The following is a 49,813-nucleotide window of genomic DNA, read 5'->3' as shown; positions in this document are numbered from 1 at the left end:
CAAGACTATTATAGTAGCGATAGATATTCCAAGAAAGTGAATGAAGTCCCCCCCCCATGAAATATCGGGTGAGCCATGAAACCGACTTGGAAATGCTTCGGTGTGCCGTCTTTGGCGATGACCATATAAGAAGGAACACCCTGGACGCCGAATTTGTTACAGATGTATGTCCATTGGGCATCCGTCATCCGGTAATGTTCGCCCTTGATGTCCGGGATCATTTGCTCCCAAGTCCCTTTCGGAGAGTTTTCACCGGCCAGGTAAAGGAATACGACATCTTTGCCAACGAAGTCTTTCTTCACCGGCTCGGATTGTTTCATCGCAGCTTTGCACGGACCGCACCAAGTTGCCCAGAAGTCGATGAAAACCACCTTTCCGCGATAAGGTGTCGTGATGGCATTGAACAACTCTTCTGCCGGGATCTCGGCGATATTCACACGGTTGACGGTGTAGCCGGATTTCTTTTTATTCTCCTCGATAAGCTGTTTTGACCTTGTTGTTCATCTGTGCGAAAGCTTCCCGGAAGACCGGAGATATTTTACCGGCCTCAGCAATCTCTTCGTCGCTTAGCGGCTGGAACTCTTTTATCGGCTTGGCCAGGCGTTGTGCGGCAAGCAGGTCGAAGAGCGTTCCTTTGTCTGTTCCCATGACTTTGACCAGGTCGGCCGTATTGTCCGGGACTTCGCCCTTAACTGTCCTTTCTTCTCCCGTGAAGTTCGCATATTGGATATACGAGATCAGATAAATAGAAGTGCCGTCATACAACATGAACGGATTGTTGCATACGAGCTCCGGTATGAAGTTGTAATATTCTATCGTTGGCACCACTTTCTTATAATCCGTCATAACCGAGTCGCGCGGGATCTTGTTGACCGTCCGGTAAGCATATTCCGTCATATTGGTGATACCGAACAACTGTTCCGCCAAGTCTTTATTCAGACTGTTTAGCAGAAGCGTGCGGTAAGCGTCGCTCAATTCCGTGTGGCTGTCCAATGTCGCTTTCTCCTTTTGGTAGCGGTCCATCCAGTATGCCTTGAACTGATCTGCGTTCATGGCGCTGATGTCGACAAACATTTGCATGTATTCGTCCTGCGTTCTGGGACTGACCGATACAAAACTGAGGGACGAATTGCAAGCCTCGTTGTTGAGGGCGGCAAAGGCTCCTGTAAAGTAATATTTCTCACCTAAAGACGGTTTGTCCTGTTGTTTCTTCGACTTCGCCCGGCATAGTTCAGGGAAGTTGACTTCAACCGTTGTCGTCTCTCCCGGTTTCAGATATATCTGCCCGTTCATAAAGTCGCCGACAATATTCAGGTTCGTCGGATGGTACAGCGGAACTTCCAGTTTGAAATTACCGTCCGGTTGCACAGCGATGTTATATTCGTCCGTACCGCCTGTCAGCATATTGAACGCCCACGCACGTCCTTTCAGTTCCATTTCCGGTTTATAGCCTGCGATATGCCCGTTCAGCACGGCTGTCCCGATTTTGAACTCCGGCTTTTCCAGTACGGGAGTTTCCTTCGGGTTCTTTTTCCCCGCTAAAGGTGAACTGGCAGGAGAGCTGTCCAGGTGTATGTTCCAGATTTTGAAGGCGCCTTCATCATTGCCTTCAATAAAATCGACCGTCTTCGTTCCCTTTGGCAGAGGAGGAAAGACCAGTTGGAACGAACTTGTCCCCGATTCCGGCATCCAGTGTTCCGCACTAAGTTCGATGCCGACGCCGTTCTTGATCGGATATTGCTTGCCGTCGGCTTGCAGGTAGGTTTCTTTGGCAACCCGTATCCAGTATTTCGGATGGAAGTAAGCGTCGATATAAAAGACTGTAGCCGTGTCGCTCAAGGCTATTTTGTCTATTTCCAGCGTTGTCGAGCTCCATGCGTCAAAAGCGGGCTGTTCGACTACGCGTTCCTGTGCCTGCAATCCTGTACAGCAGAGGAGTAATAAAAGTAGAGAGAGAATCTGTTTCATAAGTAATTCGATTTACGATTGATGCCGGTAATATACGAGTTTAAAAGCTTAAATAACCGTCTCTGTCACGACCTGTCCGTCGAAAAGGTTTATGATGCGGGAAGCAAAGCCGGCGTCGTGCTGGCTGTGCGTAACCATGACGATCGTTGTTCCTTCCTTATTCAGCTCGTTGAGGAGGTTCATTACTTCCTGTCCGTTTTTACTGTCCAGGTTACCGGTCGGTTCATCGGCGAGGATCAACTTCGGATTCGCAACTACGGCGCGGGCGATTGCGACACGCTGTTGCTGACCGCCGGAAAGTTGCTGCGGGAAGTGTTTTTCGCGGTGCGCGATTGCCATCCGTTCCATCGCTTCCTGTACTTTCTTCTTCCGTTCGCCGGCCGAAACACCCATATAGAGCAAAGGCAGCTCGATGTTCTCGTAAACATTCAACTCGTCTATCAGGTTAAAACTCTGGAAGACGAAACCGATAATTCCTTTACGCAGTTTTGTACGTTGAGCTTCCGTGTATCGGGAAACCTCGATCCCGTTCAGGAAATATTCCCCGGACGTCGGGTTGTCCAGCAATCCTAAGATGTTCAGCAACGTAGATTTACCGCAACCGGAAGGCCCCATTATGGCCACAAACTCCCCTTCTTTTACTTCTATGTTAACTTGGTTCAACGCTAACGTCTCCACCTCTTCCGTACGGAAGATCTTTTCTAATGCAACAGTTTTAATCATGGTGTGCTAAATTTGTTTACAAGATCTATGGCAAAAGTCGTGCCATAGATATAAATGTCTTGTATATAGAAAGTTGCCGATTGAAGATACTTCCTGTATTGTGCGTATCCGAACTGCCGCCGTGCGGATAAGCACACTTTAGCTTACATCTCGGTATGGATTAACCTTTTCTTGCCTGTTCATTAGCCCGTTCTAAGCGTTCTATTAGTCGTCCGCTTGGCGCCGAACGATCGTCCGCCGCCCAGTGAACGATCGTCCGCCACCAAGCGAACGATCGTTCGGCGCCCGGCGGACAACTAATGAATGCAATGAAACGGACTAAGGGGCAGGGATGTTTGACTTAGTTCTTCCTTATGTTTCGGATAAAAGGTCTATTTACACCGGAAATGTAACGATAGTTGTAATTTTTCCGTATGTTTGCGAAATCAAAAGAAATAGATATATGGAAACGACAAATAACGCATCCCGATATTGGTATGTCTTCTATAACGACCAACTCTTATTGCAAAAGAAAGCCGAAGGCTATACAATCCCTTTTACCGATAAAGCGCCTGTCGCAGTCGATCGTTCACTTCCCATAGAGATGCAGGACGGGACAGAGGCGATGGTTGCTTTTACCGATGCGCCGTTGGAGGAAACGGACGCTTTCCTGCCGATGGGACTCCGGGCTTCTTACGACTATATCGACCGGTCTTTATATGACCAGGCGGGAAAGGCTTACGAGATTGTCTATTGGGATAAGCATAGCCGTTTCTGTCCGGTGTGCGGTACGCCGACTGTGCAGGAAGGGCCGATCATGAAGAAGTGCCCCGCATGCGGGAATGAGATGTTTCCGGCGGTGTCACCCGCAATCCTTGTTTTAATAAGGAAAGGGGAAGAGATTCTGCTGGTGCATGCACGGAACTTCCGGGGATCGTTTCACGGGCTTGTCGCTGGTTTCCTGGAAACAGGCGAGACGTTGGAACAATGTGTGGAGCGCGAAGTGCGTGAAGAAACGGGGCTGTCGATCCGGAATATCACTTATTTCGGCAATCAACCCTGGCCGTATCCGAGTAATCTGATGATTGGTTTTATTGCCGATTATGCAGGTGGGGAGATCCGGCTTCAGGACGAGGAACTGAGCTCCGGTTCTTTCTTCTCGAAAGACAACCTGCCGGAGATACCGCGCAAGCTCAGCCTGGCGCGTAAGATGATTGACTGGTGGTTGGGAAATTAATAATTAAGAATTAATAATTAATCGTTATGAACTGGGGTGTAACTTGTAAATCGATCGTTATGAGAACTAAGGCTTTATGTTATCTTTTGTGTCTGTTGGGTATGGCTTTCGGGACGGAGAGCGCGTCTGCGCAGGTCACGCGTGCCGATTACCAGCGTGCCGACACGATTCTGAAATGCTCCGAACTTGTCTATTCTCCTGCCGTTCATCCCGAATGGATAGACAGTTCACACTATTTCTGGTATAAGAATCACGAGAAGGAGGGAGACTTCTTCTACCTTGTCAATGCCGAGAACGGGAAGAAGCAGCGTGCAGCCGACAAGAAAGGACTGGCGGCATTCTTCTCTAAAAAGCAAAAACAACTGGCGGAATCCCTCTTGAAAGAAGAAGAACGGAAGCCGGACCGTTGGCGTCGCCGTGATGAGGCACCGGAGCCTGTTGTCTCGCCGGATAAGAAGTGGGAGGCTTATGTGAAGGATAATAACCTTTATCTCTCGCCCGTTCAGGATGAGAAAGATAAAGGGAAACAGAAGGAGGAGATCGCCTTGACGATGGACGGGACGACGAACCTGCGCTATGATGGCGGGGCTGTCATCTGGTCGCCCGACTCGCGTAAGTTAGCAACGGTGAAGGTGCGTGACGTGAAGGAACGCCGCATACCGTTGATCGAGTCCAGTCCGTCCAGCCAGAAACAGCCGATCCTGCAATGGCGCGATTACGCCAAGCCGGGAGATGTATTGCCTGTTTACCTGCCTGTTCTCTTTGATGTGGAGGCGCGCAAACAGATTGTGCTGGATGTCGCTCCTTACGAAAACCAGTTCTATCTGAATCTGACCGGCTGGCGCGAAGACAGCCGTGCGTTCACGTTCGAGTTCAACCAGCGCGGACATCAACGCTATGTCATCGGCGAAGTGAATGTGGCTGACGGCTCTATCCGTCATTTGGTGGACGAGCAGACGAAGACATTTATCTACTATTACAATAACTATCGCTACGACCTGAATGACGGGAAGGAACTGCTTTGGATATCCGAGCGCGACGGATGGCGTCATCTTTACCTTATCGACGGCACGAACGGACAGGTCAAACAACAGGTGACAAAAGGCGAATGGGTTGTTCGCCATGTCGATCATGTGGATGAGGCCGGCCGCGTAGTCTACTTCACCGCCTCCGGTTTCAACAAAGGGGAAGATCCGTACAACCTGCATTACTGCCGTATCAATCTGGACGGGACAGGCTTTACGGATATGACGCCTGAAGACGGGAATCACCATGTGACATTCTCTGCCGACCGGAACTATTTTACCGATGTCTATTCACGTCCCGACCTGCCTCCGGTAAGCCTGTTGAAACGGACGGCTGATGCCTCTCCGGTCGCTGAACTTCAGAAATGCGATGTCAGCGGCTTGCAGGCGAAAGGCTGGCAGATACCGGAAGTATTCTCGGCAAAAGGACGTGACGGCAAGACGGACATCTGGGGAAATATCTATCGCCCGATGAACTTCGATGCTTCCCGTTCGTATCCGGTTGTGGAGATGATTTATGCAGGTCCGCACGACTCGCATGTCGACAAGGACTTTAAACCGGTTCATCATCTGATATCCAAGCTGGTGGAACTCGGCTTCATCGTTGTCTCCATTGACGGGATGGGAACGTCCAATCGTTCGAAGGCTTTCCACGATGTATGTTGGAAGAATCTGAAGGATGCTGGTTTTCCGGACCGTATTGCCTGGATGAAGGCGGCAGGGGCGAAGTATAAATATATGGATCTGGAGCGTGTCGGCATTTACGGCTGGTCGGCCGGCGGACAGAATGCGATGGCGGCTTTGCTGTTCCATAACGACTTCTATAAAGTGGCGGTTGCCCTTTGCGGTTGCCATGATAACCGGATGGATAAGATTTGGTGGAACGAGCAGTGGATGGGCTATCCGATCGACGCTTCATACAGCGCCTCTTCGAATGTGGACAATGCTTACCTGTTGAAAGGCAAGCTGCTCCTGATCAACGGCGAGCTGGACGACAACGTGGACCCGGCTTCCACTCTTCAGGTGGTCAGCGCCCTGATGAAAGCCGGCAAGAACTTCGAACAGCTCTATCTGCCGGGCAAGACGCACAGCTTGGGCGGCCCGTTCGAGATGCATAAGATGCACGATTTCTTTGTCAAGAACCTCTTGAACCAGGAACCGCCGGCGTGGGAATAGATTAGCGGTTCTCGATCGTGTCGAGCCAGATTTCCAGACAAACCTGCGGATAGAGTTCCATTGTCTCCTGTACGGTTGTCGAGGCCTTCATCCGGTTGGCAATCTCGTCGGCCGTATCGGGATAGGCAGTTTCGATCAGGTCGTTCAGAATAAAAGAGAAGAAATGCGGCTTCCGTTTCAGGTAGCGGTCCATTAATAGATAACAGGTGGCGGGAGAGGATGTCAGTATCTGGTTTTTCAGGTCTGCGTACTCTTCCGTTTCCATGTATTGGTAAGGCGTGTTCTCGACTCCCATTTCATCGCATTTGCTGAGGAAGGCGTTGAACTTCTCGTTGAATAGCTTCTTTTCCGTGCGCGATGCCATCTTCACCCCGCTATTGATGCGGTCACGGAGGTCAGGTGTAACCTTGAACACATCCGGTTCCGAATAGTCCTCGCTGCTGCAAGCGCCCAGCAAAGCGATTATGATGAATGCCAACAAGGTGGCTAATAGTTGTATCTTTGTCATACTGATTCTCCGATTAATGTTTCTTACATACTTATAAGACGTTAAATAACACGGAATTGTTGCAAAGGAGTACGACTTTTTTTGTAGAAAGTGATTATTCGGGGTGCTTAGTCGACTGGGACCGGAGTTATCATGCGTGTTGTATCTTTCATCTGTAACGAGTCTTTGTGCAGAAGAAGCGTGTCTTGTCCGGCTATCTGCGGATTGTCTTCTGCAAATTTCTTCTTTTTCTTGATGATATCGGGTGTAGGCAGGTTGTTGTAGTTCTTCCATGTCCCGTCGCGTTTCGCGTTACGTCTATGTATATATGATTTCCGGCTGGTCAGTTCCGCTATATCTAAAGTAGCGAATCCCGTATTGTAGGAATGGTTCGCAGGATCATTCTTCCAGGCTTTCAGCATATTCTCATAAACCGGTATTATTTGCCCCGGTTTCGGTCCGTATAGCCAAAAGACGGAAGGCGGTAAATCTTTCAATGCTATTTTGCGCCGGGTAGAGTCTGTCTGTATATATTCGGAAAAATCTTTGATGATCGGCAACGGGGTTACGGGAGACAGCTTCATGTTCGACGCCGGCTCGTCCAAGTTGATAAACGAACCTGATTGGATCGCTTTCATCGTCTCAGGATTCAGTTCCAGCTTTTCTTTGCCGGATAAAACGTTCTGAAGCCAGACTGAATCCTTTTTTGTCCATTGTTGTGCCGAGAGATAATCAGCTCCCTTCAGACAAATCAACATCACTATAAGTAGCTGTTTGCGCATGAAACCTATGAATTTGCAACGAAAGTAAATTAAGTTAGTGTTTGTTTATACTATAATTAGTGTAATTAGTCTTATCAATTTAAAATGTTAATTGTTTTTGGGATGTATTGACTTAATTAGTCTTTGGTTCTCTTTTTTACTGTTCTTTTTACCTTCAGGATCGCAAGGTTCAGCTCGACGGTCGATTCGCTTTCTGTGAAGTCGCCATCCGTTTCCTCTACCGCTTTGGGGCTTTTCAGAATGGTGGCGAGCATGTAGAGGCCTTTTTCGGTAAAGGCTTTTGCTTTAACGCGTACTTTGAAGGATATATTTGCGGTCGAAATTTTCGACTGCAAGGGGTACATCTCTTTGTTTGTCAACTCGATAATGTATCCTGAAAGAAACTCACTCGATAATCATTTGGGATAAATAAACTCATTATTTGCCAGAACTGAAGCAATAAATTATCATTTACAGGTTCACTTTTTCTTATATTTAGACTTTCTGCAAATTGAAAACTTACAATAACCCCCTTCCAAATATCTACAAGTAATCCTATTAAAGGGACTCATATCTCAAGTCCACAGAGGAAGAGGCTTTGCCTCTAAACTCTAAAATCGTTCGTTGAAACGAAACGGCAAAAGAGAGCCTACGGCAGAGGGGCTTATTGTATAAAACGCATTTTACAGCCTCGAAAGATGACCGAAAGCAAACAAATGTTAATCCGCTTTTCAGCCGTCAAAAAGGGGCTTTTTCCTCTGATCCGGCACCTTATCGCCATGAAAAGGGACTTTATTGCTCTGATCCGGCACTTTGTTGCTCTGAAGTCGGACTTCATATAGCACAAAGTCAACCTTCAAAGCGATGAAGCGTTACTTCAAAGCAGTTTTCTGCGCACCTCACGGCAACAAGTCTCCAAAATTTCCTTGGGATATTTGGAGCGCCGTCCGCCTTCGTTCGCAAATAATCGATTCTCCGGGAGTTAAGGTTTATCACTTTGACAGTGTTTCCGGTTTTCGATAATCAAATTGTACGCTTTTCGGAATGGGCCCGGCACCTCATTTCAGCTGTTGTCAGCCGAGCCGGTTAAAACCGTGAAAAGAGTCAATCCAAAATCGATCAAGATTTCGGATGAAATAGAAAAATGGCTGAAATAGGGGTTATTGTAAATTCATCAGGTTTGCATTTATCCGTTATTGATTCATTATTTGCAGGTTTAAACTGATCCGTATAGCCGGCCTCATCCTTGTGTTTATCCCCGATGATACGTTTTTCTACTTCCTGTTTAGCAATAATCTTTACTCAGTTTTGATTGTTTCTGCCGGATTCAATCGTGAAATCAGCCAGATGCGATAGGCGACGGTTACGCATACGATTGTTGTTGTCAGAAAGATAATCTCTAACCATATAAGAGGATTATTCAGCCATCCCGGAGAAATGACTGCCTCGGAGTCGGTTAATGCATGCAGGAATAAATAGACAATCGCTAAAGAAGGAATAGCCGCAATAATCAACAGGCGGATGTACAACTTCCCGAATAAGAGTGCTATTACGCGGGGACCTGCCCCATTGATTTTCCGGATGGCAACTTCCTTTTGACGGCTGTGCGTATCAAGCGTAATGGCGGAATAGATTCCCAGGATAGTTATGATTAAACTGATGACAGAGAGCAAAGTGAACATATTGCTCATCAGTTCCGAGCCTCCGTTATACCGGAAACGTTCTTCCTGCTTGGTCGTCAATTCGAAAGGAATGGATTCCGGCAGGCGGTTGTGAACAATACGGAGTATCTCTTTCCGGACGTTTTGTTCTTGGCCGGGTACACATTTGACGTAGACAGTGCTGTAGTTCGGCTTGTCAGGTACAGAAAGGAATGTGAAGCGGTGATATTGGTTGGCCTTTACGATCTGTTCTTTAGTGTAGAGCGGTTCGAATGGCATTTGTTCGTATATGCCTGTGATCTGGTAAGTCTTGTCTCCCAGTTGTACGGATGAAGGATTCTTCTCTCCGTCTTTTTCCAGTTCCCAGATCAGTGAGCGTGAAACGGCTATCTCATTGGGCGCTTGTGGCATTCTTCCTTCTATCTTCAGGTTCATAAAGTCTGGATAGTTGCTACTGACAACATGTTGTATGCCGTGTACGGCCTCTTCCTTTTTCGTTATGTAATCCGGGTAGCCCCCTATATTCTCCGATAAAATATCTTTTACACCCGCAAGTGCATGGATGTGGGAAACTATTTCTTCTTCATGGCCTTGCAATTGCGGTTCCCAAAGTTCTATTTTCCAGATACGGGTGCATTCTTCTTCGGTCAATGTGTTATTTCTTTTCTCGTCTACAAGGTTATGGATACTCCCAAGTCCGATTGCACCGGCAACAAAGAGGAAACAAATGAACAGTTGCACGCCCAGCATAAAGTTGCGTACGCCATGCTTCTCTCGTCTGGTCCCTTTTATCCCTTCTGTCAGCGAAAGCCGCCTGATACGGAAAATAGCCCAGGTAGCAATCAGCAGGCAGATGATAAGTAGAATGCATAAGTATTCCATCTCCTGCCAAATCAGGGTAGGTGTGTGGATAAATACATCCTCGTCGATCAGTTCTTGGCTTGCCAGATATTGATAATAAACGGGAATGACCCATTCGATCAAAGCAAGGCTTACTAAAGCCGATAGAATAAAGAGAATAGCGATTTCACTAAAAAGCAGACAGAACAGTCCTGTCGAATCGGACCCCAAGCATTTCCGCAGGCTGAGTTCACGTGTCCGGTTATAGAACGATTGGATACAGAACTTGAGGAAATTGATCATGGCTGCAACCAGTATCAAGGCTCCGATCACCGGAATAAGAAGTGTTGCGCTGAGATTGTCCGGTTTGTGCATTTCCTCTTTTAAGGTTCGTACTGCAAGGTAATTGTCGTTTTCGTTTCCGAAAGCCGGTATTTGTTTTTGCAGCCGTTGGTTTATTTCTGCACTCGAAACATCCTTATCCAGCAAGACAACCGGATTCTCATATCTCCTTTCCGGGTTTATTGTCGAGGTTTCCAGGAAGTAGAGGTCTTTCTTTTCCTGTACTCCATCCGGTAAATCCCGGATGACTGCGCTGATCGTGGAGTATCGGATTGCGGATGTATCGTTGTCTGCCTGGCTGAAATAGAGTGTTTTACCAAGAGGCGTTTCATCGCCGAACATTTTCTTTGCAGATGATTCGCTTATCCATGCCTCTCCCGGTTTTAATATAGGTGTCTGTCCTTCCGGAGTTCTCATGCTGAAGATCGCAGGAAAGTCTGCAGTGATGTTCAGAAAACTACACTGGAACGGAACCTCTTTTTGTCCGGCTTTACAAAGAGTAATATTAGCCTTTGTAAAGCCATATGAGTAGGCAATCTTTTCTATTCCGGTTACAGGATTACTGATCAATGCTTGTAGCTCCTTGCCCGGTATGTAAGGTTGTTCATAACTGTTCTTTGTCGACTTGATATAAATATTGGCTATCCTGTCACTATTTTCCCAAGCAGTGAACTGATTGTTGAATCTCCTGATGTAATAGGAGGTCATACTGAAACAGAGCAACCCGATAGCGATTCCAATGATGGAAAGCAAGTATTGGACTTTGTTTTTGAGTATTTGCCGTATGGCTATTTTTAAGTAGTGCTTTAACATGATGTTATGTTATTTGTTTTTATTCAGTTTTAATAACTTCTGCCGGATTGGTTGCGGCGGCCCTTTTAACCTGTTGGAAAATAGAGAGAAGGACGATTCCGCTGGTGATAATGAAGACCAGGAGGAACAGCCATGCCGGCAGAGTCGTGTGGTTGGCATATGTTTCCAGCCATCGTTTAGCCAACAGGTAACCGACCGGGAGGGCAAAAGCATTTCCCAGCGTGACCAACAGGAAATATTCCCGGAAGAACAGTTGCAGGATGTGATAGAAGGTTGCCCCGTTCACCTTGCGGATCGCAATCTCTTTCCTCCGTTGTTCGGTGGAAAGGCTGACCAACGAATAAATGCCGAAGGTTGAGATCAGGATGCAGACCAGTGAGAGAATGCTGAAAATGGTAAAGATCACTTTCTCCGGTCGGTTGAACGTATCTACCAAGTCGGACAGTTCCGTGAACATTTTATTGCGGTTTATATTGTCATTCTGAATATGCGAGGTCACTTCGCGGAGATGTTCCAAGACCTCTTTCTTATGTCCCGGCGCATAACGGATATAGAACAGATAAGCCGGTTCAAACCCTTTTACCATTGGATTGTCGAAAGTCGTGAAGAACAGAGGTAATACCGGATACTGCATGGGTGCATACATATAATCGTGTATGACGCCGCAGACTTTGAGCGGACTTGCCTGCTTGTTTTCCGGATTGTAGACCGAACGTTCAAACAGGTCGGCATATCCTAACGTCTGCAAACAAGTTTCATTCACCAGAAAACCATAAGCATTTGCATCGGTAAGCCAACTCCCGGATTGCAGTTGTAAACCGAAGAAAGAAAAGAAGTCTTTGTCGGCAACGAGTACCGGATCACTGCGGTTCGGGTCCGGTTCGGCCGGGTCAAAACAGAAGTGGGTATAAAAAGAGCCGTACCAGTCTCCCTGCTCCGTAAAGACCGGAGCGTTTCCACAGGTAAATGTAACTCCTTTCACGTACGGATGATTCGCCATTTCCGGCTTTAGGACGCTCAGGTCTGTCTGGTAGGCAGTGCTGAATCCCAAATCTACCTGGATGACTTGGCTGTAGTCGATTCCCTTATCTTTCGACAGGATGAAATGTAACTGCCGGAATAATCCTAAAGAGGTGATGAAAAAGAGTGAACCGATAAATATCTGTACGACAATCAAGCTCCGTTTAAAGAGTACGGGCTTTTGTATCTTGTGTTCCAATAGACTCCGTATCGGATAATAGCAAACAAGAAGGAATGCCAATATGCTGGTGCCTGCTATTGATATCATATTACCGAAAAGCGAGACGCGCGAAAGATGGCGGCTGACATCTTCGTAGATGCCGTACCGGTTCCAGGTCGTATAACTTTCGTAGTAAGGGTAAATACTCTCGATCAGGCAGAAAGCAATTAGGAAAGCGATCAGCAACGGTAATACCAACTCCGTGCATCCTTTTAGCATCATGCTTTTTGTTGAAGCTCCGACACAAAGGTATGTGCGGTTCTTCTGCTGTTTCCGTTGCTGCTGTCCGATGAAGAGGACCAGCAGGTTGATAAGGGCGCTCAGGAAAGCCATTGCGCCAGCCAATGCCAGGATGTGAATGTTCCGGATGCGATCCGTCAGTTCGGGATGGCAACGGAGATGGACTTCCGGAGCGGTCAACAGATGTATTTTCCATTTCTTGTCGGCGCGGCTTTTGTAACGCGCCAGTTTGGTGTGTACCTGTATGATGCTTGCATTTTTTTGGAGGCGTACGTAGGTCGTCATCCGTTTTACGTGATTGGGTCTTGGCGATCTGATCAACAGGAAGTCGAACAGCAGGTCGGTATTATCCGGATAGTTCCGGATGACGCCTGCGACAACGGGACGGAGGTCTTCGTCCAGCGCCACTTCTTTCCCCACGCAATCTGTTGTCCCGAACAGCTTGCGGGCAGTCCGTTCCGTCAGTATGACGTTACTGCCATCAGGCGATTTACCTTTGTAAGTCCCTGCTATGAAGTCCGCCCAAAAGAGATCGAAGAAAGAATGGTCGCTTTCCATGCCGTGCAAAGAGATTGTCTCATCCTTTTGTTTGAGTGTGAAGCTGAGATGATTGAAGGAACAGGATGCTTCGATTTCGGGAAGCAACTGAAACAACTCCTTCCGGTCGTCGACGTGCAGTTGGTCCAGATCCGAGTTTGTTCCATTGGCCCGTTTGACAAGTCCTTCCGTCGTCAGGCAGTAGAGCCGGTCGGCTTCCGGGTGGAAATTATCGAAATGTGTTTCCCACCACAGCCAATAACCTCCTAATATGAAAGCAGTGAATCCGATTGCCAGCCCAATGATGCTGACAACGGATTGTGTCCGGTATTTCAGGAGTTCCCGGAAGGAAACTTTGATGTAGTGTGATAGCATGATACTTCTGTTTGTTGGCAGTTGATCCGATTGTTATTAAATTTCAGAGGGCGAAATTATAACATCCCCCGGATATAAAGATACAAAAGACGTGCCATTCTTGTATGGTTCTGTTATATAGTTGTTTATATGGTTTTTCGCTTCGCCCTGCATGTGTGTTTCCGCACGAAAGGCGTTCTTATCCGCACGATGCGAACAAACTATTTCGAAGCTCCTTATGCACTAATCCGAAGATAAGCAGGAAGTAATTCACGGATAGGCAGAAAGTTGTGATACGGTGTAGAGGGTATCGTGAATACCATGTACATTGTATAGACGATACCCTGTACATCCTATTTGCGATACGGTGTAGACCTAATTCTTACTCCCTGCCTATCCGTGAATTAATGCCTGCCTGTCAATGGAATAGTTGTTCCTTGTGTATGAGATAGCTTATAGCAGGTTGCCGGGTGGGAAATGCCGGGTTGTGCCGGAAAAATGCCGAGTCAGTGCCGGGTTGGCGAATCTGCCGGCATCGATACTTGGCTGATAAACAGTTGGGTATGCAGGTCAGTGCCGGGATGCCGGTAGATTCGCGTTTTTTCCTTATGTAAAAATATTTTTACTCTGTCTTGATCACCTCCGCCGGGTTCTGGTTGGCTGCCCTGTGGATGCGCCAGCCGGTGCAGAGCGTCAGGAGCAGGACGAGGACAAGCCATATTGCCGGATAGAGCCACCAACTGATCGTTGTCTGCAAGACGTAGTTCTCGATCCACGACTTCATGATCAGATAACCGGCGGGGAAGGCGATGAGCGAAGCGATACATAACAGGCGCAGGTTTGTGGCGAAGAACAGGCGCAGGATGTCCGATGCTGTCGCCCCGTTTACCTTGCGGACGGCAATCTCTTTTCTGCGTTGTTCACAGTCCAGCGTCACTTGCGAGAAGACGCCGAACAGTGAGATCAGGATGCAGACGAGCGTTACGAAGTCGAGCATCTTGAGCAACGCCTGTTCCGATTTCAGGAACTTTTCGTATTCCTCTTCCATAAAAGAGATGTATGTGTCGACCGCATTGGGTTGCATCTTCTTTACCAATTGCTCGATCTGCTGTTTGCATAGTTTGCTGCTGCCGGGCTGATGGCGGAAGATGACGGTGGTCGAATAGTCGTCTTGGGGGTTTTTCCCCATCGGGCTGAAGTCGAGCATGATCGGTTTGACCGGAATGGTCGGCGGAGCGATGTAGAAGTCTTTGATGACACCGTCGATCGTATGGCCGGAGTAGTCTTTGAGGCTGAGCGTTTTGCCGATCGGGTCGCCGATGCCCAATGCTTTTACTGCCGCCTCATTGATCAGTATATGGTCTTGTGTGTTCCCTTCCGGCAGCTTGCCTTTCACGAGTTGCAGGCCGTAGAACTTGAAATAGCGGTTGCTGCACGGGATCGACTGGATCGTGATGCCTTCCGTAGAAGCCGGCTTGCCTTCCCACTCCGTAAAGTAGCGATAAAAACGGGAATGGCTGGGGAATAGTGCATCGTGTTTGTCCGGATAGACCTCTGCGATGGAAGGGAGCTTGGTGATCTCTTCTTTCAGTCCGTCCGTCACGGGATATATGCGTACGCAGCCCCGGTCTGCCCGCGCCAGTCCGAGGTCGGTTGTGTGCAGGTGATAAATCTGCTTGATAAATACAGATGAGCAAAAGATGAATCCGATACTGATGATCAGTTGCAGCGTCAGGCTGACTTTCGGGAAGATGTTTTTCCCTTTTCCGTCTGTAGAACCTCTGAGCGCTTTTTGCAACGAGCGTTTCCGGAAATAGTAGATGGGAAACTGAGAGAACAGAAAAGCCAATAGGCTGATGATCCCGAAATAAATGAATGTTTCCAGATAGAGGCCGGATGCGTCTGTCTTTACATTTGACAGCTCCTGAAACGTTGGTAATATGAGCTCGATCAAGACTAATCCTGTCAGGAGTGCAATGAAAAGTGTCAACAGGTATTCAGAGGCAAAAAGCGCGAATAAATTCCCGTTGGACGATCCGCACACTTTCCTGAGGCCGATCTCTTTGCTCCGTATCCGTATGCGGTTGGCAAACAATGTCAGGTAGTTGAACAGCGCACACAAAATCACCAGTCCGCCGGCAAGGGCGAAAAGGAGGATATGATCGAACTTAACAGTCGGTTCTTCTATCGGGCGGTCATAACGCATGGCTGTGACAGGCGTCAGGACAAGATGAGTCAGTTTATCTCTTCCCTTTTCTATTTCGTGTTGGTAGAGCTTCTGGCTGAATGCTTTCATATCTGTGCCGGGACGAACCTTTATATATGTTTGGCAGTTAGCAACGCCCCATTCATTTATGATAACGGACGGCTTTAGTATTTCAAACGGGAAGTTGGAGTGCCGGTTCTGGCCGGCAACAATGGCGCATATCTCTACTTCGTCGGACCATATTTTCAGTTTCTCTCCCAACGGGTCCGCATTCCCGAAGACTTTTCTGGCAAGCCTGTCTGTAATTGCGATCTTATTACTTTTCGGGATCATGAAATCCCGGTTGCCGGAAATAATCTTGATTTCGAACATACGTTCGACTGCAGAGTCTGTCGACATTTCAAACGCTTCCTGCTTTTTCCCTTTATAAGTAAACTCGGAATTCCATGCACCGGTATTGCATGATTCCTCCACCTCCGGAAAAGTTTCCTTCAAATAGCTGGAAAGCGGATAAGGCGTAACACTGGAAACACCCTGGTCGTCGGTTTCCGATTCTGCCCGTACATAATACATCCGGTCTACTCCTTCCCGGAACGTGTCGTACGTAAGTTCATACCGTATCCAAAGCGAAGACAAGGCAAAGCAGGTAAACCCGATCGCCAGCCCGAGGATGCTGATGACAGACTGAAGCCTGTACTTCCGGAGGTTGCGGAACGCTATTTTGATGTAGTGGTATAACATGGTGTTTGTTGTTTATTAATTACTTTCTGTTATTCTGTCTTGATCACCTCCGCCGGGTTCTGGTTGGCCGCTTTCCGGATGCGGAAGATGACGGTACAGGTTGTCAGTAGCAGGATCGTGAAGAAGATGCTGCCCCAGTAGAAGAATCCTTGCTCGAAGAACACAATGTACATCTGTTTCCAGAAATGCAGGATCAGGATGACTAAAGCAAGTGCCGGGAGTGCAGAGAACAGCAATAGCTTGATATAGAAGAGGGCGAACAGGCGGATGATGGCCATCGAGCTGGCTCCGTTCACTTTCCGTACTGCCACCTCCTTTTGCCTGTGTTCGGTGTCGAGGGTGATGGCGGAATATACGCCTAACAGGGTGATAATTAGGCAGACGATCGTGAAGAACAGGATGATGCCTTTCAACTTGCTTTCGAGTGCTTGCTTTTCGTTTATATCCTCTTTAAAAGTCCGGACATAAGGTTGAACGCTGGATGGCAACACCTCTCGCAATACGGTATAGATATGTTCCCTGATCTGTTTCTCCTGTCCGGGATATGTCTTGATATAGCAATGCCCGATTTCTTTATCCAAGTCGGCGGGCAGGAAAACAGTCCCTATATTCCCGTTGTAAATATCTGGGAAGAAGGAAGACGCGACGCCGCACAGGGAATAGGCATCCGCATAGTTATATAATGACGTGCCGAATTGTATGTCCGGATGTTTCTGCATGAATGTCTCGTCTGCCAGTATCTCTCCCTTATTACTGAAAGTCCGTCCGGACTGTAGAGGAATCTGCATGAATGTGAAGAAGTTGGGTGAGATGCGGAGCAACTGCACTTCCATGCCGCTATCTTTATTGTCTATGTCTTTATAAAAACCTGTATGGCTTGGTTCTTCGGTGTAAGGCTCATCGGCCAGTAGTACATCTTTTACGCCGGCTTGCTGCCTGATACGGTTTACAATGTCCAGTTTCTCTTCTGTTTTCATAAACGAATAATCGAGGGAGAAGCTGAAGATGGATTCTTTCTCCTGCATACTGAGCGTGTTGAAGATGGCTTTTGTCGTTGTTTGTGTTTGCAGATAGAGGGCAAATGTCAAAGACACAAATAGCCAGCAGATAAAAAACTGTATACCTAACATGGTGTTTCGCAGATAATGTTTTCCTGCCCGCAGTTCTCCGCCACGGATACCCTTCTGAATTGATATCCGCCGGATGCGCAGAACTGTCAGCAGGCAAACAGCCATGCAAGCCAACAGAATCAGAAGGATATATTCTCCGGTTTGTAACAATAACAGGCTCGAATCGAATGTCAAATGGATTTTGAACAGGTCGATTTGTAATCCGGAACCGATTTGCTCCAGCAGGCATCCTGTCAGGACCGCTGTTAAGGCGATTAACAGGAAGGATTGGGTAAAAAGTTGGACGAACAATTGGAAACTGCTACTGCCGTTTACTTTCCGGATACTATATTCGTGGGTACGGCTCATAAACTGCCCGATCATGAAATAAAAGAAGTCCAGTAATCCGGTCAGCAGGATTAACAGACCGATAGTCCCGGTAAGCCAGGAGATACCATTAGCTGCTTTCCGGATTGTTTCGTCATGTCCGATTTGCAGGCTTCTGACGTTTGCATTTTCTTTAAAGAGAGGAAATGTTTGTTTCTTCTCGATAAAGTGCCGGTCCAGTTCGGCAGGGCTTTTTCCTTGTTGTAACAAGGCATATGTACAGCACCCGGTCATATTCTCATCTCCTTTAAAGGTGAATAATCCTTCGCTGTCGTTAAGAGTCAGCAGGTCGATGTTTCTCATCAGATGCATACTGGTGTTGGTGGGCAGGTCTTTGATGACGGCCCGTATAGTGTAATAGATGCCGCCTGTTTCAGGAGTGGATTCGGGAGACGTGAATAGGCGTTTGCTTAGTTCCAGCTGTTTGCCGATTGCTTCGGATGCGTTTTTAAACACCTTTCGGGCTGTCGTTTCCGTTATGACAGCCGAATTGGCGGAATTGGCTGCTTGCTGCCAGCTTCCGAAAAGAATATCAGGCGTAAAAATATGATAATAAGAAGTGTCGACCTCCATTGTCTGGAATGTATAAGGAAGACTTTTCTCTTCTTGCAGCCATACGTTGAACGGACGTTCACTTGCGTACACCGTGCGGCAAAGATCTTCTATTTCCGGATATTGCATGGATTTCAGAACTTCGGCAAAAGAGGCTGGTGTACCGGAAAAAGGTTTGTTGTCGAGATATAACTGAATGTCGGCAATCCGTTTGTGATGCCGGAAACAAGAGTCGATACTCAGCATAAAGCGACTGCAGTACAAACAGAGGCTGAAACAAAGCAGTCCGACGGACAATCCCGCAACAGAGATCGCGTTTTGTAATTTATATCGGAGTATGGTACAGTATGCAATTTTAATATAATGTAGTATCATGTTGTTTGTTTCTTTTATTCCGATTTAATCGTTTCCGCCGGATTGGTCCGTGCCGCCCGGATTGTCTGATACAATACCGTACATATAATAATGATAGTTGTAAACAGGATGATTGCTATATACATCCAGGGCTGCACACTGCTCCGGTAAGCATACTGCTGTAACCAGTTTTGCATGAACAGCCAGGCGAGCGGTAGGGCGAGCAGGTTGGCTATCAGTACAATGGCCAGATATTCCCGGAAGAACATCTCGACGATCGTCCGGGCCGAAGCTCCCATTACTTTCCGGACGGCAATCTCTTTTCGCCGCTGTTCCATATTACTGGACGAAATAGAGTAAAGTCCGAAAATGGAGATCAGTGTACAGAACACGGCCAGCAACGTGAACAGTTGCAGACTGGCATTCTCGGAGGTGCTGAGCTGATCGAGTATCTGGTTTATGGACTGCACTTCGCAAGTAGATGGGTCGCCTTGCTTGGCGTGCTTCTTAAAGACATTCCGAATCGCCTTGATCGCCGCTTTTTCTTTTCCGGATTCGGTACGGGCATAATAAGCATAACTGGTCCATTTGCTACCATCAATCACGATGACTTGTGGCAGGATCGGGTTTCGCAGGCTGGCTGACTGAAAGTCTTTGATAACACCGACGATTTCCATTTCTGCACGCCCTCTTGTCCCGTCGCTATAGGTGGAGTAGTCCCATACGCTGATTTTTTTCCCGATCGGATCGCCCACATTCATGATGCGGGCGGCTTCTTCATTGATAACTGCTTTCGTACAGGGGAATCTTGGGTTGTGTCCCGATATCATGTCAGCTTCATCGACAAACCGGCCTTTTACTATCGGTATGTCGAATACTTCGGGGAAGTTACTGCCGACTTGGAGCACCTGGAAGTTCGGAGCGAAATCCAATGATTTGCCATCCCATTCAACCTCGTTCTGAGTCTGTGGTTCATGCGTGATAGAGAATATCCCGGCCTGCGTGAATCCTTTTAAAATGGCGAGCGTCGATATCTCCCGACTTATGCCTTCCCGGTCGTTGAATGTCATTGCAAGTTGAATCAAACCATCCTTTTTGAACCCCAAGTCTTTATGCTTCATAAAGGAGATTTGCCGGGACATGATAAACGTGCTCATCAGGAAGAAAATACAGATGCCCAACTGGAGTGTCATGCTTGTTTTACGGAAAGTACTTTTCCGGGTAGGTGCAATACCCCCTGAAACCAGTAGGGAAGGAGTCCGGACGAAGCGCAGGAAAAGTGGCAGGCAGATTCCTGTCAGCAAGAGCCAGCTAAGACCGGTGATGATACATAAATGGCTGAGCAGTACATCCTGCTGCAATGTCGTCTCGAAGATACGGGAGAACCCTCCGGCTGTTATTTCCAACAGGCAGCAGGCAAGCAGAAAACTGATCCAGACGAGTAGTGTCAGTTCCAATAACAATTGGAAGATCATATTCTTTTTGTCCGCCCCGATTGCGTTTCTCAGTTTCATTTCTTTGTTTCGTAAATAGATACGGTTGAGAAGCAGGTTTGTGAAGTTAAAGAATACGCAGAGCAGCAAGAGTAGCCCGGTAATCGTGAAAGTCCGGATATAGGAGAGGTTGAAAGTCAATTCGCTTCCGAACGTATGGCGGACCTCCGTCAGGCGTGCCAGCTTCAGCCGTAAAGAGCGGTTGTAATCGTGTTCGCTTATATAAGCGTTGATCTTTTTCTCGAATGCCTGGATGTTGGTCGTGGGTTCCAGCATCAGATATATTATTGTGCTTTGTTGCTTCCATTGCATCTCTTCTGTGATACGGTTTTCCCGTTCGTGGTCGAATTTGTCGAGCTCGTACACATCGGTTTGCATCATTGAGTTTTTAGGGGCATCTTCGAGGACGGATACGATCGTAATATGTTCACGGTATCCGTTCCGTAGTGTTTTACCTAAAGCCTCTTCCGGTGTTTTGAAATACTTCACTGCAAAAGAGCGGGTCAAAGCTATTTCATCCAGTGTTTTCAGGATATCGTCTTTCTTGCCGCAAATCACCGGGCGCGGAAAGAAATGAAAATACTGTTCATCTATAAACTCTTCGTCCGGGTCTTCGAGCCTTGTCTTTCCGTAGTGGAAAGTCGAGCCGAATTTGGAATAGATCTGTGTCGTCTCTTTCACTTCCGGAAAATCCTTTTTCAGTTTCCGTGCCAGTATAAGTGGCAACTGTTCTACCTTCTTCCCGGTTTGTTTATCTATCCCGTACACTCTGTAAATATTGGAAGCCTGTGGATAGAATCCGTCATAAGAGGTCTCATACCGATACCAGTTCCAGCCATAAGTAAAACAGATCAGCCCGATAGCTAACCCGACGATACTGATGATTGACTGAACCTTATATTTTAACAGATTACGAAATGCAATTTTAATGTAGTGTTGTAATAGCATGGTCTAATAATTTATTCGTTCTTAATCGCTATCGCCGGATTCATCCGTGCGGCTCTCCGGGTTTGCCATATCAATGTAAGCAGGGAAATACTACCTGTAATCAGTATGGCGACGGCAAACAACCACCAGGATATACTGGCTTTGTGTGCAAAGTTTTCCAGGTATTTGTGGATGGCGAGCCAGGAGACAGGAGTTGCTATGACAAATGCGATAGCGAGCAGCTTATAGTATTTTCGGAGCAGCATTTGCATGATGATGGCTGTAGTTGCCCCGTTGACTTTGCGGATGGCTATTTCCCGGTAGCGTTGCTGTACATCGAACAGCGATAGTCCGAACAGCCCCAATGAGGAGATTAGGATTGCAATCAATGCAAATGCCGTATAGATACTGGTTACTTTCTTGTCTTCTTTATAAATGGCTTTTATCTCATCCTCTGCAAAAGAATAGATAAATTCGCCTCCGACAGTTTCTTCATGCAGTTTTTGCAGGAAAAGGATTGCTTCCTGCCGCTTGCCCGGAACGATATGTGCCGTCAAACGGCTATAAGGATATCCTATGTCGTAAGCGAAAACGAGCGGAAGTGTGGCCTGAGACAGATGTCCGATTTGAAAATCTTTAACTACACCGACAATGTTATAAGCGGGATTCTTATCCATATCCGGCATATCGGAGCTCCACCATAATCTGTTTTCAGGTTGTAATTTGGCTGTAGCAATATCGGTAATGCCAAAAGTCTTTTTTGCTGTTTCGTTAATAATCAGGTCATATGTGCCGAAATGGTCGATAGAGTCGTTCCAGTTGCGTCCTTCAACTGTTTGAAGATCGTATATCTTCATGTATCTTTCGTCTACGGTGTTATAAACAACCATTTGCTTTTTCCCCTGAAATTCGAATTGTATATTTGGTTCTCCATATTCGTAAGGACTTTCTCCGTAGGCCCAAGCTGTAAACAAAGGAGATTCATTCATCTTTGTCGTGATGATATTGTCGAGTTGTTTTTGTTTCTCATTCTTTGCAGTTGCTTGTTCGTAGGTGTCATCCAGGGCATAATTACTACGGAGGAATTGAGTTTTGATGATATCTTTCGTTTGGTATCCATTGTCGTAGTTCAACATGAAATGCAATTGTTTGATGAAAAACAACGATACGATAATGAGCGAGATCGATATGCCGTATTGGATAATCAGGAAAAGGCTTCTTGAAAGGACCGAGTTACCTTTTTTGCTGACGGATTGTAATGACCGGATAGGAGTGCTGTACCCATATTTGAAGAAAGGATAAGAGGCTGTCACTATCGGAAGAAGCACGATTAAGATAAGCATCAGTGAAAGATTCAGCCGCCAATCGTTTGATTGGGATATTCCCCATTGATTACTCAAATAATTTTGTGTCAACTCGATAAATACCCATCCGACGAAAAGGGCGCAAGCTATGATAAATATATTTTCTATGTAAATCTGTCCGAACAGATGGAAACGTTTAGCTCCGAATACCTTTTTCATTCCGAATTCACGTGACCGTTTTTGTATGAGTACCGTGTAAATATTCGTGAAGTTGACGAATCCTATGATCAGGATTAAAAGAGTGACGATCGATAGTATTTGGATATTTGTCTTATTCCCTTTGTTGAATAAATTGAGATCATGTATGGTGTGGTCGAAGTATATTTTCTTCATGGGGAAGAACTGGTACTGTTGGTAGCGGTCTCCAGCTTTCATATACATATAATAATCCAGTCGTTTGTTTATCTGTTTCAGGTCACTTCCCGGATAAAGCAGAGCGATACTTTGAGGCATTCTTGACCACTTTTTCTGCATCGATTCAGATATGAGTATGTCGAAATGCAGCGTGCTTTTTCCTGCAGGAGTCCCGATGATCCCTTCGATTGTAACAGGATTCCCGAATGTGAAAGATATCGTTTTGCCGATCGGGTTCTCATTCCCGAATAGTTTTTGTGCCATTTCCCGGGTGATTACGGCACTTTCCGGTTTAAGCATCAACGTTTTTCTGTTTCCGGCGAGAACAGGAAAATCCAGTATTTGCAGAAAGCTGGTGTCTACAGCGAATAGGTCTGCTGTGAACTTCCTGTTTTCAGAGTAGATATCATATTGCTGCATGGGGATGAATGTCGTGCTTTGTTCAATCGCAATATCTTCTAACGGCTCCTTGTAATCGGGTTCGTTATTCATATTGGAGCTACCGGAAAAACGTATCATCGGGGAATTCTGATATTGGAGCGTCGTAAAATACAGGCGGTCCAAATGTTTGTGGAAATGATCGACAGTCGTTTCCTGATAAATATATCGGGATAAAGTAATGACACACGCCAGACTCAGCGCCAACCCCATAATGTTGATGGCACTGTAAAGTCTGAAACGTGTCAGCGATCGTAATGCTAATAGTATAATTTTCATTTGTAGAGATTCGTTTATTTCAAAATCAATTCTTCCGCGTCGCCAAAGGTACTATATCCCGTGACAATCACCTTGTCGCCCGGTTGGAGGCCGCCGGTTATTTCGTATTGCTGCGGGTTTTGTCGGCCGATGCTGATCGGGGTCTTGCGGGCTTTTGTGCCGGATTCGTTCAGCTTGTAGATCCATTGTCCGCCGGTGGTCTGGAAGAAATCGCCACGCGGGATGACAAGGGCTTCTTCCGGTTGTCCCAGCTCGATCTGGACACGGAAGCTTTTGCCGATGCGGACATTTTCGGGGCTTGCCTCGGTAAAGACCAGGTCGACATCGAAGTTACGGTCTTTCACCTCCGGAACGACTTTGGTGATCCGCAGCGGGAACTTCTTGCTCTGCCAGGTGATGGTGGCGGGAAGCCCGGTTGTGATCCGGTCGATATAATATTCACTGAGGGAGGTGTGTATCTTGAACTGGTCGAGCACTTTGACCTCTGCGATCGCTTCAGTGCTTTGCACCTGCTGGCCGGGCGTCACTTTGACGAAGCTGAGCTGGCCGGAGAGGGGAGCGCGGACAATCAGGTCTTCCATGCGCTCCCGGGCGCGGTCGAACTTCTTTCGTTCCCGTTCGAGGTCGTTCTTCATCAATTCCCGGCGTAGGATGGTGGCGGCGCTGTCGTGGCGGAGGCCTTCCAGTTGCAGGGCGGTACTGCGGGTCTTATAGTCGAACTCGTCGCGGGCTACTTCTAACTGCGCCTTGCTTTTGACACCCATGTGGAATTCCTCCTCGTCGAGGGCATAGCTTTTCTTGAGGCGGTTCAGTTCGTAGGTTGTCTCTAAGGTCTTTTGTTGCAGGTCGATGCTCTTCTGTTCCATTTCGATCTCTTTCTCCTGGTAGGAGATCAACTGCTTTTCCCATTCATCCTGCTGATCCTCGATGGTGCGGATCAGATCGGGATTGCTGAGGGTCAGTATCGTGTCTCCCTTGCTCATCATTGTTCCTTCTTCGGCAATGATACGGTCTACGCTGCCAGCCTCGCGGGCATTGATCTGGATGGTAAGGATGGGCTGAACGACGCCTTCCACATCCACATATTCCAGGAATTTGTCGCTGGTGGCTTCACCGATAATCAGGTTCTCGGCTTCGGTACGGAGTTTTCTGCCTCCCGATGCGGCGATCCCTACATAAACAAGAAGGGCAACAAAGGCGACTCCTCCGGCAATATGCCAGCGGTAGCGGTAATAAACGGGTTTCTTAGCAATAGGTTTATCCATTGTATGTTGTTTTTATTTTAGCAATAGTTCATAATCCTCAACAATCGGAATCTGCTTCTCGAAATCGTAGCCCGTCAGGCTGCGGAGGCCATAATAAAGACTCCAGTAATTATACAAGGCCGAGATATACGCCCGGCGTGAGTTATCCTTTTCTGAGATGGCGGCATTCAGGTCGAGGATACTTGATTTACCGAGCAGATAAAGCCGGCGGGCCACGTCGTTGCGGCGTTGTGCCGTCTGGTCGGTTTTCTCTGCAATCATGACTTTGTTGGCCTGCAGGTTGAATTGCTTGACCATCTTGGCGACATTCAGTTCGAAATCCATCCGTTCCTGTTCCAATTGGGTATAGACCTTGTCACGGTTGCTTTTGGCCACCTTGACCCGTCCTTTTCCTACGCCCCAGTCCAGGATCGGAATACGGATGCCGAGTGTCACTAACTGTTGGTCCATCGGGTTGCGGTAGGACTCTTTCAGTTTCTCGTTGCTCTGTGTCAAACCGAACTGGGCGTATAGTTCGGCTTTGAATCCCCGGTTGGCTTTTGCTTCGGCAACGGAGCTTTCGCTTTCCAGGCGGCGGCGTTCGAAAGCGCTGATATCCGGATTGTTCTGGAAAGCTAATTGCATGGCCTCTTCGACGTTGACCGTGAAGCGGGGAATGCTGTCGTCCGGGATTACCGCCAGCGTGATGTTTTCCGAAATACCTAAGTAGCTGCGTAGCGACTGGATGTAATCGTCCACGTCTATCTGCGCGTTCAGGCGGTTGGTCTGCTCGGTCAGCTTGTTGAGTTCGAGTTGGAGCATTTCGTTTTCAGTAATTGTCCCGATGTTGTAACGTCCTTGCGCGTAGCGGTAGAGCGTGTCGGCATATGCAAAATTATATTCCGCGATTTCTAACGAGGTCTGTGCGCTTGCCAAGTTGAAAAAGCGGTTGGTTGTGTAGGCGGCTACCAGTTCGAGTGTTTCGATGTAAGCTTTTTTCGCTTCTTCGAATTTAATCGGCTCGATCCGGCGTTCCCATTTGAGGTCGTTGTAACCAAACAGGTTTTGTTCATATCCGATGACCACCGGAGTACTTTTATATGATGAGACGTTGTCGGTGAACATATCTAACCGTTGGAGTCCGGTCTTCAGTAACACCGTACCGCCTGTCAGGGCGATATTCTGCTGGATTTCCAGCCCGGCGTCGACCGACAATTGGTTCCGGTGTACGAATTTATCACTACCGTCTTCAAGCGTCACCGACTGGATGGAGCGGTTCAGGCTCGGATCGGAAGTCAGCGTCAGGCTTGGCAGCTGTTTGGCCCGGAAAGAGCGCCAGTTCCAGTAAGAGGCCCTGAAAGCATGCCGGGCGGCAATAGCCTCCGGTGAATGTTGGCGCGCCATTTCGATTGCTTCGCTCAATGTCAGGGTAAGTGTTTTCTGCCCCCATAGTTGTAGTGGGAACAATACACATATAAGTATGGATAAAATCTGTTTCATGCCTGATGAAAGACAAATAATGTGCCATACTTGTAAGTGGTTGGCTTTTATGTGAATGAGGAAAATAGTTCGCCTGTTCGTTGTGCATAAGCGCACAATCTACGTGCGGATGTGCACAGGATAATCGTCATTTTCCGATCTCGAACCAAACCAGTTTATCTTCGGGGTCAGAGATACAAGCGTATCCTTTCCCTTCTTTTTCATCGACAGTAAGGCAGGAAATCTGTTTGTCGGTTGTCAGCAATTTAACAGGTTTTCCGGCCCAGTCAATAATTAGAATTTCATATTTTTTGCGGGTGATGCCTTTTATAAGGTAGAGGTATTTTTCCGAACAGACCATATCGTAGATCGCCGGATCGGAGCCGGGCTTGGTTTGGGTTGAAATGAATTCTCCGGAAGTAAAATCGTAGGCATATTTTCCTAATTGTTTTTGGAAAATGCGAATAGGAACGGCAGGGTGTTCCGCCTCGAAACAAAATATTTCCAATACATAGGGAGAACAGCTTGCAAACAAATTCCGGGTAGGATGTTTGGTAAAGAAGGATTGGTGAAACATCGCTTTCGCATTGCTTGGAATCTCATGTTCTTCTTCCCAAAAATCAGGATAATCGCCGAATTCGATGATCGTATCATTCTGTGTCCGGTCCAGCCAGGCATATCGTTTGTTCCACATGCCGGAAAATACGAACTGTGTCTCCGAAAGCGGCAGGAACCGGTCGCTTTTCTGTGGCAGTTGCAGGTCTTTTTGCAGCATGGGCAGGTTGTCGCCTGTGGTAATCGGTTTGAGCGGCAAATGGTTCAGCAGGAATTGCGGACGGCACAGGATATAGAGGTTGTCGCCTGCTATTTGAAGATCAAGTGGTGAATTCAGTTCCCCCGGTCCATTACCGACAGAGACGAGTTTGCGTTCCACTTGATTGCTTTTCAGATTAAAAACCGATACCAGTGTGTCTCCATGAAAATCACTTACCAACAGATGGTCTCCAGTTTTGATGAGTTGTATGGTTAATCCTAATAACTCTGGATATTCAATCTCATGGAAAGAGATCGCTTCTGTTTTTTCAAATCGGTATGGTTCGAATGGTTGACGGCACGAAACAAATAGAAAGAATGAGTATAGGAAGAATAGATATGTTTTCATATTGATAATTTTTAGTGAATCATCATCAATCAAAACAACATCAACTGTTATTTATGCAACAAATATAACTAAAATATTTTTATTATTCCATATTTGTGTTTTTGCACATCGATTTGATTTTTTTTCAGTCTTCTATTGTATGTCACAACCGTATTCTTTCCATGTCACAACTGTCTTCTTTCTGTGTTACAATTGGATTTCTTTTGTGTTACAGCTGTGACATGAATAGCAGGTAAGTATGGAAGAGGCGCACATTCTGTATGACTCACTCTATCTGCCGGGTTGTCCCTTCCTGTACGGCACTATATTCCCATGAAGTGCTGGATTAGTAAACTGCTTTGCAGAGGATCTTGATTCCTACAGGACCTTCCCGCTTTTTATGCAGATACATTGTGCTCTCGCGCACAAAAAACGTGCATAAGCGCACATACATCCCGTTCTTATAATCACTATCTTTGTCGATATTGAAGTGATTGGTAAAATATGAAGAACGGAAAGATTTTAATCATCGATGATAACGAAGATGTCCTCTTCGCCTTAAATCTGTTGTTGGAGCCATATGTCGAACAGGTGAAGGTGACGACACAGCCCGAGCGGATCGAACATTTTATGTCGACTTTCCAGCCGGATGTCATCCTGTTGGATATGAATTTTCGGCGGGATGCAATCAGTGGGCAGGAAGGCTTTTTCTGGCTGGAAAAGATAAAGGCGGCTGATCCGGATGCGGTGGTCCTTTTTATTACGGCTTATGCCGATACGGAAAAAGCCGTACGTGCCATAAAAGCCGGTGCTACGGATTTCATCCCGAAACCCTGGGAAAAAGAAAAACTGTTGGCAACTCTTTCGGCTGCTTTGAAACTGCGTGAAAGCCGTACGGAGGTCAACACGCTGAAACAGCGCGTCGAGGTGTTGGAAAGTTCCGAAGAGACCGGTTTTGAGATTATAGGCGAGAGCGATGTCATGCAGGAACTGTTTGCTACTGTTTCCAAGCTGAAGGATACGGATGCCAATATCCTGATCTTGGGTGAGAACGGAACCGGGAAGGATCTGATTGCCCGCGCCCTTTACCATCATTCTCCCCGAAGCAGCCAGGTTTTTGTCAGTATCGATTTGGGAAGCATCCCGGAACAGCTGTTCGAGAGCGAGCTGTTCGGGTATGAGAAAGGTGCTTTTACGGATGCCCGGCGCGATAAGCCCGGACGTATGGAAGTGGCCTCCGGGGGTACTTTGTTTCTGGACGAGATCGGTAACCTGAGTCTGCCGATGCAGGCGAAACTGTTGACGGCTATCGAGAAAAGACAGATCCTGCGGTTGGGAGCGACCCGTTCCGTGCCGATCGATGTCCGCTTGATTTCCGCGACGAACATGAATATCCGGGAAATGGTGCAGGAAGGGACGTTCCGCCAGGATTTGCTATACCGCATCAATACGATCGAGCTGCATATCCCGCCGCTTCGGGAACGGGGCAATGATATCCTGTTGTTGGCCGACCATTTCCTGAACCGCTATGCCCGCAAGTATAAGAAGAAACTGACGGGGCTTACCCGGGATGCAAAAACGAAACTCCAAAGTTATGCCTGGCCCGGTAATGTCCGCGAGTTGCAGCATGCCATCGAGCGCGCTGTTATCCTGTCGGACGGCTCCATGCTGAAGCCTGAAAACTTTATGCTTCATCCGGCTCCCGTTCATAAAAAAGGGGAACTGTCCGATGAACTGAATCTGAGCGTGCTTGAGAAAGAAGCGATCGAACGCGCCCTGCGCCGTGCCGACGGGAATATCACCCGTGCTGCCGAACTGTTGGGGATTACCCGTTTTGCCCTGTACCGGAAACTGGATAAACTGGGCCTATGAAACGCTATGTTCTTTTTCTGAAAATAGGATTGTTGATATTGTTGTCTCTTTCGATTGCATTTCTGCTATTGAAAGGATTGTATTTTACGGCGGTCATGTGCTTTCTGATTTTGTTGGGTATTGCTTTTTCCCTCTATCTGGATCAACGGAAAATGTTGCAGCGGATGGAGCACCTGATCGCCAATATCAGGTATGGAGATATGAACCTTTCTTTTCCGGTCCCGTCGGCGGGCGGTGCGGAGGCCAGCCTGACGCGTGCCATGAATGAAGCGTTGTCCGCTTTTCGTACCCGTTTATATAATGTAGTGGTGTCGGAGGCGGAAACGGAGGCTTGGCAGAAATTGATCCGGGTTCTCACACACGAGATCATGAACTCGATCGCTCCGATTATCTCTTTGTCGGAGACGGTGACGGAGCGGGCTGCATCCAACGGACTGAATGAGCGGGATTACGGAATCATGCTTCAGGCTATGCAGACGATACACCGCCGGAGTAAAGGCTTGTTGGATTTCGTCGAGAACTACCGGAAACTGACACGTATTCCGGCCCCTACACAGCAACTGTTTCCGATTTCCACCCTGTTCGACGATTTGCGGGGCTTGTATCCTGCCGGAGATGTCTCGTTTTCATTTTCTGTCCGTCCGACTGATTTGCGGGTTTATGCCGACCGCTCGATGATCGAGCAGGTGCTTATTAATTTATTGAAGAATGCAGCCGAAGCCTGTAAAGATTGTTCCTTTCCGGAAGTACGGGTGAATGCTTTCAGGCGTGAAGGGGTTCCGGTTATCACCGTTTCCGACAATGGCTGCGGTATCGTGCCGGAAGCGATGGATAAGGTCTTTGTCCCGTTCTTTACGACTAAGCAGGGAGGTTCGGGCATCGGTCTGAGCGTTTGCCGGCAGATCATGAACCGCCACGGGGGAAGTATTACCGTTGTTTCGGAAGAAGAGAAAGGGACGACTTTTACCTTGCAATTTCCCCAAACCCGCGTCCTGTAGGAACGGTTTACGGATAGCCTTTACGAGAGATATTGGTTGATGAGGTTTTTCAGCTCTGCCGGTTTGATCGGTTTTGCTGCATATCCGTTGAAGCCGCTTTGCTTTACCCGTTGTTCGTCTTCGGCGAAGGCGAAAGCGGTAACTGCTATGATCGGGACATGCGGGTCTTCTTTTCTTATCTCGGCAGTCGCTTCATACCCGTCCATATTCGGCATTTTAAGATCCATCAGGATCATATCCGGCTGGTGTTCACGATATAACCGGACCGCTTCACATCCGTCATGGGCGTGCAGTAAATTGTAGTCTTTCAGGACTGCCTGAATCAGAATATAGTTACTTTCGTTGTCTTCGGCAATCAATAACGTCGCTTTTGTAGGAGTTTCGCTTGCAGGTTCCTCTGTCTTTTCCTCCACTTCTTTTTTAGGCTGTTTTTTTACGTTGAGAATGATCGAATCGGGCAGCGTGAACCAGAAGGTCGAACCTTTTCCGAATTCGGATTCCACACCGATCTCGCCGCCTAATTTCTTTATAATCATCTGGCAGATTGCAAGCCCCAAGCCTGTTCCCTGTGCAAAACTGTTCAGTTTGACGAAACGGTTGAAAACCATATCTATTTTTTCAGACTCGATGCCGCATCCGGTATCGGTAACATAGAATCGCAGTTTGTTGTCTTGGCGACGGTAACCGAACCGGATACTGCCCTCTTCGGTAAACTTAATGGCGTTGTTGATGAAGTTTGTAACAACCTGTGCTAAGCGGTTCTTGTCCGTCATGATTACACAGTGAGGCATTTTCTCGACAAAGGAAACCTGTACGCCCTCGGATGCTTTCAGGCGGGAGGATTGTTCGATGTCGGATAATAACGCGTTAATATCCACCTCCGAATCGATAAATTCCAATGTCCCGGCTTCAATCTTGGCCACATCCAGAATGTCATTGATCAATTGGAGGAGCAGCTCGTTGTTACTGCTGATGATATTGATATATTCGTCCCGCTCTTCTTCGTTCTCTGCGATTGTCAACAGATTGGAGAAACCGACGATGGCATTCAGCGGCGTACGGATTTCGTGGCTCATGTTGGCGAGGAATGCTGATTTCAGGCGGTCGGATTCTTCCGCCTTGTCTTTTGCTTTCCGGAGCTCGATTTCATCTTCTTTCTGTTTCTCGATCAGGATCAGCAATCTGTTTTTCAGTTTGCTGGTGCGCAAATAGTAGTAGAGCACCATGATCAGGAACAACAACAAGACGACGGAAATGATTAACAGGATTTCAAATTTATATTGCACGAACAATCCTACTTCCGTATTGATCAATACGGAATGGGGTGGCAGACTTTTTGTCGCGATCCCCCGTTCCTTTAATTTTTTAGCATCAAACGTATATACGTTGGGAATCGTTTCCGGATTGAACTTGGCCGATCGATTCGCTAAAACATGTACGGCCTGATGGGCCAGGTCTTTTCCGATCGAACGGTATTTAGGTATATAGCCACCGATTGCCCAATGGCTTAATCCGATGGATGTCAACGAAAATGCCGGGACTTTCGGATTGGCGAGCATCATGGTGTAGGTGGCGTTTCCGACATAATACCCGTCATTTACATCCACACGCCAGGTACCCAAAAGAATGGCGCTTTCCGAAGGTAGGCGTTTGATTTCCTCGATGATATTATAAATGTCGTTTTTCCGTCCGTCCAGCGGGATGAAGTCTATACCGTCTATCCGGCTGATTTCTTTTTTGACTAAGGCTTGAAGGGAAATGCCTCCGTAACTGTTGTCGGTAACCAAGGCAATATGTTTCGTGCTCGGATACAACTTGCGGACCAGCTCAACGTTTGCTTTAATATCATAATTGTAGACGAATCCGCCTAAGTTCTGCTCTTTGCTTTTAAGCTCATCTATATCTACACTTTCGGGGTCCCATTCGGACAGGTTGATGCTGCTGTCAGGCAATAGTACCGCGTTCCGGCTGACCATGCCGCATAAGATCGGGATATTCCGTATGCTGCTGTCGTCTAACGAAAGATAGGAGGCCCACCCTTCCTGTCCGAGGATTACGATCAGCTTAGGCTTGTTTTCCCCCTGGTATTTCTTCAGCAGGTTCTCCATCCTTGCTTTCCAGAGGGGAGCTTCGGGGAGGCTCTTGCAGTTCATGTTTTCGATTACAACAGGCGAGGTCCCGCCAAGCTGTTTGTATTCTTCCATGAACTCGGAAATATTTTGTGTCGTATTGCGGGTATCCGGATTGTAGGAGCTGATAATTAAAATAGGATTACTATCATCAGCATGAACTTGGCATGTGAAGAGTAAACTAATGACCATGAAAAAGAATCGCCACGTTTGTTTTATGTAGTAATCCGATGATTTATTCATGAAATAAAGATTGTTCTGAAACTCCTAAATTAATCTTTTGGGAATTCGTATGCAAAAATAAAAATTATTTGATATAACTAAGCATAAATCAGAACATTTTAAAGTTCTATCATAAGGCCGATACTGGGCAGGAGCGTCCCGGTGCGGCGTTCAACCGGTTTTAGTTCATAACGTTGTTGTTCCCGAGGGGCATCCGGATTTAATATTTTGCCAGTTTTAATATATACATCCTGCTCTTTGTATTTTGAATTTAGCACGTTCTGCAAGTCGATATAAGCCCCTATCATAAACTTTTTCAGATAGAATGTTTTGTCTATCCGGATATCCAGTTGGGTAAAAGGCTTCAGGCGTTCACTGTTGAACCGGCTGTAATCATAATAAAGGTTGCCACTGGCATCCCAAGCATCGACAAAACTGCTCTTCTCGACATCATAAGGTGTATAGGGCGCGCCTCCCACTATCCGTAGTTTCGTTCCTATATCCCAATTCCTGGGTAAGGCATAGGTCCCGCTGAAAGTAAAAAGATGGCGGTTGTCCCAGGCGGATGGAATGTATTGGTCACTGCCCCGTCCATCCTTAAATTCGCTTCGGACATAAGTATAGGAGGCAATAAATGTCAATCCCTTATAATTATACCAACGTCCCATCAGTTCCATCCCGTAAGCTCTTCCGGTTGCAGTAGAATTGACGGCTTCATTTCCCAGTACGCCGTAATCGGTCCCTTTTGAGGCAAGCGGAATACTGTCGGTCAGTGACATCGGGTAGTGATCATATTTCTTGTAGAATCCTTCCGCCGTAAATTTCAGATAGGAGGAAGGACGATATTCCAATCCGATTCCGGCCTGATCGCTCCGGATATAGCTCAACCGGTTATCCTTGTTTACATAATTACCCTGGTTGTCTTTGAATCCAAGGACCGTATAAGGGGGCAATTCGTAATATCTTCCTGCGTTTGCATTCAGATAAATGTCTCCGAACAGGCGGTAAGAGAGCGATAGGCGCGGAGAGAGCTGATCCAGCAGGTTGTTCATTTCCGAAGAATATCCGTTGGCATCCGCCCGCACCCCCAAAGATGCCGTAAAGCGTTCGTTATTGCTTTCGTATATAGCTGTAGCATACAGTCCCCATTTCCAGATGCCCAGGTCTGTCTGATAATGGAGTTCCCGGGGGATGGTGGTATATAGTTTCTGAAAAGTTGTGTTTGTATATTCCGAATAATCGATGTTTCCTCCTGCTTGCAACTGGATATAGGGCAAACGGAAGATATTTTCGCTGCGGAACTTATTCTCTATTTCATCCGAGCGGTAATCCAACATTAAGTTTTCAGGTGTGCTTTCATCATTATCCTGATATTTGATGTTTTTATTGTTCATCTGGCTACGGCTTACGATCAGGGAGTGTATATTACGCCCTGAAAAATGTTTGTAAACGGCACCCAATGTGTAAGTCTTTTGTTTTACGACCGGCAGGTAGGCCAGTATGTATTGGTTTTTCTCGCTAAGATCGTCCTTCCCGGTGTTCAGCTTCATGTCGTCAATGGCTCCCAATCCGATAACGGTCAGTTCGTTTTTCTTATTAAAAGCATGTTTGATTTTGAACTGGGCATCCGTAAAAGTCGGAAGAAAGGGTAATCCGATCATGTCGAACAGGAATTGCAGGTACGAACGGCGTATGGAAACCTGGTATGTCGTCTTGTCGCCTATCGGACCGTTTGCCGATAGACCGACATCTGAGGCGCCGACTACTCCCCGCAGGGAGAATTTTTCTTTGTTTCCGTCCTGCAGCTTGAAGTCGAGCACGGAACTGAGCGCATTCCCCCTGGCTGCAGGAAATGCCGCAGAATAGAAATTGACTTCACGTATGAAGTCCGGATTGATGATTCCGACCGGTCCGCCGGATGCCCCCTGTGTAGAGAAGTGATTGATATTGGGGATTTCTACTCCATCCAGAAAGAAACGGTTCTCAGACGGTCCGCCGCCCCTTACCATCAGGTCGTTCCGGAAAGCTGCCGTAGAGGCTACTCCGGGAAAGGATTGTACGACACGCGAGATATCCCGGTTTCCTCCGGCACTTTTCTCTATCTCTTTAAAACCGATAACGCGCAGTCCCAACGGGCTTTCTGCCGTTTTCCGGAACGGGGAGGCGACGATGCTTACTTCCTGCAGGCTCTCACTGGCCGTTTCGAGTTCGACCGGGAAGAAGATATCTTTATTGGCCACGCGGAATTCTGCCGTTACCGTCGGCTTGTATCCGATAAATGAAGCCTGTAGCCGGTAACTGCCCGGGGCAATTCCTGTTATTTCAAAATTTCCGGTGGAATCTGTTGCCGTTCCTTGTGTCGTATTCCAGATAACGACAGTAGCATAAGGTATTGGCTCGCCACTTGCCGCCTCTTTCACGATCCCTTTTATGGAATAATTCTTTTGAGCCTGTATGATCTGAATACAGGTCAGGAATAGTAAGAGAAGAAAGAGTCTTAAATTCATAAGTTGTAGCCAGTCTTACGGGAATTTGTAATAATAGGTTACAAAAGTAATCAATTCTATATTTTTATATCTTTGCAAGATCAAAATAATGACGAAATAAGACGAAAATCAAATGAAGCGGGAATTGCAGCAGACGGCCGACGGCAGCCATACATTATTTATTCCGGAAATGGATGAACACTATCATTCGGTAAACGGGGCGGTGCAGGAATCGCGCCATGTGTTTATTGAGGCCGGGTTGCACCATCATACGGGAAAAGAGCTTGTCGTTTTTGAGATCGGTTTCGGTACTGGTTTGAATGCTTTCCTTACCTTGCTGGATGCGGAAAAGAACGGGCGTGTCGTCAATTATTATTCCATCGAGTTATACCCCCTTGAACCCGGGCTTGTACAGGCTTTGAACTATGGGGAGGTCGTCTGTCCCGAAAAGAAAGAACTGTTCCGTGCTTTGCATGCCGCTGCCTGGAACCGGGAGGTTGCCATTACCGAACGTTTCACTTTACATAAGATACAGGGGGACAGCAATACCTGCGACCTGCCCGAAGGGATCGGCCTTGTCTATTTCGATGCTTTTGCCCCGGATAAGCAGCCGGAAATGTGGAACCAGGAAATATTCGACAAATTGTATGGACATATGGCGGAAGGAGGAATTTTGACCACTTACTGTGCCAAAGGTGCCGTACGCCGTATGATGCAGAAAGCCGGATATTCTGTCGAAAGAATACCCGGCCCTCCCGGAAAACGCGAAATGCTCCGCGCTATGAAATTATAAAAGTGCGTCGATTTTAGAGACGAATGTAGGTTTGGGAGCAGCTCCGACCTGTTTGTCCACTACCTGTCCGTCTTTGAAGAAAAGAACGGTCGGGATGTTGCGGATACCAAACTGTGCAACCACATCGTTGTTGTTGTCTACATCCATTTTGCCGATTGTCACACGGCCTTCATATTCGGTTGCCAACTCGTCGATGATCGGAGCGACCATGCGGCAAGGACCGCACCATTCTGCCCAAAAGTCAAGGACCATAGGCTTACCAGAGTTTACCAACTCTTCAAAATTTGCATCTGTAACTTGTAGTGCCATAATCTTTATATGTATTTAATTTGTTTCTGTTTAGAGTCGCCAAAAGTACAAATTCTTTCTGCATCCAACAAATACTAACCATTAATTTTAAAGTCTATATTTTCATTCGTTTGCAGGAACTCGACCAGATTACGTGTGACATTGAGACGTATGTTCTGCGAGAAGAAGTTCTGCGTGATGTTGTGCTCCCCGTCAACTACTTTAAAATATAACAGGCTTTGCCCCGGATTGTTCTTTATCAAGGTCGAAAGCTCGTTTATGGTCGGCTCGTCGAGGTCGTGGATCGGAACCGTGATACTGATCTTTTCGATCATCCGGTCTTTTTCCTCCTGCAACAGTTGGATGGAACCGATCGACAGGCTCAACCGGCCGGAGTTGTAGCGGTCTTCCACACGAGCTTTGATCAACAGGTACATCCCCCGTTTCCCGAATTTCCCGTATTCGATGAAATCTTTCCCGAACAGGGCTATCTCGCCACTGCCCGTAAAGTCCTCTATCTTGATGATACCGTACGGATTCCCTTTCTTTGTCATGCCTTCCCGGAAATCGGTCACGATGCCGCCGAACAACAACTCTTTCCCGACCAGGCTCTCCTTGTCGTTGATTTCCGCCATGCCGGTGTTGCATACATATGTTAATATAATACGGAATTCATCCAGCGGGTGGGCGGAAAGATAGATGCCGACCAGCTCTTTTTCCTTGTTCAGACGTTCCAGGTCGCTCCAGCGTTCACATTTCGGGATTTCCGGTTTGGCGATCTCCACCTGTACGTCTCCACCGAACAGCGAGTTGGTGGCTGTGCTTTTGTCCGTCTGGTACTTATTGCCGTAGCGTACGAGCGTCTCCAGGAATATTTCACCTTTTCCGGTTTCTGCAAAGAACTGCTCGCGCTGGATGCCGAAATTGTCGAAAGCTCCGGCCAATGCCAGCGATTCGATGTTCTTTTTGTTGCAGGCCGTCAGGTTGACGCGTTCCACGAAATCGAAGATATTCTTGAACGGTCCGTCCTTCTTCCGCACATCGATGATGTTCTGGACAGCCGCTTCGCCGACACCTTTCACGGCTCCTAACCCGAAACGGATGTTCTTGTCCTTGTCTACGCTGAACTTGAGGATCGACTCGTTCACATCCGGTCCGAGCACCTGGATACCCATCGCTTTACATTCGTCCATAAACTTCGTGATATCCACGATGTTGGACAAACTTCGGCTCAGGACGGCCGCCATATATTCGGACGGATAGTTGGCTTTCAGGTATGCCGTTTGGTAGGCCACCCACGAATAACAGGTCGCATGGCTCTTATTGAACGCATAGGAAGCGAATTTTTCCCAGTCGGACCAGATCTTCTGCAACGTGCTTTCCTCGTAACCGTTTGCCTTTCCGCCTGCCATAAATTTGGATTTCAGGTGGTTCATCTTTTCGATCAGCTTTTTACCCATTGCCTTACGGAGGGCGTCACTCTCACCACGTGTGAAGTTTGCCAGCAAACGGGACAGAAGCATGACCTGTTCCTGGTAGACGGTAATGCCATAGGTGTCTTTCAGGTAACGTTCCATGACCGGAATATCGTACTTGATTTCCTCTTTCCCTTGTTTACGGGCGATGAAAGAGGGGATATAGTCCATAGGTCCCGGACGGTAGAGGGCGTTCATCGCGATCAGGTCTTCAAACTTGGACGGCTGCAGCTCCTTCAGGTATTTCTGCATACCGGCGGATTCAAACTGGAACGTGCCGGTGGTCTTTCCGTCGCAATACAGCTTATAGGTCACCGGATCTTCCAGACTGATATGGTCGATGTCCAGTTCCTGTCCCGTTGTCAGGCGGATGTTTTCGATTGCTTCTTTGATGATGGACAATGTTTTCAGTCCGAGGAAGTCCATCTTGATCAATCCGGTCTCTTCGATCACGGAACCTTCATACTGGGTCACCAGCATTTCTTCACCCGTATCCTTGTCTTTGGCCGTACTGACGGGTACGACGTCTGATATGTCGTAACGTCCGATGATAACGCCGCAGGCATGTACGCCGGTGTTGCGAACGTTGCCCTCTAACATTTGTGCGTATTTAAGCGTATCGCGTGCCAAAGGATCATTCCCTGTAGCCGCCTCTTTCAGTTCCGGTACATAGTTGATGGCGTCTCCCAGTTTGAATTTTTTCATATCGGGAATCTTGTCCGGGACAAGCTTTGCCAAGCGGTTCGATTCGGAAAGCGGCAGTTTCTGCACACGCGCTACGTCCTTGATGGCCGACTTGGTTGCCATCGTGCCGTAAGTGATAATATGCGCTACACGCTCGGCACCGTATTTTTCCGTTACCCACCGGAGCACTTCGCCTCGTCCGTCATCATCGAAGTCGGTATCGATATCGGGGAGGGAGATACGGTCCGGGTTCAGGAAACGTTCGAACAGCAAGTCGTATTTAATCGGGTCGATTTTCGTGATCCCTAAGCAATAAGCCACAGCCGAACCGGCAGCCGAACCACGGCCGGGACCGACCGAGACACCTAACTCCTCACGGGCGGCACGGATAAAGTCCTGTACGATCAGGAAGTAGCCCGGGAAACCCATCGTCTTCATGATATGCAATTCGAAGTTCAGGCGTTCCTTCACTTCGTCGGTCAGCTCGTCCCCATAGCAGAGTTTAGCCCCGTCGTAGGTGATTTTTTTCAGGTAGTCGGCTTCTAACTTGATGCGGTACAGCTTTTCATAACCGCCTAACTTCTTTATCTTGTCGTGCGCCGCCTCTTCGCTCAGCACCACATTTCCGTTTTCGTCGCGTGTAAATTCCTCGAACAGGTCTTGTTCGCTGAACTTCTCGCGGTAGCTTTCCTCCGTCCCGAAATCTTCGGGAATGGCGAAGGTCGGCATGATAGGGCCGTGGTCGATGGAATAGAATTCGACTTTATCGGCTATTTCGAGCGTGTTGCTCAGTGCTTCGGGCACATCCGAAAAGATCGCATTCATCTCCGCCGTCGTTTTCATCCATTCCTGCTTGGTGTAACGCATGCGGTTCGGATCGTCCAGGTCTTTGCCTGTACTGAGGCAGATCAGCCGGTCGTGCGCTTCGGCATCTTCTGCATTGACGAAATGGACGTCGTTGGTTGCGATTACCTTTATGTTGTGTTTTTTCGCCAGCTCGAGTATAACCTTGTTGACTGTCACCTGGTGGGGGTAGGTGTCCTGGGCTGCTGACGGGTCATGTGTCTCATGGCGTTGTATCTCCAGGTAATAATCTTCCCCGAACAGGTTCTTGAACCAGAGTACCGATTCTTCCGCTTTGTCCATCCGTCCGTTCAGGATATGCTGCGGCACTTCCCCACCGATACAGGCGGAACAGACGATCAGGTCTTCATGATATTTTTCCAGCAGTTCCTTGTCGATACGCGGCCGTCCGTAGAAACCTTCCGTCCAGGAGAGAGAGACCATCTTGATCAGGTTCTTGTACCCGTTCAGGTTCTTTGCCAGGACTATCAGGTGCCAGCCGCTCCGGTCGTTCTGCGATGCCAGTTTGCTATGCCGTCCGTTCCGGGCGCAATAGCACTCGCAACCGAAGATCGGCTTGAATATCTTTTTTCTCTCTTCTTCGATCTTTGCCGGTATTTCTTCCAGGAGGGTTTGCTCTTCTGCGCTAAGTTCCGTTTTGCCTTTCAGCTCCTTCAGCTCTTTCTCATATCCTTTGATCGCATCTAAAGGTTTGCTGTTTTTCTTGGATACCTTGTTGAAAAACTCTTTTATCCCGAACATCACGCCGTGATCGGTGACGGCAATCGACCGCATCCCGTCTTTTTGCGCCTTGTCTATCAAAGCGTCAATAGACGCTTGTCCGTCCAGAAGTGAATACTGGGTATGTACGTGGAGGTGTATAAATGGTTCCATATCAATTTTTGATCCTGTTTATTTGGCCTATAAAGATACGGCTTATTTTGTTATTTTCTTCTATCGCCTGTTATAATCCGATTGAAAAACTCTATCTTTGCTCATAGGAATTAGAAGGTTTGCAATATGAGAAAAATTATATTTATTGTCTTTTTAAGTGTATGGATGATTATGCCGGCAGTGAGTCAGGTCGCTTTCGGCGTACGTGTGGGTGGCGCTTACTCTTCTCTGGTGCAAAAAGTGGAAGGAACGTATAAGGCAGGTGCCCGTTTCGGTTTTAGCGTGGCAGGGCTTGCCGACATACCTTTATATAAGGGATTGTCTCTGCGTCCCGAAGTGGCTTTTGCCAACCAGGGTGGTTCTTTCATATCCAACTTCCAGGTGGAAGGGGCGAAGAACTCCCTTAATAAATGTAGTTACTATTCGATACAGGTTCCGGTGAACCTGGCCTATACCTTTAATATAAATGATGTTCAACTGGGTGTCTATGTCGGTCCCGCCCTCGATTTCTCCTTGTTCGGCAAGATGAAAACCCAAAACCAGAATGTGGATATCCATTTCGGCCAGGACAAGGAGACAGACCTCAAAACATTCGATTTAGGTGTAAACGTCGGCTTACGTGTCGACTACAGCCGTTATTTCTTCTCCGTCGGCGCCCTTTGCGGCACGCTGGACCGCCGCGCTGTTGAGCGTGAAGGCGAGTCTTCCCTTTATCAGAATAATGTAACGTTGTCGCTGGGGTATATGTTCCGGAGCCGGTAACTTCACAAAGGCAGGAAAGAATTATGAATATCGGTCCGTTATTCCTATATTTGTAAGCACGATAAAAACAGTGACATATGGACCGGAAAAAGTTACCGATAGGCATCAGTGATTATAAAGAACTGATAGACGAAGATTATTATTATGTGGATAAGACTGATTTTATCCGCCAGATCATAGAAGAAGGAAGCAAAATTACGCTTCTTCCGCGTCCGCGCCGTTTCGGCAAGACACTGAACCTCTCCACGCTCCGCTATTTCTTCGAGAGGACGGAGGGTAACGTCTATCGTCCGCTGTTCAACGGGAAAAATATCGAGCAATGGAAAGACTTCGACAAGTATCAAGGTAAATACCCGGTGATCCTGGTCACGCTGAAAGACTGCAAGGGCGATACGTTTGAAGCGACCCTGTCTCAAATCAAGATACAGATGCAACAGGAGTTTGCCCGTCACCGTTATTTGCTGGACGACGAGCTGTCCGAGCTGGACCGCCTGTGGTTTAATCAGATACTCATGCTACAGGCAGACGAGGTCATGATCCAAAACTCATTACTTTTTTTATCCGGATTGCTGGCGACTCATTGGGGCATGCCGCCCCTCGTGCTGCTCGACGAGTATGACACGCCAATTCATGTCGCTTTCGACAAAGGATATTATGACCGCATGATCGGCTTTATGCGTAACTTTATGAGCTTAGTGTTCAAAGACAATACGGATATCTTTCGCGGCGTCATCACCGGTATCCTGCAGGTCAGCAAGGAGTCTATTTTCAGCGGATTAAATAATATAGATGTAGATACGATCCTGGAACTCCCGATGTGTACATCTTTCGGTTTTACGCAGGAAGAAACGGACCAAATGCTAACCGACTATTCGTTCGGCGGTCAGAAAGACGAGGTGAAGAACTGGTACAACGGCTACCTGTTCGGAGATCAAACGGTCTATAATCCCTGGTCTGTGCTTTCCTTTATAAATAAAGGCGGCGTCCTGGCTCCTTACTGGGTAAACACCGGCTCTGATGTCCTCTTGCGTCACCTGCTTGCCGACGGCCCGTCACAAATACGTATGGGAGTGGAGTCGCTGATACAGGGCGAACCGATCCGCAGTGTGATAAACGACAAGTTAGCGTTTCCGGATTTGTTGGCAGAAACAACTAACATCTGGTCATTTATGCTTTTCAGCGGCTACCTGAAGGCCTCCGATCCGGCAAAGAATAGCGACGATTTGATGGAATACACTTTACAGGTTCCTAATCGCGAAGTAAGAACTGTTTTCTTCACCATAATCCGTAGCTGGATCAATAACGGTCCGGTGAAGAACGACCGCTTAGAGTTGATGTTGCAGGCATTACGCGCGGGCGACATCGAATATTTTGAAGAGTTGTTGAATGACTTTGTCGTCAATACCTTTTCCTATTATGACACCAACGGCCGTGAGCCGGAAAAAGTTTACCAGGCATTCCTGTTAGGATTGCTGGCGGGCATGTCGGACTACGAGGTCAGCAGTAACCGCGAATCCGGTTTCGGGCGCTACGACATCCTTCTGCGTCCGAAAGACGGGAAGGGGCAAGCGGTGATTATGGAGTTGAAGCGCCTGCGCCCGACAGAGACAGTCGAGAAAGCGTTGAGTTCAGCCTTGCAGCAAATCGAAGACAAGCAGTATGATGCCGTCCTGCGCCAGGATGGTTTCACTGACATCCTCAAAATGGCTATCACTTTCGACGGCAAGCGGGTCTGGGTAAAGATAGCCGGATAAGTGGATTTTCTGTATATGAACCGCGTCGGAGCGCACTCATATATGCCAAATTCTGACATCCTACAAATAAAGAAAAAGACAATAACCCCTCTTTTTGCCTGTTTTTCTATTTCGTCCGAAATCTTGATCGATTTTGGATTGACTCTTTTTACGGTTTTAACCGACTCGGATGACAACAGAGAAAATGAGGTGCCGAGCCCATTCCAAAAAATGTGCAATCTGATTACAGAAAGGCGGAAATGCTGACAAAGTGATAAACCTTAACTCCCGGAGAATCGCCTGTAGCAAAATAAAACGGACGGCGTTCCAAATATCCCAAGGAAATTTTGGCGGTTTTTTACCATGAGGACGGTCGCTTTTCAAAAGAGGACGGTCGTCATCGCCATTACGACCGTCTTCATGGGTGATGCACTCGGCACCTCGCAGAGATTAGAACGGTCGTAATGGCAAAGAGGACGGTCGTGATGGCGAAAAACTCCCGAAAAAGGGGAAAAAGTCTCTTTTTGACGTCTGAAATGTGGATTAACATTTGTTTTGTTTCGGGGATATTTGGAGATTAAAAAAAACGTTTTATACAATAAGGTCCTTGCTGAAAAATGAAAAACTATCTCATGCCACCTTAGAGAGACCTTAGCTATGATAAATACTTCGACGCTATCAGAGAATTTAAAACGGCGTCATTGATATGGCTAAAAGGGAAGAGAATATCGAAAGAAAATCAGAGGGATTTGCCGAAGAAATCTCCCTAAATGCTGAAGACTGTGAACTGGAAATGTCAAAGCCCTGCAAGAGCAACACCTGAAATGCTTTTAGAAACAATGTGTCGTCCTTGCAGGGCTTTGAATAATAATATTTACCATGTAATCGTAATCGTCTTCCAGACTCCGCCGGCCTTGATATAGAACAAAGGATTCCGACTTGTTACTATATTCGGATCAATCCAGATAAATGTTTCGTAGAATACACCTACCTCCCCTTCTTTTTGCTGGGCTATAATGCCGGCAGGCATATCGATCATCTTCCATCCACTTGCGCAATTAGTAAAGATTTGAATCTTTGCATAATACATTGTTCTATTTTCATAAGATGTAGCTGTAGCAGTCAGCGTAGAAGCATTTACGGCTAAATAATCCATACCATCCGTTGTAATGTCATTCAACCCTTTTTCTATACAATCTTCCTTGTTAATTTCCGTCTTGTCACCAACAACCATAATTGTTGTCGATGCAGTAAGATGTGAGGCATTATCCGGAATAGATTTCATTAATGCCTTTAGGGCTGATTCTTCCCCATATTCATGGACAGCATCGATCTTGAAGATATAGCGGGTATTTCTCTCAATATCCATATCTTTATTCACCGTATTTTGTAACAGAAAATCCAACCGGTAATAACCATGTCGTTTTATTCCGTCGATTGTCGTATAGCCTCCGACTATCAAGCATAAACTACGATATATTTCTCCTTCCGAGGAATTACTTAATTCCAAGAGACTTTCCGGCACATAAAATTTAGTACCTGCAGCATTTGTCAACCCATCTTTATGAAACTCTTCTTTCAGAGAGCGTTCGCCTGTTGCTTCAGCCGGAATTGACATTGTCCCTTTTTGCAGGTTTCCGTTCGCATCGATAGGAGCCACAAAGCCTTTATCATAAGTACCAACAAGATAAGCATCTGTCATCTCAAAGTTAATCACCAGGTTTTCGTCTACAAGAACTTCCACACAAGCCAGAGCACGTGTCATCGGGATTTTTATTGCAGCGTCATCCGTGTACAGACCATTCGGCAAACTCACTTCACCCCACATCGGAATAGAAACATCGCCTTCCTGTGACGGAACATCGAAAACCAAACTCTTCAGAATATCAGCTTTAGATGTGTTCACCGCAAATTCGTGTGTAATAGAAGATACATTAGCCAAAGCCATCAATGTTACAGCCTCCTGGGTTGCTTTCAGATTGGCAGTCACAGCTTTTGTCGCGTCTCCTGCTCCTACGGTTCCTTGAACCTGATAGATCAATTGACCGGATTCATTAAACATATACAGCCATAAATCATTGATCTGATTCTCTTCGACAGAGGCTGATTTCGTTACAGTCGGCAATTGCATACTGGGCAATTCCAACTGAATCTTGGCAACTACATCATCATTACTTCCTTTTACAATGTCTTCTTGCGAACAAGAGGCTAATAAACAAAGGAAAGTCAATATATAAATTAAATTACTTGTTTTCATATCTTTCCGTTTTTATAATTAATTTCTCCACCCCTTTTGAGAAACACTGATTGTAATAGTTTTACCATTATCATCTTTCAATGTGATAGTTGTACTACGTGCACCTGCTAACGTAGAGTCATTATTAGCTGCAGAGACCGTTAAACGATTCCCATTTCTATTTACAGTTAACCAATTACTATATCCAGACTGAACAGTCCAACCATATTTATCATTTGTTATAGTAACTGTTTGAGTACTACCATTTGGATTCCTATCAAACTTGAGTGAGTTAGTACTTGCACTAAAAGTGTAAGACGCTTCTTTTTGAATTACCGTAATTGAGTACTCATTCCCTTTTGATGTTTTAACCTTTAAAATTGCATCACGCTGTTTGCCAGGATTATCTTCCGATGCTGTAAAGCGTAAAGTTTGTCCTTCACCACCATCCGGATTTCCGGAATACTTATCCAGATAGAACCAAGGTGCCCCCGGATTTGTAACTTCCCAGGTTTCGTTAACTACCTTAATTGTAACTGATTTTGTTGAACCGTTGGCAGCATCTAAAGTTACACTTTCAGGAAACTCATTTAATTCACTAAAATCCTGGGATTCCTGAATTTTCACGCAACGTACAGAACCTGCAAATTGTGTCTGGGCATAAAGATCATATTGCGTTTCTATAAATTTATGAAGATGACGGCCATTACTTGAATTACCCTTTTCTGTCCCATGTAAGAACATTGCGCCCGGTCTAAAATCATCCCCATCTTTTCCATATTTAATAGGCGTATTTGTCCAAACAATACTATTTACCTTTAATGAATTTTGATTATCTACTTGAGAAAAAGAATAGTTAACATTCTCACCAGTCTGCCATGAACCAGGATCATAAACACCTGCTAACGGAAACCATGTACTGCTCGTTGCAGATGTCGAGTTATTGGAAACATTTGGTTGGCTATTTTTCGTATAGTTAATCCAGAAACCATAATGAGATGCATTGTCATTAAAACTATTACCTGTTGGTATATAGGTATTATTCCCATTATAATTATTTTTATAGTTACGATCATTGTTAAATAAGTAAGCCAATAAAGGAGGTACGCGATATCCAACCGGACACGGGTCATAAATTGTCTTATTCCCCTCATTTACAGCGCTACCCGAAAACATTTCCATACCAGAAGGAGTACCCCATAAATAAGTTCCATTTTCATCCACATTACATAAGCCTGTCTTTAATAAGTCTGTCGGATACTTAATTGATTGTTCTAGGGTGGTGGTTCCTGTAACTCCCCAAGTATAGGTCCGTGTCCCATCGCCACAAGGTTGGTAATTATATGTAGTTCTTCTTGTTTGGTTTTTAGGTCCATTCGCACCAATAAACGGGTCTTTGCGTCCCCACTGATATAACAAACCTAACGCGTCATCCCCCGGACGATTAGATAGAGCTCCTATAAATCGATCGATAAAAGTATAGCTCTTTGAGTTTCCACTCCAGTTTTCTGTTTTAACTCCAGTTGCATAATCAGGAACAACCCAGATGTGCCATGACCAAATACACTCATTAGCACTGTTAAACGCTCCAATTAAAGCATTACCGCCTTTCTTGTTTGGAGTTTTATCTATATCAATATAATAATTGACAACGCCACTGAACGTGTTATCCGAATTTATACTTATACTTGTTTTATCGTGCATTCCATTTCCATTATCCAAACGAACTAACCCTTCAGAAGTTTCCCAAATAATGCCGATTCGTGCAGGTCGCAACTTCAATCCTTCTTCTGATATCAATGTTTTACCATCAGCAGTCATACCATCACGCCCATTTCCTTTTACGCTTACATTTAAAGGATAACTGCCTGATTCAAATCGGATATAACAGTTAGCTGTTTCTTCCGGATCAATCTTTACCAAGATTTTCTTTTTTAGCTGGCCTGATTGAACGTAGAAATGTCCGGATGCTAACTTATTGAAGTCTGAAGGCGTAATGACAACTTTATTGTTTTCTTTGTCTGGCTCTATAGTAAAACTATCCAGATTCTCATCAACAATTTCCCAACTTCCCCACGTTGTCGTTATATTCAGAGTTGCCGGAGCTTGCTGATTCGGATTGAAATAGAACAAGTTTGAACTGACTGTCAGCGTATTTTGTTCGTATGGAGAGCGCATGTAGACATCGCTCATCTCTTCTATCTCGACTGTAATGTCGTTTTCACCGTTACCAACTTTTGATACATTTACCTTATAGGTGTGGTTACGAAGAATATCCAAGGCTTCACCATCCGCCTTACCGCTTTTGGTCATATACACACGATACAATTTGTCTACACCTCCGATTGTACCTGCGATAGTGAGATAAACACCATCGTAAGAAGTCGAAGAAGTCGATTTTGCTGCTTCCGGAATATATATTTCGTTTATACAGGTATTGTTGCTTACAGCGTCTCCATCATATATTAATGAAGAATTAACGTTTGGAGATGCAGGCAAAGTTGGTTTTGTCACATTCTTGTCTTTCAAAGAAGAGGTCGGAACGATCAAACCATTAGTCAATGAATTATTTACTTGTACGGATGTCAATGTAAACTTACTGCTTGCGCTTTCTGAAAAAGAGACATTGATGCGTGCCAGAGCTCTCAACAGGTCAATTACTATTGGCTCAGCTGTAATCGCTCCGGAATATTCGCCCCACATCGGAAAACGGCGATAGTTCTCCGTACTGGAGGCATTCCACTTATTGTTAACCTCATAAGCCAGGCGAGCCAGATAAGCGTTCTTGGTTTCATTGTTGATAGCTGGGATAGTCGTCAACGTCCCGTCGTTGGCTTCACCTTCATTTACCACGTTTGCTAAAACCACTATGGAAAGATTTTCATTGGTTGTTTTCATCGAGATATTCTTAGATATTAGCGCACCTCCGTTCTCATCGACAGCCTGTTCTGCATCTGCAACCTGTACTGATGAAATAGAACGTTCCTGCATATAATTACCTCTTTGATCGAAAACCAGAATTTTCAGGACTTCCACTTTGGCCTCTTCTGCCGAAGTTATTGCACGTGTGGTAACTTGTGAAGGATTGGGCAAGTATAGATTCAGACTGACATTCACATCTTCCCCGTTATTCACCTGCGGTATCATCTCTTCATCCACGCAAGATGAAAAAGCCAACAACCACAGAAACAATAAATTGATATACTTTTTCATACCTATTAATTTTTTCTTATTATTTAAATTCTACCCCATTATTTCCACCAATCAGAATCTCATCACTCCAAGGAACTACATCGAGTGATTCGATACCTGCTGCCGTAACATTCAATATCAGATTCATTTTATACCAGTAGCCGGCTTTCACATAATCATGTCCGCTCGTATTTGTATCTCTGTTCGGATTAATCGTATAGGAGCGTGTATCTGCTTTGCCATTAACCGTAAATGTAATATTCATGGTCAAATGATCGTTTCCTATTTCATTCGGAAAAACATTAGCAAGCAGATTCTCAATAATAGATCCGTCTTCCGGACCATTCTCTACTACCAATTTAGAACTTTCATCTTTATAATTGTAGATTGTTGCATCATTTTTAAGTGCTACAGGAATGATTGCACCGTTAGAAAGGATTGTTTCTTCGTCTGTTTTAATTGTACCTTCTGTTCCATTCAAAGCAACGGAACTTTTTAAATTGGACAGTGTGATTTTAGTTAAACGAACTTGTGTCTCGTATATATTATCCTTATACTTCACGTAAAAGCCGTCAAAACTTACTAACGATGTTTTTTGATCAACTGTAATAGAAACGTTTACTGTAGATTCGGGAGTTTGAGCCGTTGATGAAGAACCTGTTACACCTTCCCAGTTGATATTGCTTTCGCCAACTTTCACCATTTTTGTGGCATCTGTACTTGCAACCGATAAAATACCTGCTTTATCTGTCTTCGATTCTAACTGAGTTTTCAAATCATCACAATTGACAATAGCCAAAACAGATGCCGCATTTTCCATTTTTACAAGGATATTTGCAGCAGAAGCATCAGTGCCTGTCATATATCTGCTGTTAAGTACCTGGCCGCTACCATCTAAAACGAAATAGTAACAGTTGTCAACAGTACCATATTCAGCTGTCCCATTAGCATGAGATTCACCCGCTTTGGTAGTAACACCTGCAGTTTTTACTTTTACAGATAAATAAGTGTCTTTTGTGAATTGTCCGGAATTTTCTCCCGTAAAATCGTCTTCCATCGAGCAAGAGATTGCTACAAAGAAGACACAAAGAATCGATAATATATTCTTCAGTTTCATACCCCTAATATTTTTTCGTTTAACTTACACTGCAAAAGTAGGGCTAGTAAAATTAACGGATGATAAGCGAAACTTTCAATTTTTAGCGGCAAATATATCAATCTATTGATTGTTGAGAGGTGCACCGATAAAGTGCCAAATATGCGAGAGCAATACCCACCTTGATTTTCGGTGACAAAAAATTTGCTCTTAAATTCATTGCTTTTTTAGTTGGTTTTAGGGAAACATGCCTTATGGGTACTATAATTATATCTATTTCCGGAGTGAACCGTTTTTTTATAATTGTTAACTGTTTTGTGGCTCAACTTGCTGTATTATAGCTAAAAGAATGCGTTTTTTTATTGCGGCTATGACTTTCATGTAGTTCCAATCTTTATGGCTTGCTGTCTCCTTCTTTCTGCTGCTTAACTGGTTGATTATCACGAAGCCTTGATTTTTGGAAGGGCCTTTTTGGAAATAAATTTCTCCCAAACCTTGAAGTTTCTATCTTTTCGAGGGGTATCCCTCTCAATTTGACTGTTTGCCACATTTACCCCTTAAAGATGAAAGTTGTGCCTATTACCGCTAACAAATATCTACTTTATTTTTGCAACGTAAAGTTAAATACAGAAAGAGACAGAGTTCCGATAGGACTCTGT

28 protein-coding genes and 1 pseudogene are annotated in these 49,813 nt (G+C 46.2%); 7 read left to right on the top strand and 22 right to left on the bottom strand.

Annotated features, from left to right (window positions below):
• Positions 1–8: 8 nt before the first annotated feature.
• The 3 genes from DWU89_RS21115 to DWU89_RS14220 are packed head-to-tail and all read right to left on the bottom strand — an operon-like array spanning position 9 to position 2,691.
• On the bottom strand, positions 9–437 hold the full coding sequence (locus DWU89_RS21115) for a TlpA family protein disulfide reductase (RefSeq protein ID WP_244205917.1): 429 nt from the start codon (positions 435–437) through the stop codon (positions 9–11).
• 28 nt (positions 438–465) lie between these two features.
• The gene (locus DWU89_RS14225) at positions 466–1,968 is read right to left on the bottom strand and encodes a TlpA family protein disulfide reductase (RefSeq protein WP_244205916.1); all 1,503 of its coding nucleotides are present in this window, start codon (positions 1,966–1,968) and stop codon (positions 466–468) included.
• Positions 1,969–2,016: 48 nt separating this feature from the next.
• Entirely contained in the window at positions 2,017–2,691 is a 675-nt protein-coding gene (locus tag DWU89_RS14220) for an ABC transporter ATP-binding protein (RefSeq protein WP_115500299.1), read from the bottom strand.
• Between the two features lie 442 nt (positions 2,692–3,133).
• Between DWU89_RS14220 and nudC the strand changes: the two genes are divergently transcribed.
• Entirely contained in the window at positions 3,134–3,907 is a 774-nt protein-coding gene (nudC, locus tag DWU89_RS14215) for an NAD(+) diphosphatase (RefSeq protein WP_115500298.1), read from the top strand.
• Between the two features lie 101 nt (positions 3,908–4,008).
• On the top strand, positions 4,009–6,108 hold the full coding sequence (locus DWU89_RS14210) for a S9 family peptidase (protein WP_392391934.1): 2,100 nt from the start codon (positions 4,009–4,011) through the stop codon (positions 6,106–6,108).
• 1 nt (position 6,109) lies between these two features.
• On the opposite strand, the gene DWU89_RS14205 is transcribed toward DWU89_RS14210, so the two are convergent.
• The 12 genes and pseudogenes from DWU89_RS14205 to DWU89_RS14150 form a co-directional block, all read right to left on the bottom strand.
• Positions 6,110–6,616, bottom strand: a complete 507-nt coding sequence (locus DWU89_RS14205; RefSeq protein WP_115500297.1) for a hypothetical protein — start codon at positions 6,614–6,616, stop codon at positions 6,110–6,112.
• Between the two features lie 107 nt (positions 6,617–6,723).
• Positions 6,724–7,377 carry a DUF4858 domain-containing protein gene (locus DWU89_RS14200; RefSeq protein ID WP_115500296.1) on the bottom strand — a complete coding sequence of 218 codons (654 nt, stop codon included), beginning with the start codon at positions 7,375–7,377 and terminating at the stop codon, positions 6,724–6,726.
• Positions 7,378–7,493: 116 nt separating this feature from the next.
• Positions 7,494–7,751: pseudogene (locus tag DWU89_RS14195) on the bottom strand (ORF6N domain-containing protein); the annotation flags it as partial.
• A 903-nt stretch (positions 7,752–8,654) separates the two neighbouring features.
• Complete coding sequence (locus DWU89_RS14190; RefSeq protein ID WP_115500295.1) at positions 8,655–11,012, bottom strand: ABC transporter permease; 2,358 nt, start codon at positions 11,010–11,012, stop codon at positions 8,655–8,657.
• A 19-nt stretch (positions 11,013–11,031) separates the two neighbouring features.
• A complete protein-coding gene (locus DWU89_RS14185; protein WP_115500294.1) occupies positions 11,032–13,404 on the bottom strand; it encodes an FtsX-like permease family protein in 2,373 nt (790 codons plus the stop codon).
• A 601-nt stretch (positions 13,405–14,005) separates the two neighbouring features.
• Positions 14,006–16,330: an ABC transporter permease gene (locus tag DWU89_RS14180; protein WP_115500293.1), complete on the bottom strand. Its 2,325-nt coding sequence runs from the start codon at positions 16,328–16,330 to the stop codon at positions 14,006–14,008.
• 29 nt (positions 16,331–16,359) lie between these two features.
• Positions 16,360–18,753, bottom strand: a complete 2,394-nt coding sequence (locus tag DWU89_RS14175; RefSeq protein WP_115500292.1) for an ABC transporter permease — start codon at positions 18,751–18,753, stop codon at positions 16,360–16,362.
• A gap of 14 nt (positions 18,754–18,767) precedes the next feature.
• Positions 18,768–21,173 carry an ABC transporter permease gene (locus DWU89_RS14170; RefSeq protein WP_115500291.1) on the bottom strand — a complete coding sequence of 802 codons (2,406 nt, stop codon included), beginning with the start codon at positions 21,171–21,173 and terminating at the stop codon, positions 18,768–18,770.
• 11 nt (positions 21,174–21,184) lie between these two features.
• Positions 21,185–23,587, bottom strand: coding sequence for an ABC transporter permease (locus DWU89_RS14165; RefSeq protein ID WP_115500290.1), 2,403 nt, complete (start codon positions 23,585–23,587; stop codon positions 21,185–21,187).
• A gap of 14 nt (positions 23,588–23,601) precedes the next feature.
• Positions 23,602–24,852, bottom strand: a complete 1,251-nt coding sequence (locus DWU89_RS14160; RefSeq protein ID WP_115500289.1) for an efflux RND transporter periplasmic adaptor subunit — start codon at positions 24,850–24,852, stop codon at positions 23,602–23,604.
• Between the two features lie 12 nt (positions 24,853–24,864).
• Positions 24,865–26,331, bottom strand: a complete 1,467-nt coding sequence (locus tag DWU89_RS14155; RefSeq protein WP_115500288.1) for a TolC family protein — start codon at positions 26,329–26,331, stop codon at positions 24,865–24,867.
• Positions 26,332–26,458: 127 nt separating this feature from the next.
• Positions 26,459–27,472 (bottom strand): BF3164 family lipoprotein, encoded by a 1,014-nt coding sequence (locus DWU89_RS14150; protein ID WP_115500287.1) that lies wholly within the window; start codon positions 27,470–27,472, stop codon positions 26,459–26,461.
• A gap of 483 nt (positions 27,473–27,955) precedes the next feature.
• Here DWU89_RS14150 and DWU89_RS14145 point away from each other — a divergent pair, with 483 nt between their 5' ends.
• Together DWU89_RS14145 and DWU89_RS14140 are read left to right on the top strand one after the other, a co-directional pair.
• Positions 27,956–29,323, top strand: a complete 1,368-nt coding sequence (locus tag DWU89_RS14145; RefSeq protein WP_115500286.1) for a sigma-54-dependent transcriptional regulator — start codon at positions 27,956–27,958, stop codon at positions 29,321–29,323.
• On the top strand, positions 29,320–30,321 hold the full coding sequence (locus DWU89_RS14140; protein ID WP_115500285.1) for a sensor histidine kinase: 1,002 nt from the start codon (positions 29,320–29,322) through the stop codon (positions 30,319–30,321). Before DWU89_RS14145 ends, DWU89_RS14140 begins: the two co-directional genes overlap by 4 nt.
• 20 nt (positions 30,322–30,341) lie before the next feature.
• On the opposite strand, the gene DWU89_RS14135 is transcribed toward DWU89_RS14140, so the two are convergent.
• Both DWU89_RS14135 and DWU89_RS14130 read right to left on the bottom strand, forming a co-directional pair.
• Positions 30,342–32,693, bottom strand: a complete 2,352-nt coding sequence (locus DWU89_RS14135; RefSeq protein ID WP_115500284.1) for an ATP-binding protein — start codon at positions 32,691–32,693, stop codon at positions 30,342–30,344.
• A gap of 98 nt (positions 32,694–32,791) precedes the next feature.
• Positions 32,792–35,179: a TonB-dependent receptor gene (locus DWU89_RS14130; RefSeq protein ID WP_115500283.1), complete on the bottom strand. Its 2,388-nt coding sequence runs from the start codon at positions 35,177–35,179 to the stop codon at positions 32,792–32,794.
• A 112-nt stretch (positions 35,180–35,291) separates the two neighbouring features.
• Between DWU89_RS14130 and mnmD the strand changes: the two genes are divergently transcribed.
• Entirely contained in the window at positions 35,292–35,951 is a 660-nt protein-coding gene (gene mnmD, locus DWU89_RS14125) for a tRNA (5-methylaminomethyl-2-thiouridine)(34)-methyltransferase MnmD (RefSeq protein WP_115500282.1), read from the top strand.
• Here the strand turns inward: mnmD and trxA are convergent.
• Positions 35,946–36,260: a thioredoxin gene (trxA, locus tag DWU89_RS14120; RefSeq protein WP_115500281.1), complete on the bottom strand. Its 315-nt coding sequence runs from the start codon at positions 36,258–36,260 to the stop codon at positions 35,946–35,948. The genes mnmD and trxA overlap by 6 nt on opposite strands.
• A 74-nt stretch (positions 36,261–36,334) precedes the next feature.
• A complete protein-coding gene (dnaE, locus tag DWU89_RS14115) occupies positions 36,335–40,135 on the bottom strand; it encodes a DNA polymerase III subunit alpha (RefSeq protein WP_115500280.1) in 3,801 nt (1,266 codons plus the stop codon).
• A 126-nt stretch (positions 40,136–40,261) separates the two neighbouring features.
• Here dnaE and DWU89_RS14110 point away from each other — a divergent pair, with 126 nt between their 5' ends.
• Complete coding sequence (locus tag DWU89_RS14110) at positions 40,262–40,897, top strand: porin family protein (protein ID WP_115500279.1); 636 nt, start codon at positions 40,262–40,264, stop codon at positions 40,895–40,897.
• A 77-nt stretch (positions 40,898–40,974) separates the two neighbouring features.
• Entirely contained in the window at positions 40,975–42,651 is a 1,677-nt protein-coding gene (locus DWU89_RS14105) for an AAA family ATPase (RefSeq protein WP_115500278.1), read from the top strand.
• A gap of 853 nt (positions 42,652–43,504) precedes the next feature.
• On the opposite strand, the gene DWU89_RS14100 is transcribed toward DWU89_RS14105, so the two are convergent.
• From DWU89_RS14100 to DWU89_RS14090, 3 genes are read right to left on the bottom strand one after another with little or no spacing between them, the layout of a single operon-like run.
• On the bottom strand, positions 43,505–44,887 hold the full coding sequence (locus DWU89_RS14100) for a FimB/Mfa2 family fimbrial subunit (RefSeq protein WP_115500277.1): 1,383 nt from the start codon (positions 44,885–44,887) through the stop codon (positions 43,505–43,507).
• A gap of 18 nt (positions 44,888–44,905) precedes the next feature.
• Positions 44,906–48,079, bottom strand: coding sequence for a BACON domain-containing protein (locus DWU89_RS14095; RefSeq protein ID WP_115500276.1), 3,174 nt, complete (start codon positions 48,077–48,079; stop codon positions 44,906–44,908).
• A 19-nt stretch (positions 48,080–48,098) separates the two neighbouring features.
• Positions 48,099–49,175, bottom strand: a complete 1,077-nt coding sequence (locus DWU89_RS14090; protein ID WP_115500275.1) for a hypothetical protein — start codon at positions 49,173–49,175, stop codon at positions 48,099–48,101.
• Between the last annotated feature and the right edge of the window lie 638 nt (positions 49,176–49,813).

Source organism: Parabacteroides acidifaciens (assembly GCF_003363715.1).
GTDB lineage: Bacteria > Bacteroidota > Bacteroidia > Bacteroidales > Tannerellaceae > Parabacteroides > Parabacteroides acidifaciens.
The sequence above is the reverse complement of the archived record's forward strand: the minus strand, read 5'-3'. Positions and strand labels throughout refer to the sequence as shown.

Coding starts and splice junctions, on each gene's coding strand:
- DWU89_RS14155 (WP_115500288.1), bottom strand. CDS start 26,331: ATGAAACAGATTTTATCCATACTTATATGTGTATTGTTCCCACTACAA.
- DWU89_RS14210 (WP_392391934.1), top strand. CDS start 4,009: ATGGCTTTCGGGACGGAGAGCGCGTCTGCGCAGGTCACGCGTGCCGAT.
- DWU89_RS14170 (WP_115500291.1), bottom strand. CDS start 21,173: ATGCTATTACAACACTACATTAAAATTGCATTTCGTAATCTGTTAAAA.
- dnaE (WP_115500280.1), bottom strand. CDS start 40,135: ATGGAACCATTTATACACCTCCACGTACATACCCAGTATTCACTTCTG.
- DWU89_RS14225 (WP_244205916.1), bottom strand. CDS start 1,968: ATGAAACAGATTCTCTCTCTACTTTTATTACTCCTCTGCTGTACAGGA.
- DWU89_RS14160 (WP_115500289.1), bottom strand. CDS start 24,852: ATGGATAAACCTATTGCTAAGAAACCCGTTTATTACCGCTACCGCTGG.
- DWU89_RS14220 (WP_115500299.1), bottom strand. CDS start 2,691: ATGATTAAAACTGTTGCATTAGAAAAGATCTTCCGTACGGAAGAGGTG.
- mnmD (WP_115500282.1), top strand. CDS start 35,292: ATGAAGCGGGAATTGCAGCAGACGGCCGACGGCAGCCATACATTATTT.
- DWU89_RS14140 (WP_115500285.1), top strand. CDS start 29,320: ATGAAACGCTATGTTCTTTTTCTGAAAATAGGATTGTTGATATTGTTG.
- DWU89_RS14175 (WP_115500292.1), bottom strand. CDS start 18,753: ATGATACTACATTATATTAAAATTGCATACTGTACCATACTCCGATAT.
- DWU89_RS14200 (WP_115500296.1), bottom strand. CDS start 7,377: ATGCGCAAACAGCTACTTATAGTGATGTTGATTTGTCTGAAGGGAGCT.
- DWU89_RS14095 (WP_115500276.1), bottom strand. CDS start 48,079: ATGAAAAAGTATATCAATTTATTGTTTCTGTGGTTGTTGGCTTTTTCA.
- DWU89_RS14205 (WP_115500297.1), bottom strand. CDS start 6,616: ATGACAAAGATACAACTATTAGCCACCTTGTTGGCATTCATCATAATC.
- DWU89_RS14105 (WP_115500278.1), top strand. CDS start 40,975: ATGGACCGGAAAAAGTTACCGATAGGCATCAGTGATTATAAAGAACTG.
- DWU89_RS14165 (WP_115500290.1), bottom strand. CDS start 23,587: ATGAAAATTATACTATTAGCATTACGATCGCTGACACGTTTCAGACTT.
- DWU89_RS14190 (WP_115500295.1), bottom strand. CDS start 11,012: ATGTTAAAGCACTACTTAAAAATAGCCATACGGCAAATACTCAAAAAC.
- trxA (WP_115500281.1), bottom strand. CDS start 36,260: ATGGCACTACAAGTTACAGATGCAAATTTTGAAGAGTTGGTAAACTCT.
- DWU89_RS14090 (WP_115500275.1), bottom strand. CDS start 49,175: ATGAAACTGAAGAATATATTATCGATTCTTTGTGTCTTCTTTGTAGCA.
- DWU89_RS14180 (WP_115500293.1), bottom strand. CDS start 16,330: ATGTTATACCACTACATCAAAATAGCGTTCCGCAACCTCCGGAAGTAC.
- DWU89_RS14130 (WP_115500283.1), bottom strand. CDS start 35,179: ATGAATTTAAGACTCTTTCTTCTCTTACTATTCCTGACCTGTATTCAG.
- nudC (WP_115500298.1), top strand. CDS start 3,134: ATGGAAACGACAAATAACGCATCCCGATATTGGTATGTCTTCTATAAC.
- DWU89_RS14150 (WP_115500287.1), bottom strand. CDS start 27,472: ATGAAAACATATCTATTCTTCCTATACTCATTCTTTCTATTTGTTTCG.
- DWU89_RS14110 (WP_115500279.1), top strand. CDS start 40,262: ATGAGAAAAATTATATTTATTGTCTTTTTAAGTGTATGGATGATTATG.
- DWU89_RS14135 (WP_115500284.1), bottom strand. CDS start 32,693: ATGAATAAATCATCGGATTACTACATAAAACAAACGTGGCGATTCTTT.
- DWU89_RS14100 (WP_115500277.1), bottom strand. CDS start 44,887: ATGAAAACAAGTAATTTAATTTATATATTGACTTTCCTTTGTTTATTA.
- DWU89_RS14185 (WP_115500294.1), bottom strand. CDS start 13,404: ATGCTATCACACTACATCAAAGTTTCCTTCCGGGAACTCCTGAAATAC.
- DWU89_RS14145 (WP_115500286.1), top strand. CDS start 27,956: ATGAAGAACGGAAAGATTTTAATCATCGATGATAACGAAGATGTCCTC.